Below are 57671 nucleotides of genomic sequence, written 5' to 3'. Positions count from 1 at the left end.
TCTCCTTGACTTTGTCCTTATGTCATTAAGCGTTACATCAGGTGAGTCATCAATATAGATTGGTGCTTCATAAAGGTTAGAGTATGCTTCGGTTAACTTCGGCCAATCCTCATCTCTAAGATAACCCGTCTTTAACCTCATCATATCAACTTTTGCCTCAGCTGCTAACATCCTCTCTATAAGTTGCTCTTTCGACATTTCAAGTGAGAAAAAACCAACAGGTTTTCCTGATTTTATTGCAATATGTTCTGTTATGTTAAGCGCAAGAGAAGTTTTTCCTATACTTGGGCGAGCTGCAATTATAATAAGGTCTGATTTTTGAAATCCGCTTGTAATTTTATCAAGGGATGGAAAGCCACTCGGTATTCCAGAAAGCCCTAACCTTTTTTTATGCCTGTTTTCAATTTCTGAAAAGTGCTCATGAAGAAAATCTCTTACCCTAAGAAAATACGATTGGGATTTCCTCTGTGATATGTTAAAAATTTTTTGCTCTGCAAGATTTAAAACTTCATCTATATCCATTGACTCATTAAAACCAAGTTCAGAAATCTCAGCCCCAGCCTTAATAAGCTCCCTTAAAAGTGCCTTCGTCTTTACAATCTTTGCATAGTATTCAACATTTGCTGCATTTGGAACAGATGATGCAACTTGCATAATGTAAGTTGTTCCACCAACAAAATCGAGTTTGTCCATAGATTTAAGCTTATCTGTAACAGAAACAATATCTATGGGAACATTTTCAGTTGTTAATTCAAAAATTGCCCTCATTATCTCTTCATGCTCAGGGCGATAAAAATCCTCGGGGCGCAAAATTTCAAGCACTTTAAGGACTGCTTCATCATCAATAAGCATTGAGCCAATTACTGACTGCTCTGCTTCGATACTATAAGGGGGCAACCTCTTGATTTCTTCAGCCATTATTCTTTTTCAACTTTTACTTTTAACTCTGCTTGAATTTCTTTATAAAGTTTTACAGGAATTTTATATTCACCGAGCTTTTTAATGGGAGTATCTAAGACAATCCTCTTTTTATCGATTTCAAGACCAAATACCTTTTTAATTTTATCTTCAATATCCTGAGCGGTTATCGAGCCAAAGAGTTTATCTCCTGCTCCTGCATTTACCTTAAAAACAAGTTCCTTTGATTCTAAAATTTCTTTGTCATTTTTTGCCTGTGTAATCCTTCGCTCTTCAATATTTTTTCCGACATCTACAATTGTCTCTGCGGTATCATCGTCGACAATTTTTGCAAGACCCTTAGGAACCAAATAATTAAGAGCATAGCCCTTTGAAACAGCGACTATGCTCTTTGCGTTTCCTAAGCCCTTTACATTCTGTAATAAAAGGACTTTAACTTTCATTATCTTACACTCTTACGAAGGGCAAAAGTGCCATTATACGAGCACGCTTAATAGCTCTTGCAAGTTCTCTTTGGTGTTTTGCACAAAGCCCCGTATTTCTCCTTGGAAGAATTTTACCCTTCTCGCTTATGAATTTTGAAAGTTTAGCAACATCTTTATAATCTATCTCTTCGTTCCTTGCACAAAAAACACAAACTTTTTTCTTCTGTCTAAAGAAATATCCCTTTTTTGCAACTTTTTTTGGTGTTTCCATCTTTGCCTCCTCTATGCAAATGGTACATCAGGTTCTGACTCATCAGTAGCCTCTTCAAGTTCAATTTCCTTTGCGCCCTTTGCTACGATGAGTTTTATATCTCTTGCAACAATTTCTGTTGCATATCTTTTGTTTCCATCCACTTCGTATTCACGAATTCGAAGTCTACCTTCAACAAAAATAAGATCGCCTTTTTTCATAGTCTTCTCAACTTTATCTGCAAGCCTATTCCAAGCAATGATCGTTATAAATGATGTTTCTTCCTGCCAATTTGTCGGATCCTGCTTGCCTCTGTATTTTAAGTTTACGGCAATCCTAAATTGGGCAACTTCATTACCCGTTGGAGTATAACGGATATCAGGATCTGCAACAAGACGCCCAGTTAAAAAAACTCTATTTACATCAGACATTTTCTTGTACCTCTTCGGGTTCACCGGCTTGTTCTTCTTTTACTTCGGGTTCTTTTGGAGCGGACTTAACTTCTTTCTCAACTTTCTTTACAATCATTGCTCTCAAAAAACCATCAGTAACCCTAAAGAAATAGTAGAGATCCTTTACGGCACTTGCAGGAAGATTAACATAAGCAAGATAATAATAACCTCTATCCTGCTTTAAGATTGGGTAAGCAAGGGTCTTTAAACCCCATTCACTTTCACTTTTTAAACTTCCACCGTTTCTTTCAACAAATTCGTGGAATTTTGATACAAGCGCTGCTCTTTCTTCATCTGAAAGATTAGCGCTTACAATGTAAAGCACTTCGTAGTAATTCATCTTTTACCTCCTGGACATTAAATTTATGCCTTGTAGGGCAATCCCTACAAGGAAGGTATTCCATACCAAAACTATTATACAGATTTTGATATGTTAATCAAGTATAAGGAGAGAAGAAGATTAAATTGAGTTGCGTTTAACTTTCCAAATTAGGATAATCTATACAAAAATCTGTAAACACTTCCCTCTCTATTTTGCAAACTTATTACCTCCCACGTCCCTCGCAATACCCCCCAAAAATAAATACTGTTTTTAGGGAAAAGTTCAAAGGTGGATTTGCCCCATTCCATCAATTGTCATTTCGACGAACGTAGTGAGGAGAAATCTCCTCCTTTTAGGGAAGTTCGAAGGTAGATATGCCCTCTTCCATTGATTGTCATTTCGAAGGAGCATAAGCGACTGAGAAATCTCCATATTTTGAGGAGGCAAAACACCGCCCCCTCAATACTCCCCCAAATAATAACTTTGATTTGGGGGTAAGTTAGAAAGGGGGACACCCCCTTTCTAATATTGGAGATTCCTCAGGCTAAAGCCTTCGGAATGAACACAACCAGTCATTTCGACGAACGAAGTGAGGAGAAATCTCCTCCTTTTGGGGAAGTTCAAAAGGAGATGTGCCATCTTCCAATGATTGTCATTTTGAAAGAAGTAATACATAACAAATAATTTCGGGGAGAAATTAAAAGGGTTTATTTTCTCTAATTACAGAATCTGCTTGAAATTAGTATAATTTTTAGCTTATAAGGTTAGGGAAGAAAATTTGTAAGAAATAGTTAAAACAAACTAAAATTTCGAAAATGAAAAATAGTTAGAAACAAGTTTTTAGGATCCGTTTGTAGAAATTTAATTAAAAATTTTCTCATTCTCATATTTAATAAGATGTTTGAATTTTTTGAAAATAGGATATAATATCTAAAGCAATGGTGCGAGGAAACCTGATCTCCAATATGGGCGCCAAGGGGACAGGTGGAGCAAGTGGCGCAACCGACATTGCAATTTTTATTTTAAGAATTTTTTAAAACTTTGCTTGAAGTATTGAAAAAATTTTTTTAAGAGCTAAAATTTAATTAGTAAAAAGTAAATTAATTTTTAGGGAAAGAGGGTGAGAGATGTTGCAAAAAAAATCGAAAAGTAATAAACTATCGAAGGAAGTAAAAAATTTTCATAGGAGGTGAAACATGAAGAAAGGTTTTACATTGATTGAACTGATGATTGTCATTGCAATCATCATCATTTTGGCGGCAATTGCAATTCCAAACTACTTGAGAATGACTGAGAGAGCAAAAGTCTCTGCAATCGAATCAGACCTTAAATCAATCGCAACTGCTTTGGAGTCTTTTAACACAGATTGGACAAACTATCCAAAGGTAACAAAAGAAGATTTTATTACTAACGGAACTGTACAAACATCTGTATTAGTTAGCGAGCTTACAGGTACAGGACAAGCACCAGCTACCCAGAATGTAACTGGTCATACCACTGTAACAGGCGAATCCGCTCCTATTACATACATTAAAGCTGACGCCTTTGATGCTCTTGCAAAGAAGCTTGGAGCAGGTGGCTCGGGAACTTATGAGAGTACAGGCGGTGATTACACACTCACAGTTACAACCACTATTGGTTCTAAGACTTATAAATTTACAATGACACCCGGCGGACAGATTTCAGTATCTGCTTCTTAATAAAGAGCGCTAATTAGTGTAATTTTTTGGGCACGCCAAAAGCGTGCCTTTTTTATTTTAGCCTTTTTATTTTAGATACTTTGCAAAATCATTTTTGTATGCGTTATAGAGAATCAAATCCAAGTTTTTCAAATACTCAAACCTCGCCTTTACCTGTTTTGAGTTATTTTGAATCGCATAGTAATATGCTAAACCAAGTTGTCCGTAAGGATTTTTATTGTTTGCCTTTATGCCTTTAACGATATACTCCTTACCTTCTCCCAGGTTTCCTTCCTTAAGTAAAATAAAGCCATATGCAATATTTGTATTTGAAAAAGAATCATCTATGGGAAAACTAATAAGTGTTTTTGCAGAGTTTATATCGCCTTTTGTAAGAATATAAGCTAAAGCCACAAGTCCTTTTAGATCAAAATCAGTTTTTCTTAGATCCTTAGCCCTTGTTAGAAATTTAATTGAAAGCGGATTTTTTGTATCAAGATAAATTTGCCCAATACCATCAGGAAATCTATAGTCAAGCGGATTTAAAGAAGAGGCAAATTCAAACTCTTTTAAGGCACTTGAAGCATCCCCCAAATCTTTAAAAGTTTGCCCTAAAAGGTAATGGTAGGTTGAGTTATTTTTGTCAAGAGCTATTCCATTTTTATAGTATTCTATTCTTGTTTCAATTGGTAAGTTATCTCCAATAAGAACATTAACTGATGCAATAAATGTTTTAAAGGTATAAATTGAGCCTAAAACAAGAAACAGTATCAAAATGAGAGATACTCTTTTTGAGAGAACAAAACTTTTTTGGTTGTTAAATGTTAAAAGTGCAAATCCCAAGAAAAGATAGACAAGCGTTATAGGGAGAAGCGAATCAACATCCATACACATATGGACAAAAAAGCCTGTAAGCCCTGAAAACAGCCCAACATAGACAAAAGAAGCATTTTTTAGATTTTTAAAGGCAACCTTATACGCATTAAAAACATACAAGAGAAATGGAATTATCCCATAGATTCCAGTTTCAACAAGAATCCTTGCAATAAGTGAATGGGGGTCAAACCTAATTTTATCGGGAATATTCCCAGTAAGCGAATAAAAGTCTTTAAAACTTCCAATACCAATTGGTCTAAATGGATTTTGCAAAAACCTTTCAAACGATAATTTAACGAAATAGATCCTCATATAGAGTGAAACATTTTGCTCTCCTTGGACAAATTGGACAAACTGCGTATTCTTATTCAAAATTACATCAACTGTAAATGGCGATGCAAAAGAAGGTGTAAGAATAATTGCAAAAAGAAGAACCAATACTTCTAAAAGTAAAGCCTTTAAAAAATTTTCATGTAAAATGGATACAAAAACTACCATACTTAATATATAAGCAATGTAAGAGCCTCTTGATGAAGTGATTATGATAAGAAAAGTCAAAAATACTGAAATTATAAAATAAATTGCCCTTTTAACATCGTTTTTCTCAAGAAGAACAAAACCCATTGATGTAAATATGGAAAGTATCAAAAATGCACCGAAGGCATTGTTGTATTGCCAAAGAGATTGAAGTGTTTCAAAACTGACAAATGCGTATTTCTGACCATAAAGCGAGATTGAAGGAAATTGACCAAATGCATATGAGTAATAAAAAAGATATGATACAAATCCAAAAAGAAAACTAGTAAAGACAATAAAGTTTAATACCACTTTGAAGTTTTCTTGGTCGATACTGTTCAAAATTATTATTGAAAGAAGAGTCGGAAATAAGAAATTCAAAAATTGTGAAAAGGCATGATATTTATAATGAGAGAAAATAATTGAAAATCCAACTGCAACAATGAATATAAGAAGGTAAATATCAACTTTTATTGGTCTTTTCTTCAAAATTGAATCAACAATAAAGAAAATGAAAATCAAAAAGACAAAAAAAGAGGATGCATAGGTTATTGTATAGTTTACAACTTCGCCAAAACGCGTAAGAAAGGTAAGTGCAAAGATAAAAGAAAGGGCAAGTATAAGGACAAAATCTATTTTAAAAGATCTCTTTTTCATTTTCATTTTGGTGCCGGGGGCCGGAGTCGAACCGGCACGGTGTCGCCACCGCGGGATTTTAAGTCCCGTGCGTCTGCCTGTTCCGCCACCCCGGCAAATTTTTCTGGAGGCACCGGTCGGATTCGAACCGACGAATGAGGGTTTTGCAGACCCTTGCCTTACCACTTGGCTACGGCGCCATGGAGCGGAAGACGGGATTTGAACCCGCGACAACTGGCTTGGGAAGCCAGCGCTCTGCCCCTGAGCTACTCCCGCACACTTAATATTATACCCAACTTTCCTCTTCTGTCAAATACAGGCTTAATATTTTCTCAATTTTCAAAATTATTTTTAACCTGTGAAATACTATCAGTATCTTTTGGATGGCGCTCTATAATAATTGTTACAGGTCCATCGTTTGTAAGCTCAACTTCCATATGTGCCTTGAAGACACCAGTTTTTAAAGAAGGATACAAATTTTTTACCATCGAAACAAATTTATCAAAATATTCCCTTGCAAGGTTTTCTTCCATTGCGTCTGTAAAACTTGGGCGATTACCTTTTTTTATGTAGGCTAAAAGGGTAAATTGGGATACAAGAAGAATTTCACCTTGAATGTCCCTCACTGAAAGATTCATCTTGCCTTCATTATCCTCAAAAATTCTCATATTTACTATTTTATTTGCAACCCAGTTTAGAACTTCCTCAGTATCACCTTTTTCAATACCTACAAGTGCAAGAAGCCCAACTCCAATCTCTGAAACAACCTCGTTATTCACTTTCACTTTCGACTTCTTCACTCTCTGTAGAACTACCCTCATATACCCACCTCTTAGAGACTCGCACTTTTACAACTTCTTCAAGGCTTTCAAGTTCTTTAACAATTTCTGAGAGATTAAACTTGGGATCTAACTTACAAGAAAATCTTATATATGCAAGAAATCTTCCTTTAAACTTTTTCTTTTTAGAAGAGGAATGAAAGTTTTCAAAGCTAATGTTTCTTTTTGCAAATACTCCTGCAATTTTATATATAAGCCCAGGCACATCCTGAACTGTTAATTTAAAGAACGCATAGAGATTTTTCTCTTTGCCTTTACTCCAATGCGCTTCAACAACCTTCCCTCCATTTTCGACGATTTTCATAAGATTTGGACAATCTACTCTGTGAATTTTTATACCACGCCCTCTTGAAATATAGCCAACAATTTCATCAAAAGGTTTTGGGTTGCAACATTTTGCAATAGAGATATTAATATTACTTGCTCCACTAATTGTAGGGAAGTACTCTGTTGTTTCGGTTTTTGTCTTTAGAGGAATGATTTTAGGAAGCTGTGGCTTTGGTGTCTCTTCAAACTTTTGGGTCTCTTTCTTTTCTTCGTATAGTTTTCTAAAATATGCCTTTATCTTTGACTTTGCAGAGGCTGTGCGGACAAATTGAAGCCAGTCAAGTTTTGGTCCGCTTGAAGTTTTTGATGTGATAATTTCAACCCTATCTCCTGTCTGAAGCTTGTAGTTAAGGGGGACAAGTGATCCGTTTACTTTTGCTCCTACACAACGATAACCTATATCTGTATGCACCCTGAATGCAAAATCAACAGGTGTTGAACCTTGGGGAAGTTCAATGACATCTCCTTTTGGCGTAAAAACAAGCACCACATCGGAGAATAGATCCACTTTAACTCTTTCAACAAACTCTTTTGAAGAACGAACCTCTTTTTGCCACTCAAGCATCTGCCGAAGCCGAGCAATCTTTGCTTCATAATTTTTATCTAAGGATTTTCCTTCCTTGTATTTCCAGTGAGCCGCAATACCCATTTCATCTACTTCGTGCATTTCCCTTGTACGAATCTGTATTTCAAAAGGTTCGCCTGATTTTGTAATAACCGTTGTATGAAGTGAGCGATAGAAGTTTGGTTTTGGCATTGCAATGTAGTCTTTAATTCTTCCCGGGACAAGTTTATAGTAGTTATTTACAATACCTAAAACTTGGTAACATGTGGGGATGTCATCTACAATAATCCTTAAGGCAATAATATCGTAAATTTCCTCAAATTGTTTTCCATCACGAATCATTTTTCTATAGATACCATAGAGATTCTTTGGACGCCCCTCCACAACTCCTGTAATTCCATGTTCCTTCAAGAGACCTCTTAACTCTTCCATTAACTCATTCACATAGGCTTCACGCTCTTCACGTTTTTTTGCAACCTTTTTTGCAAGCTCATAATACTTTTCAGATTCAAGATAACGGAAACTCAGGTCTTCAAGCTCCCACTTCATCGTATAGATCCCAAGGCGGTGCGCAAGAGGAACGTAAATATCCATTGTTTCTTTAGCAATTTCCTTTTGCTTTTCGGGTGGAAGGTAGTTTAAGGTTCGCATGTTGTGAAGTCTATCGGCAAGCTTAATGAGGACAACTCGCACATCCTGAGCCATTGCAAGGAGCATTTTTCTTAAACTTTCAAGGTGCGCCTCCTCAGTTGATACGCTTTTTATTCCTTTGAGTTTTGTGACACCATTAACAAGAAATGCAACAGTATCTCCAAATTGTACCTTGATATCTTCAAGAGAAACATTTGTATCTTCAACAACATCATGGAGAAGTGCTGCAGCATATGTTTCAGCATCAAGCTTGAGATTAGTAAGAATGAGAGCAACATTCAGTGGATGAATGATGTACTCTTCGCCTGACTCTCTTGCTTGCCCTGAATGTTTCTCAAGTGCAAACCTATAGGCATCCTCTAAAAGTTTCATCCCCTCACCGTCGAGGTAAGGGGACACTCTATTTTTTAATTCTTGAAAAAGTTCTTCTTTATTCAAAGTTTACAAGGGAAAATACATGATATTTCCCTATCTTTTCCTCTCCTTTCAGATTTTTAAGTATTACAACAAAACCCCAGCCAACGATTTCTGCACCAAGAGATTCAACGAGTTCAGATGCGGCAAGCGCAGTACCACCTGTTGCAAGAAGATCATCAATCATAAGAACTCTTTCGCCTTTCTTGAAGGCATCTTTATGAAGTTCGAGAATTGACATTCCATATTCAAGTTGAAACTCTTTTCTTACAACTTCGTATGGTAATTTCCCTGGCTTTCTTATAGGTACAAAGCCTGCTCCAAGTTCCTTTGCAATTGGTGCACCAAAAATAAATCCCCTTGCTTCAATGGCTGCAACTTTATCCACATGAAAATCCTTAAAATGATTTGCAATCTCTTTAACTGCATAGTTAAATGCTTCCTTGTCCCCCATAAGAGGCGTTAAATCCCTGAAAAGAATCCCCTTTTGCGGAAAATCTGGAATGTCCCTAACGTACTTCCTTAAATCCATTTTAACCTCCTAACAAATATATTATACTCATTTTCTCTTTTTGGAAGACTTGTATTTCTTCTTTGATTTTTGTTTGCTCTCTTTTGCGGATTTCGGCTCGTCATGAGATTCCAAGGCAGGCCCTACATTGCTTTCAGGATGAGTTTCTGTCTTTGGTGCTTCCTCAACTACCTTAACAACGCTCTCTTTCTTTACAATTTCTTCGCTAAGTGTCTCCCCTCTAAAAAGGACAAGTAAGGGGGATGCTATGTAAATTGAGGAATATGTCCCAGATAAAAGACCAAAGAGAAGTGTCATTGAAAAGTCTCTTAGAGCACTACCGCCGAAAATAACAAGCGCAAGAGATGAGAAAAACGTTGTAATAGAAGTATTCATTGAACGCACCCAAACTTCAGTTATACTCTTGTTAACAAGTTCCCTAAAGGACTCTCTTAACTTAAATTTAAGTTTTTCTCTAATTCTATCCATTACAACAACCGTATCTTCAACTGAATAGGTTATTATTGTAAGAAAAGCACCAATGAAGGGGGCATTAATTTCAATTCTAAAGAGAGCAAGCATGCCCAATGTTACAATGATATCGTGAAACAATGCCAAAACTGTTGCTAATGCAATTTTAAACTCAAACCTCAATGAGATATAAAAAAGGACAAATAAAAGTGAAAGAAGAAGTGCAACTGCACCATTTTTCATCAATTCGCTTCCAATAACAGGGGCAATAGAAGTAATTTGTGTTTGATCCTTATTTACTTTGTATAGCTTATCAGCTTCATTTACAATTTTTGTAATATCATCAGGTGGGACGTTTGTAGCATTGATTTTTATTATAACTTTATTCCCCTGTGCTTCTTGGACGATTACATCCTTATAGCCAATGCTTGCAACTATGTCCCTTATTTTTTGAGAATCAGGCTGTTCACTGCAAGCAAGCGTTATAATTGAACCTCCCTTAAAGTCAATACCAAGGTTTAATGGAGATCCAAACTTTACCCAATTATAACCAATTGCAGCAAGACCTATGATTATAAGGGAAAGCGAAATTGAGAACCAGATTTTTGTATGCCCTATAATATTCCAGTTTTTAATTCTATCTCTAAAACTCATCGCAAACCTCCTATATTCCCCACATCCACGGTCTCTTTAAAGATGACTGTGGAAGGAATAATTCAACAAGAAGCCTTGTTATAAATACACCAGAAATGAACCCTGTAAGAATACCAATTGATGTCGTAACAGCAAAACCCTTAATAATTGTTGTGCCAAAGTAGAAAAGGAATGCCGCACCAACAAGTACGGTAAGGTTTGAATCAATAACCGTACGCAATGCGTTTGCAAAACCTGCGTTTATAATCGATTTAAGGGTTCTGCCAAGTTTAAGCTCTTCCTTCATTCTTTCAAACACAATTACGTTGATATCAACAGCCATACCCAAGGAGAGAATTGTACCACCTATTGCAGGAAGAGAAAGTGTTGCATGAAGAAGGAATAGCGTAGCAAGTTCAAGGGAAACATAGAATATAAGGGAAATCGCAGAAAGTATGCCAAGATAACCATAAAAAATAATCATATATAGGATCACAAGGATAAATGCAAATATGCCACCTAAAACTGCCATTCTAATAGTGTAGCTTCCCAATGATGGACCAACCACTTCTTCCTGGATGAAATTCAATTTAACAGGTAATGCGCCAGACCTTAAAAGAGCAGCATAGTTTGCAGCTTCTTCCTTTGTAAATTTACCCTCTATAACACCCTGACCTTCAGTAATAGCACTTTTTACAGTAGGTGCCATAAGAAGTCTATTGTCAAGATAAATAGAAATCGTCTTTCCAATGTTTTGTTGAGTTACTTCTGCAAATATTTTTGTCCCTTCTGGATCTAATTGGAAGGCAATAACTGGCTGACCCAATGTTGCAGGATCCTTACTAAATTCAAGAGTTGCATTCTTTATATGGGCACCTGTCAAAACAACTTTTCCATCTTCAGTTTTAAACTGCAAAAGCGCAGTTTGTCCAATGAGCTCTTTTGCCTTTTCTGGATCTTTCCAACCTGGAAGTTCAACATCGATTCTTTTCCAGTTTGCCCCCCTCTCTTGCACGACAACTGCTTCAGAAATTCCAAGGGCATTAACTCTTTTTTGGATTACACTTATTGCTGTTTGCATTGCTTCTTGTGTAACCTTTACCTGGGGGGTATCCACAGCCTCCAAAACAAATCTTACGCCGCCTTTTATATCAAGCCCAAATCGAGGCACGATATAGCTTTCAAATTTGTTTAAGGTTTCAAGTGGTTTTGAAGATGCAGTAATTGCAGTGTAGTCAATATAAAGTGCAAGTCCAAACACAATGAGGAAAATAACAAACCATACTAAAAGCTTCCTTTTCATCTAAGAACCTCCTACAATTTTTGTCTCATCTAAAATTTGTTTTAACTTCATAAAATCCTCCATAAGCAACTCTTTGTATTCGCCATGATAGAGTGCTGCAGCAGGATGAAATGTCACAAAAAATTTTAAACCATCTTTCTCAAACACTCTGCCGTGAACTGAACTTACCTTTAATGCTGGGCTTACAAGTGCATTTAAAGGTGTATTGCCAAGCGTTACGATAATTTCAGGCTCAATTACAGAAATTTGGGCATATAGATATGGTATGCATGCTTCAACTTCTTCAACTGTTGGAACTCTGTTATTGGGTGGTCTACATTTAACGATGTTTCCTATGAAGACTTGAGACCTATCAATACCTATTGTTGAAAGAAGTTGAGTTAAAAGCTTACCTGCAGCTCCAACGAAAGGAAGACCTTGAATATCTTCATCACGACCAGGACCTTCGCCAACAAACATTATCTTTGCATTTGCAGGACCAACTCCTGGGACGTAATGGGTTTTAGTTTTGTGTAAATCGCATCTTGTACAGTGCCTGATGTCGTTTTCAATTTCCCTAAGCATTGCTTCTCTATCCATCAATCTTTCCTACTCTTACAGTTCCGTAAGTGCCATTCAAGAGATTTTTAAGATAGGAATCAAATTCATCTTTTTCAATTCCTTCTATCTCTTTTATGATGGCTTCAACGGATCTTATATATCCCTGCATAAGTCCTGACACACCATTTTTCTGCATCCTTGAAGAGGTACTTTCAAGACCTAAAATCATGCTTCCTAAAAGGTAATTTTTGGCATTCACAAATTCATCGTGAGTGAAGCCTTTCTCTTTAACGCTATTTAACTCTTCAAAAATAATTTCTTTTGCAACTTTTTCGTATTTTGGCAAGGTAGATGCATAAATAACTGTGCCGCCTGTATCGACAAGTCTCACAGGATAAGCATAAATAGTATAAACAAGTCCATGTTCCTCACGTAGTTTCTGGAAAAGCCTCGATGACATATTTCCGCCAAGAGCAACGGTAAAAATTGAATGCAGATATGATTCATGCGTAAAACTCTTTTCACCCTTTAGGGTTATTGCAAGATGGAGTTGCGCTGTTTCCTTAGGATAGTTTATATCAAGGAATTTATAGGAGACTGTTTCTGTGTTTATATCTTTGTTGCCTTCTTTAAAATCTTTGAAATACCTTTCGACAAGTTCCTCTGCCTTTAGGCGATCAATATCTCCAACTGCTGAAATAAAAATGTTTCCCTTAACAAAAAAATTTTCAAAATAGGAAACAATATCCTCATATGTGATTGAGCGTACACTTTCCTCAGTCCCAAGAGGGTTTCTTGAAAGAGGAGAATCTCCCCAAAGGGAACGCAATGCCTCCGTCTGACAGATATCCTGTGGGTCATCGTAAAACTCGTAGATTTCTTCAAGAATTACTTCTCTTTCTTTTTCTAAAAGTTCCTTATTAAACGTTGGATTTGTCAAGATATCAGACAAAACATCAAAACCAACTTCAATATCTTTTTGAAGGAGCTTTACATAAAAAAGGGAATACTCAGAAGAGGTATAGGCATTGATTTCTCCACCAAGCCCTTCAATTGCCTTTGAAATCTCAAAGGAAGATCGTTTTTTTGTTTCTTTAAAAACCATATGCTCGATGAAATGAGCAATGCCAAGTTTATCAGTTTCATAGCGTGAGCCAGACTTAACAAATACACCCAAAGATACCGATGGAAATGTATGATTTTCTTCAACGAAATATCTTATACCATTTTTTGAAATTGAGATTTCAAGGTTTTCGCCCATTATTTTTCTCCTGGTTCTTCTTTTTTTGAGTTGTTATTTCCGCCATCAACTGCCTTTTTACTGAGTTGAATTTTTCCATCATCTTCAATCTTAATGACTTTTACTTTTACTTTGTCACCTACATGAAGCTCTTTTCGAATATCCTTTATGTACTTATCTGCAATTTGAGATATATGCAAAAGACCAACATAATTTGGAAGAATTTGGACAAGTGCCCCAAACTCCTTTAACTCAGTAACAACTCCTTCGTAGATTTTTCCTTCTTCTGGTTCTGCAAGAAGTTGGTTTATCCGCTCCAAAATTGTATTTAGTATGTCTTCATTGGGTGCTGTGATGTAGACTTTCCCATCTGGCTCAATATTGATCTCTGAATCAGTAGAACCAATAATGCTTCTTATCGTCTTTCCGCCAGGTCCAATAAGCAAACCAATCTTATCTGGTCTAATTTGCATCTTATATACTCTTGGAGCATATGGAGAAATTTCGGGACGAGGTGCAGGGATTACTTCTTGCATTTTTTCAAGAATATAAAGACGAGCCTTACGAGCCTGCTCAAGTGCAATTCTTAAAATATCAATTGTAATTCCTTTGATTTTTATATCCATCTGAAGTGCTGTAATACCTGTATCAGTCCCTGCAACTTTAAAGTCCATATCGCCAAGGTGATCTTCTGCACCTTGAATATCCGTTAATACTACAAATTGATCCCCTTCCTTTATCAAACCCATTGCTATACCTGCAACAGGCTTCTTAATGGGAACACCTGCATCCATAAGTGCAAGAGTTGAGCCACAAGTCGAAGCCATTGAGGTGGAACCATTAGATTCCAATACCTCAGAGACAACTCTTATTGTGTAAGGAAATTCTTCTTCACTTGGTAAAACTGGCACAAGTGCTCGTTCTGCAAGTGCACCATGTCCAATTTCTCTACGAGTGGGACCTCTCATGGGACGTGCCTCACCTACAGAAAAAGGCGGGAAATTATAGTAGTGCATATATCTTTTAGTTATGATTTCTTCTTCAAGAGACTCAATCAATTGACCTTCGCCTTTTCCACCAAGTGTTGCAATAGAAAGTACCTGTGTTTGTCCCCTTGTGAAAAGCGCTGAGCCATGAGTTCTCTTAAGAACCCCGACCTCAATTGAGATTGGTCTAATTTCATCAGGCTTTCTTCCATCAATTCGATTACCCTGAAGTGTTTGAGACCTTATGTAATTCCTCAAAATGAGGTCAAAAATCATATTTACTTCAGAGACCTTTTCTGGATATTTCTCTTCGTACTCTGTTATTATTCCTTTTTTAATCTCTTCAAGCGCCTTCTCTCGGGTGAGTTTTTCTTTATTTTCGAGTGCAAGTTTAATTTTATCAAGGATTTCCGACTCAATCTCCTGCTTTAAGGCTTCGTCAATTATAACTTCGGGCACTTGAACTTTTGGTTTCCCAATCCTTTTTGCAAATTCTTCCTGCGCAAGAGAAATCTTCTTAATCTCCTCCAAGGCAACTTCCATTGCCTGAAGCATTGTCTCTTCTGATATTTCCTTTGAGCCAGATTCAATCATTATAAGGGCATCTTTTGTGCCTGCTATACTTAAATCAAGAAGGCTCTTCTCATCAATATCGCTTTCATTGGGATTTATGACAAATTTACCATCAATCAGACCGACCTTAACAGCGGAGACTGCTTCGTAAAAAGGCTCATCCGAAATAAGTGATGCTAAAGATGCAGCATTTATACCAAGAATTGCAGGTGAAATAGCGCCATCTGCAGAAAGGACATACACAACAATATGGACTGGGCGCCTGAATTGAATTGGAAACATTGGTCTAAGGGGACGGTCGATAAGGCGGGAACCAAGGATTTCTTCATCGGTAGGACGTCCTTCCCTCTTATAAAACCCTCCAGGGATTTTTCCTGCAGCATACATCTTTTCGAAATAATCAACAGTTAAAGGGAAAAAGTCTGTTGGTTCTGCAGGTTCATCTCCCATCGTGGAAGTTGCAAGCACCTGTGTGCCGCCACATGTTGCAAAAACGGCACCTCCTGCTTGCTTTGCCATCCTACCTACTTCAAACTCTATTACTTTTCCGCCTACTTCAATACTTATTTTCTCCACCATAGTCTTATGCTCTCAAATTCAATTCTTTAACAATTCTCTCGTAACGCTCTTTATCTGTTTCCTTAAGATAAGTAAGAAGTTTTCTTCTCTCACCGACTAACTTAAAAAGTCCTCTTCGAGAAGCAAAATCTTTTTTGAATTGCTTTAAGTGCTCCGTAAGATTGTTTATTCGTAATGTAAGAAGTGCAATCTGCACTTCAGGTGAACCTGTGTCACCTTCGTGACGACCAAATTTCTTAAAAATTTCTTCTTTCTGTTCTTTTGTAATCATTTTTTACCTCCTATAAAAATTTTTATTCCGCTAATAACAAAGGAAACCGTATGGAGGGTTATACGAGTTTCCCTTGCTAAAAGCAAAGATATTATACAATATTTTGTATCTTTTTCAAAAATAATAGCGATTTGGAAAACGAGGCTTATAAAATATAATTGTGAAGTATGAAAAGAGTTATAGAATTTATCGAAAATAACACATCGTTTATCATAACACTTGGAATACCTTTGGGACTTATGTTCCCTCAATTTGCCGTCTTAAAACCATATCTTACTGAATTTTTGATGCTCGTCCTGTTTTTTACCTTTCTTAAGCTTAAATTTCAAGATCTATTAAAAGTTTCAAAGAAAGTAAAACTCATTTTATGTGCGGTAGTTTTCGATTTGATACTGCTTCCTATCTCTGTCTTTGTAATTTTAAAAATTCTAAAGGTTGAAGATTTTCTTCTTGCATCTTATCTTCTCTTTTCTGCGGTGCCAGCAGGAGTTGCCTCAGCTTCAATTACAGATATCCTCGAAGGAGATACAATTCTTTCAACAACAATAATTATCATTACTCATATTATTGCACCCATTACAATTCCATTACTCTTTTATATCCTTCTTAGAAAGGTTATACATGTTGACTACCTCAATATTTCTACAACCCTTATAAAGCTCATTTTCATTCCGTTAATACTATCTCAAATATTCAAATACACATTCAAAAGGCTCACAACTCAAATTGCTTCAAAAAACAAAGTCATAACAACTTTAATCCTGCTTCTCCTTGGCACGACAATTTCTGCCATTAACTATAACTTCATAGTAAAAAACCCAATTGAATCAATAGGATTTATTCTCTTTTCTATACCAATATATCTTCTATTTATGATCGTTCCATTCTACATAACACCTTTTTTGCCTATGAAGGAGCGAATTTCAATTTTTGCAACAAAGACATTTATGAATGTAACAATCGGTGTTATACTTGCGCTTTCCTTTCTTGATGCAAAGGCTTCGCTTGTACTAACCCTTGCACAGATCCCTTGGTCTTTAATGATATTTCCTTCAGAGATTCTTATTAAACTAAATAAAAAAGCCCCCGCAAAATAGCGGGGGCAAACGAGGAGGACTTTATTTACTCAAGTGAAATTTCTTTTGTCTTCTTGCCAGTTTCAACCTTTGGAAGAGTTATTTCAAGAACTCCATTTTCGAATTTAGCCTGAGCTTTTTCAGGATCTACTTCAGCTGGTAAAGGAATTGCTCTGTAGAAACTACCATATACACGCTCTTCAATGAAGTAGTTCTCTTCTTTTTCCTTACGCTCCTTCTTTACTTCACCAGAGATAACAACAGAATCAGGTTCAACCTTAATTTTTACATCTTTCTTATCAATTCCAGGAAGGTCTGCTTTTACAACAATTTCATTATCTTTTTCAATAACATCAACAGAAGGAGCAAAGGCAATCTGGGTTTCTACTGGTTGAATTTCTCCCCTTTCCTTCCTTGGAAGCGCCAATCTTGGTCTTGCGCTTCTCCAGAACTGAGAGAATATTTCATCAATTTCTTGTTCAAGTCTTCTAATTTCTTCAAAGGGATCATAGATTCTTGCCATATCCATCACCTCCTGCAATATATTATATATAATTTTTTAAGTTTGTCAAGGGGGTAAAATTAAGAAAATTATCAAAAAGTCCCCGAATTCGATAATTTATATCAAAGCCAGCACCAACAATTGTAAAGAGCACAAGAAGCAGTGTTTCCGAAAAAAAATCAATTCCGTCAAAATATTCAGATTCATTATGCAGGGTATTAACTGCAACCGTCCCAAGATCCATACATGCAAAAAGTGTAGAATAGTTAAAGTGCATTGCAATGTAAGCCGCAAGTGATATAAAGGCAAGGGTATTGATAAGTTTGAAAGACTTTGTTCTCATAAAATTTTTCTTAAAAAAGTAAGTATGAAATTAGAGAAAGGCACTTAATTTTCTTTTATTAATTTGTCCTCAAGGTGTTCATTACATTCAAATTGAATATTTGTATGATCAATACCGAACTTTTCTTTAAGAATTTTTTCAATCTCAAGACGAATGTTTTTGGTTTCATCAACGCTCGTATTTGGCAGGACATTTACATGCGCTTCAAGAAGTGTTTTTTCATCATCGAGCCGCCACACATGGATATGGTGGATATTCACAACCCCGGGAATCGTAAGAACGTTTTTTTCTACATCTCTTAAATCAATATCACTTGGTGTTGCTTCAAGAAGAATAAGTGTGCTCTCCTTGACAATTTCAAATGCTTTATATCCCGTATAAATGGCAATAAGGATAGTCAAAAGAGGATCAATCCAGTAGATTTTAAATATCCACATAAAAACTGCACCAAGAACAACTGCAACTGATGATAGAGCATCTGAAAGTAGGTGTAGATACGTACTTCGAACGTTCAGGCTGTGAGCATGCGAATGTAATAGAATTGCACTAATTGAGTTTGCAATAAGACCGACAACTGCAACAGGCAGCATGAGACTGACATTAATCACCTCAACTGATAAGAAGCGTAAAATTGCTTCACGAATGAGGAGTGCCGCAATAACAAGAAGAACTGAACTATTTACAAATGCAGCTATTATCTGAGATCGCCTATATCCAAAGGTAAAACGTTCGTTATGCTTTCTTTCAGAAAGTCTCAAAGTCCACAAAGTAAAAATTCCTGAGAGTGTATCTGACAAATTATGCATCGAATCCGAAATCAAAGACAAACTTCTTGAAAGAATTCCAAAGATTATCTCAAGTACTGTTATGAGAATATTCATAAATATTGAAACAAGTACTCTACCCGATGCACTTCCAATTTCGTAGTTGTGGTCGTGTTCTTTTTCCATTTTTCCCTCTTAAAAACCCATTTCAATTATATTACATTTGTTGTAAAATTTATAAGAGAGGTGAAAAATGGGGCACATAAGAGATTTAGAAACAAATCTTTATTCAAGGGATTTTTTTGATGAGGAACTCGAAAGGCTTAGTAAGAAAAGAGATGCAAACATTGGCACAATAATTATAGAAATAGACACAAACGAACCTCAAATTATTAAAAAGACTGCGGAGTTGCTTTCAATATCTGTAAGAGGATATGACATTGTTGGAAGAGTAAGCAAGAATGAGTTTGGAGTTATTTTAGAAGACATAAACGAGGACAACATAATTGAAATTACAAAACGGATAAAGGATGAGCTTGAAAACTATTTAAAAGAAATGCCAAATCCTCCAAAGGTAAATATCGCATGGAACATAAGCGGAAGCTTCTTTGGAAATGTGAAAGAGGCATACGAGAATTTAAGAAGAAAAAAATAAATTCATAATTCTTTCACAATTAACTCTATAATTTTTATTGAGAGGTGAACGATATGGAATTGAAAAATATTAAAATAATTGGTGGAGTTGGAGTCTTGCTTGCAATTTTGAGCGTAATTCCAGGACTTGGTATCTTTGCAGGCATTGCAGGTTTAGTGCTCGTATTTATTGCCATAAGTGAACTTTCAAAGCTTACAAAAAATAAAAAAATTTACGACAATTTCCTTGTTAGCTTCATCCTTCAAATAGTTTTAGCAACCGTAGGTGGACTTGCACTGATTGGAATGACTGTAAGAAGAATCTTTATGGGAAGTATGCTTTACTATGGATATATAATTCCAAATAGAAGATTCCCAAATTTCAATTTTGGTGTAAAAAGACACCCATTTGGATTGTTTGAAGGTCCATTTAGCAATTTTGGTTTAAGAGAAAATTTGGGGATAGGTATCATAATTGTATCGGTTGTATTTGGATTAATCCTATACGGCATTTTAGTTGCAAGAAGCTATTACTTAAAGAAATCTTATGAGGAGATTTCAAAAGAAACTCAAGTTGAATATTTCAGAACCGCAGGAAACCTTATGTTCATTGGCTCAATACTTTCAATTATACTTGTTGGACTGCTTGTTTACTTTATTGGATATATTTTTGAGGTTGTTGCATTCTTCTCACTTAAAGACAATTTAGAAGTAAGTACTCAAGAGTCCCCTCCTCCACTCCTTTAATGTTTTAACATATCTCGTTTAGGGGTAGCAAGTTGCTACCCCTTCTTTTTATTTTACAAATCTCCTATAATTCTTTTTGAGGCGACAGATGAAAAAGGCAATGAAAAAATATTACGAAACAGCAGCAGAGAATACTGTCGATGGTATTTACTTTGTTGATAGAAAAAGAAAAATACTCTACTGGAATAAGGCAGCAGAGGAAATTACAGGCTACAAAAAGGAAGAGATAATAAATAAAAGATGTTTTGACAATATTCTTCGTCATGTGGATGAAAATGGAACACTTCTATGTCTCACAAAATGTCCGCTTGTGAGAGCAATGGAAAAAGGAGAAATTGTCTCTGAAAATGTGTACCTGCACGATAAAAATGGAGCAAGAATACCAGTTAATGTTGAAGCAATTCCTGTAAGAAATAGAAAAGGAGAAATTGTTGGCGCTGTTGAAAGATTTAATCAAGGTTGGGGATTGCCTTTAATAAGAGAAAATATCCAAAAGCTTCAAAAAGATGCTTTTATTGACCAATTAACTCAAATTCCTAATAGAAGATACCTTGAAATAAAAATAGATGAAGCAATTAAAGAGGTAAATCTACTTAATAAATCACACGGCTTTTTATTTATCGATATCGATGACTTTAAGAAGTTAAACGATACATATGGACACCTCATTGGAGACAGAGTCTTAAGAGCAATTGCACAGACAATTCTTTCAAATATAAAACCACACGATATTGTTGGAAGATACGGCGGAGAAGAATTTGCAGTTATCCTTAAAGACATCGACGAAGAAAATCTTAAGAAATTTACAAAAACACTAAGAATACTCATAAACAATTCATCAATAGATATAGATGGACGTGAGTTATCTATAACTACTTCAATTGGATGCACTCTGATAAGAAAAGATGATACAATTCAATCCCTTATTGCAAGGGCAGATGCTCTTATGTACGAAGTGAAGAAATCTGGTAAAAATAATTGTAAATTTGGTTAGAAATTTAAATCAAACGGAGTTAAAAGCCTTCCTTTATCGAGGACAAGCGTATTCTTTCTTATCACATATTCAAACTCAACAGGTATAAGATTTGCAAGGATATTCTCAAATTCGTTCATCTTAATGCTTCCTTCTCTTAAATAAAGGGTAGTCATAAGGATCTCAAAGTGAGGATCTCGGAAACTATAAAGTTCTAACTTATCAATGAATTTTCTTACATCCTTTTTCTTGTAATCTCTTTCTACTAAAATTTCTTGCTTTTCAAGAATTGAATTTAAGGCATTTTCAATATCAAATTTGGAAATACCAGACACTGTGTGTCCAACTACAATATTTGTAAACATTGCCTCAAACGAAGTTATAGACCTTGCAGAATATGGAAGCGGCTTAATTCTCTTTATTACAAGAAGACCTTCAAATGCTTCTGTAAGTGATTCAAAAATCTTATAAAGATCAACCTCTTCCCTCAAGAAGAAGTCAAAATACTCATCCTCCCCTACCATGCCGACACTCAAAGGAAATCCCAATTCCAATTGCACTCTTTTGTTAAAACCTTCGGTAAATTTAAGAGGAAGACCTGATCTTCTTAAACCCCTTTCAATAACAGTTTTCATATCAAGATGCCCCAAGTAAAAAATTGCATAGGGACGCTCAAAATTAACTCTTATTCTCATATATCTTTATTATATTGAGAAATGAAGATTTTTTCTATTTCTCAAAAATATATTACGGCAATCAAAAGGAGCCGTATAAGATGTTCCTTTTCCTTGCAATATATTACTTTTTGTGTTATAATTTATTACAAATGAGGTGAAAAGATGCTAAAACTTGAAAACATAAGCTTTAAAGCTGATAATAAACTCATCCTTAAGGAAGTTTCTATGGAGTTTGAGGAAGGTAAAAAGTATGCAATCCTTGGTGTAAATGGTGCTGGGAAAAGCACTCTTGGATATATAATTATGGGGCTTGAGGATTACAAGCCAACAACAGGAAGAATCCTCCTTGATAATGAGGATATTACAAATCTTTCAATCTATGAACGCGCAAAAAGAGGAATAACGCTTGTCTTCCAGGAACCACCAAGATTTGAGGGAATTAGCGTTGGAGCATATTTGACGCTTGGTGGAAAAATAAAAATCGACCGAAATGAGCTTGAACAAGTTCTTGAGACAGTTGGATTGAATCCAAAACTATATATAGCAAGAAAGGTTAACGGAAGTCTTAGTGGAGGCGAAAGGAAAAGAGTTGAGCTTGCTTCAATTTTGGTTTTAAAGCCAAGATACGCAATCCTTGATGAACCAGATTCAGGTATTGATATTATGAGTCTTGAAATGGTAAATAATGTCCTAAATTATATCGCTTCATATGGTGGAACACCCATTATAATTACTCACAGGGAAGAAATGGCAACAAATGTTGATTTTGCATACCATATCTGTAATGGCATTGTCCTTAATAAAGGAGATGCTATCTCAGTAATTGAGGAGTATAAGAAAGAATGTGGTATATGCAACCATCCAAATGCACCAAAACAAAATGAAAAATCAAAAGAGGAGGTTAGAAAATGGGTATAAATATTACCGATGAATATAAACAAATCGTTGATGCCCTTGAAAAGAATGGATATGATGCTTCAAAATACTTTGATAAGAGAGTTGCATCAATCATCATAAGTGGAAATAGAGTTATAGGACTGAATAATGTCCCTGGTGTAAAACTAACGCCAACACAAATAGAAAATGGTGTGCGTGTTGATATGGAGATAGAAGAAGGCGTTGCACTTCCAATTCCTATTCATGTTTGCACTGGATATGTTGAAAAGAGAGGACTTCAAAATGTCATCTTCAATATAAGAATAAGAAAAAATGCAAAAGTAAAATTTACAGCCCACTGTGTTTTTCCGCAGGTTGAGGAATTCACCCACAATGCAATCTCAAATGTAATAGTTGAAGATGGAGCAGTAATGGAATATGCCGATGAACACTTCCACTCAGATCTTGGAACGATAAATCTTAGGACAATTACAAATGCAAAGGTTGAGAAAGGCGGTATATACAAAAATAGTTTTACCTTAACAAAGACACGTATTGGGAAACTATATGTTGAAATGAATCTTGACCTTGGAGAAAGTGCAATTGGAGAACTTACATCAAAAGTAAAAGGAACCAAAAATGACGAGATTGAAATAAAAGAGACATTAAACCTAAACGGTGAGCGTTCAAGAGGAATTGCTAAATCAACAGTTGTTGCGCTTGATGAGACAAAGGCAAATATTGTTAATATAGCATATGGCAACGCACCATATTCTTACGGACATGTTGAATGTAATGAAATCACAAAAGGTAACAAAGTTGATGTGAAAACTGAGCCAATCCTTAAAGTTGTTAATGATCTATCGGAACTCACTCATGAGGCATCCATTGGGAGAGTAAATAGAAGGCAACTCGAAACTCTCATGGCAAAGGGATTAACGGAAGAAGAAGCAACAGAACTTATCATAAAAGGAATTTTGCAGTAAAAACTTAAAGGAAAGGCAATTGCCTTTCCTTTTTAAACCTTCAAGAAAAAAAATACTTTAAGGCAACTTATACCAATCTGGATTTTCTTCAAGAAGCGGCTTCAAATTAAAAGCCCAATCTAAAAATTTATTTACATAGTCTTTACCAACAAATCTTGGACCATGCTGTGGCACAATCTGTTCTAAATCTAATTTACGTACCATATTAACCCAGGATTTAATAGCAAAAGATGAAGGCATATACCTTTTGTGGAAAGGTTCCATAAATTTTAAATGCTCTTCAAAATTAGAAACAACTTCATAATCTGCACCAATTGAAGCACCAAAATCTCCCGAAAGAAGAATTGAAGACACAGGATCATAAATTTGAAAGTTTCCTTCTGAGTGTAAGAAATGCGCAGGAACAAGGACAACCTCGGAATTTCCTAATTTCAGTCGCATTCCTCCATCTTTTACTTTTACTAATCTATCCTCAACAATTGCCTTTGGAAGAAAGTGTGGGATAAATCGTGCCCACAATTCAGAAACAAAAATCGTTGCATTCGTTGATACAACCCAGAAGTTTAAAGATGCACTTACATCTGGGTCTTGATGAGATAGAACAATATACTTAATTTTTTGCGGTGGAATGATAGAGGCAATCTCTGAAAAAAGATAAGAATTTATCCTTGAACCGCCAGGTTCATAGAGCAAAGCCTCACTTCCATCAACAATTAAAAACTGATTTGTTTCAACCTCATCAGAATCGCCAAATCCCGAAAATTTAAAAACCTTGTGATTTTCATTTTCAAAAAGAGAAACTTTCAATTTTCACCTCCTAATTATTTAAATCTCAGATTTGTATTATAGCACAAGAACCTTATTTAAGATGCCCTTATTGTATAAAAACTAAAAATTACTATTGGGGAAGACAGTAATAAGCTTGTAATTGAAAGCTCGAAACCAAAAAGAATAAAAGAAAGGATGAAAGAAACGAATACAATTGCAAGATACAGGTAAGGAGAAATAAGTACTAACTTTTCATTAGGTTTTATTTGAAATGTTTGATCTATTAATCTTACAAGAAAAGTTGTTGTGGAAACAATTACAAACCAACCTATAAAATTACCAAATGGAACATCAAAATAAGAGTACTGAGAATTGTTTTGCCAAACCCATAATCCAAACTTCACAGAAACAGGATCTATAAAGAAATCAAATGTCATAACGGCAAAACCATCAAGGAAAGCACACAAAATCAAATTAGATATACTATTTATATGAAAAAAATAATCTCTTTTTAAGAGAAATTCAATAAAGGCATTTGTAAGTGAATAACCGATTAATATAAAAACTATCCAGAAAAACCAAACAAGTATCGGAAGTCCCAAGAACTTGGGATTAAAGAAATCTGCATAAAAGTATCTTACACCAAGAGGACCACCATAATGCATACCTATATTTTCATATATTAATGGAGCAAAGATTAAAATTATTATTTGCAGTATCAATCCGAAATATTTCTTCCCATTTTTCACTTCTTTTGACCTATCCCTATAATCGAGCAATTTTTTATCACTCTAAAAAGTTTAGTGCTTTTTTGAAAAAATTGCAAATACTTGTCATATTTTTTCTCTTTATGTTCGACATTACCTCAGATGATTGAGACACATATTAATTTTTATAACTCTTTTTCTTCTTTTGTATTTTTTTAATTTTTGTCTATCATATTGTCACCCATTGTGAAAGTACTTCATCACTTAACGGGTGAAAGTGTCATCTTTTTTATATGTGCCCAAATTAAATTAAATCTGAGTTTATCTAAGAAAAATACAAGGAAAATTTGGAGAATCGCTTAAATCAGGTAATTATTAAACTTCAATGTGAATTTTATTATATGGAAGAAAAGATTTTCGCTATTTAAACTTACATATAAATACCAATACTAGTTTAAAATTATTCAATTTTTTGTTAAATATTTGTTCCCTATAGTGAACAAATGCGTTGGAATATAAATATAGATTTATTCAGAAAATTTATAAAATAACATTTATTTTTCCGAAAAAGAAAAAATTTTAGCTTTCAAAGTCATTTTTGACACTTTATATTTCCTCATATCACTATACTTTATGTATTAAAGATAATTTTAAGTTTGTACTTTTAAAATGTAATCTAATGCTTCTTTTTCATTTTTCTCAATGGCAATCTCCACGGCTTTTTTTGCTATCTCTAATAATTCCTTTGCCTTTTTTCTTGCTTCATGGGATTGCTGGACTAATGAGGCAATTTTTTGCTGGATTGATGGTGGAAGGAGGGGGATAACAATATCTCTTAATGATTCTTTAGGAACGGCACTTAAAATTGTACCTGAACACCTTTTCTTTAATTGTGATTGTAAAACGATAGTTTTTGATAGAACCAATAAAACTTCAGGCAGTATATCTAATGGTCTAAATTGGAAAAATCCTGTAGATGCTAAACAGCCATCATGCTCTTTATCAATCAATGCGAGCTTTTCTAATGAGCCTTCAACACTTGAAACAATTACATCATTTTCTCTTAGTAGTCTTCTTGCTCTGCTGGGTGCTTCATATCCTTTTATTTTATTTACACTGTGGACTACTCCAATTGATGAATCTATATCAGCTAATTCAATATAATAAAAAGTCTGATCAGGATATTTTGTAGGGTCAAAGTCTGGCTTAACGTTTTCAACATGGTTAAGCAATTTATCAAATCCGCCTTGATACTTTTTAATCTTCTCAATTATCTCTTCATACGCAGGCTGGAAATATTCCGCATCTATTCTATGGGCAGAGAAGGCGGAAGAAAGATTAGCAGTATAGGTCTTTTCGTATCTTGGCTTGAAGTTTTTAAACCCGAGTTCTTCTAAAAGGAGGGTTTCGGCTTGGGAGTAGAGTTCCAAAGAATCCAAAAATATTTTCCACGCAGATTGAACTATTGTTTTTATCTTTTTCTGAGTTTCCTCTGAAAAATTTGGAAGTGTTAGTTTTAAAAAGTAATCTTCATTAAATCTTGGATGTTCTGTTCCTGTGATGCTCCATGCGAGAATATTTTGCACTTCCTTGCTAATCAAGTAAGCAAATAATGTTTCAGGATAATAGTTTTTATCCTTTTGTCTCAAAACTACAAATTCAGTTGATGCCAATTTTAATTTTTCATTAAACCCTATGAAGCTTACTTCTTTTAGGTAAGGTCTTAACCGTGATATCAGAACATCATTTTCAAAAAAAATTTTTTTAGCAGAACCAACTTCTTCTGATGAAGTTACCTTCTTTCCACCATAAAGAAAATAAGAAGTAACGTCCGATAGATCAAAAACTATCCCCTCCCGGGTTAAACGCTTATTTTTAGGATCAAAGATTTCTCTGACATTATAAAAACAATCCTTAATCCTCTTTGAGCCTGCATTTTCTAAATATCGTTTTGATACAATCTTAGCTGGGTGGTAGAATTCTGGAGCTAATTGTTTTGCCCCTTCAAGTTCTGATAATTTTATAACGCTAAATACTGCCATAATTTTGTCCCCAAAAGTCAAAATGGTTATCACCTTTTGCTAATTGCTCTTTGGCAAACCTAATAAATTCTTCTGCTATCTCGTCTAAATCATGGTCAATTACCGGGTGTCCGTGTTCGTCTATAATGAAAGAGCCATCAGGATTTTTCTTGTATCTATACTCTCCGCTTTCGTCTTTCACTGGCTTTTCATTAACAGCAAAGAAAATGGGGTAATCTATTTCCTTCATCACTTTTCCATCAAGCCAGTATTTCTTAAAAGCTTCTGTTATTCTTTCCTCATTTAAAACTAAACTTATCTGTCCTGCTAAAGTTCTTTGAGAGATTTCTTTGGTGAGGTTGTTTATCTTGTTTTGTAGTGCCTTCATTTCTTTTTTCAATTCAGCTTTTCTTTCGGGGTTTGCACTTTTCAACTCCTCTTCTTTTTCTCTTAGTATTTCATCTAATTCAGTTAATTCTTGAACTAAAACAGCAAGAGGTTTCTTTCCTTTATTCTCTTGTTCCATTGTCTCTTCCACTTCTTCAGCTTCCGCTTCTTCTGTTGGTGATTCCTCAATCTCTTCTCCACTTTCAAAACAAGTTTCTAAGAAAGATTTAAGTTCTTCAGGTATTTCTTCTTCGTTTATTGGACTATCCCAGCGTAAATCTTTATACTTTTCTTCTAAAGCTTTCAAAAATTTTTCCCATTCGCTTTCGTATTTAGCGCTTATTTTTTGAATATTTTCTTTTTCATCTTTAGTATATTTCCTTAAAAACAAAACACTCGTCTTTGTTCCGGTATGAGGCTTAAAGGTGTTGCCGTGCAAACCAACGACTGCTAAAATCCTTGCTTCGTCAATAATAAACCTGCGGATGTATTCAGCGTTTGTGTTGTTTAATAATCCCTGAGGTAAAACAATAGCCATTCTTCCCCCAGGTCTTATAAATTGAAGAGAACGCTCTAAAAAAAGAATATGCCTATCTATTTGATTTACAAACCTTCCATTCTTCTCAGCCAACTTATAAAATCTTAAAATTTCCCTTTCTTTAACCGTTCCGGCAAACGGTGGATTAGTCATCAAAACATCAAAATCAAAATAAAGAAATTCCTCTTGATTTCCCTTGTTTAAAAGCCGGTCTTTTAAACCCACTTTTGTTTCAGCTGTCCAAGTATGTGGTACTAATGCATTATCTTTATAAATATGGGATTTGCCATCTCCTACAATTAGGTTAATTGCTTTGGCTATTTTTACAGCTTTTTTAGAAAAGTCAATACCATATACATAGGTTTGAGCAAAGTTTTCTGCATTTTTTGGTAAAGGTTTACCACTAATTATTCCACCAGCGATCCACATTACAGAATGTAAAAGAAAACCACCAGAACCACAAGCAGGATCAATAACAAATTCAGTGGCTTTAGGATTAAGCATTTTTACAACCATATCTATAACAGGACGAGGAGTAAAAAACTGACCTTCTTTTTTCTTCGCACCCTGGGGAACTAGATATTCAAAAGCTTCATCTATAATTTGAAGATTGGAATTGAAAAGTTTTATCTTTTCCAAGAAGGATACACAAACCTTCAAATGATTGTCTCTTAGTTCAATTTGGTCTGCAGGATCTGACTCAAACACCCCAGGCCATGTTTTTTTAGCGCCACTTAAAAGGTTTTTAATTGCCTGCTTTACTTGGGCAGGATCCCTATCACCAACGAAAAATTGAAGCTGGTAGTTTGGATCATTAATACCATTCCATTCATCATAAAGTTTGGCATAGATTAGCTTGAAAATTTCTTCAAAGAGATCATCAACTCCCGCATTGCCTAAAACAAGCTCCTCTAAGTCCAGCAATATCTTTTTAAGTGTTGTCTTACCTTGTTTTAATTCATCGTGTTCTTCAAGCCATTTAAGAGTCCATCTTTCAGTTAAAATATCTTTTAGTGTTTCTCCGTTTTTTGGTATTCTTGGAATTTCCACAAAGATATTGGGTTCTTCTCGGTGAAGCCTTATCATTTCGTTTCCATTAGACCAGACACCAATTGGAGCCCCGGAAGCATTACAATAACTCTTTAATTGTTCTAACCCTTGTCTTCTTTGAGGTCTTTTTACTTCAAAGATTATATATGGATTCTGGAGGTCTTCTTGAAGGACAACTATATCTGCGAAGCCGATGACTCTTGAGCCGAGAATAACCTCTTTTTCAACATTTATTCTTTTCTTCGGATAGCTATATTCATTTAATAATTTATAAATCCAAAGTTGCCTTACAATTTCTTCTGGTTTTGCAATTTTGTATCTATCTTTAATTTGACATTTAATGGAAAATTTTCCATCTTTTTCTATAATTAGATTTTCTACAGCTTCAAGTTCCTCATTACCGAAAATGGATAAGCCGTGTTTTACATCAGAAGTTGAAAAGATTTGTATTATTTTCTTTATTTTATTTTCCATCATGTCACCAATTATTAAATATAATATACATTTATTTTACCACTAATATTAAATCTTACCTTCACCTAAGCGTCTATTCTTCAATAAGTCAATTTTCGCAGTTTGTTTCCATCTACTAAAAATATTAATTCCTAAATTGAGCAATTTTTTATCACTCTAGAGATTATAGTGCTTTTTTGAAAAAATTGCAAGTTTTTGGAGCATATTTTTCTAAATTTGTATCTTGATTTGCTTCACTAAATTTAAAAGTAGCATAGTTATATGCACAAGTATATTTCTTTTGAGGTTTTTTCCCGCTTTTTACTACCCAGCAACATGATAAGTGCTTACAAGAAAAAGAAGCAAATTCATCATTTCTCGTAAACAATCTTTCCTTTTATAACTGTTTTTCGAACAGTATAAGATTCATCAAGACAAACAAAGTTTGCAAGTTTGTTCTCCTTTATCTCACCAAATGAAAGTTCAGAAATACTTTTTAAAGGATTCAAAGAGGAAGATTTAACTGCCTCTTCTACTGAAAAATTACCATATTGGATAAGATTTTTGAATCCCCTATCCATAGTTAAAACAGAGCCTGCAAGTGTGCCATTTGAAAGCCTTGCTTCACCATCCTTCACATAAACTTCAAAGCCACCTAACTTATAAATTCCCTCACCGAGATTTGTTGCTTCAATTGCATCAGTTATAAGAACAACTCTATTGCTGTATGGTTTAAGTAATTTTAAGACATATTTTGAGGTGTGATGAGTATCGGCAATAATCTGTAAGTAAAAATCAAAGTAAAAAGATGCTCCAATCACAGATGGTTCCCTGTGGTTAAAAGGTGCCATCGCATTAAAAAGATGTGTAATTGAATCCGCACCATTTGCATACGCTTCTTTTACTTCATCAAAAGTTGCCTCAGTATGTCCAATTGAAACCTTAATATTTCTGCTATTTAAAAATCTTATCAAATTAAGTGCATTAGGAATTTCAGGAGCAACGGTAAACATTTTCACATTCCCAAATTGGATGAGTTTTTCTGCTAATTCAACATTTCCTTCTAAGAAAAATCTTTCATCCATTGCACCTTTTTTCTTTGGATTAATAAAAGCACCTTCAATATGCACTCCTAAAGGAATTGCGTTGAAATTCTTATAACCCAAATCAATCTCTTTCAGTTTCCCTATTAGATTCTCAAAAGGTAGGCTTACAAATGTTGGAAGAAAAGCAACAACTCCTGTTTTAGGAAGTCTATTTGACATCTCTATTACTGCATCCATTCCTCCATTTGAAACATCGAAACCTTCAAAACCGTGTATATGCACATCAACAAAACCAGGAGCAACAATATAATCCGTTAAGTCTATAAAATTTCTTGTATGATTTTCTCTTGTAATTTGAGTTATAACACCATCTTTAACATAAATAAAAAATTCACCTTCAAGATATTGAGGTAGGTATATTCTTGATACCTTAAAAACAATTGTATTTTCAGATTCCATATGTCACCTTCCTTAATCTCTCTGGCTTATCCGGATTTAATTGCTTCTCAACGGAAAGATAAAACGAGAAGAGTTGTAAAAATGTTGCAATTGCAATTGGATATTCAAGAGTATTGCTCCCCTTTATATTAAAAGATAAAACACCCTTAGGAACTTCTCCATCGGTTATAACAAGTACATGTGCATTGTAAGAGATAAGTACTTGAAGAATCTCTAAATTAGAAGGAAATGTTTCGTCTTTCGGCATAAGGAAAATAACAGGTGTTTCAGAAGAAAGGGAAGCAATTGGTCCATGTAAAAAATCAATAGATGAATAACCAATTGCATTCACAAGACTTGTTTCTCTAAGTTTGAGAGCAAATTCAAGCGCATTCGGATAGTTAAATCCTCTACCAAGAATGATAAAATTTTTGGCAAACCTGTACCGTACGACAAGATCTTTAATGATGTTGGAATTATAAAAAACATGACTCACAGAATCTGTAATAGAATCAAAATCAACAACTTTATTAAAGGCATTTGCAAGACCAAGAAAAAATAAAAGAGAGGCACAATATGTCTTCGTTGCAGCAATGCTCTTTTCCTCGCCCGCATTCAGATGAAACGCAATTTTAGAAATCTTTGCAAGCGTTGAACTAATACTATTTGTGATACCAATTGTTAAACTCCCTGCATTATTAAAGCTCTCAATCACTTTTATTACATCTTGTGTTTCGCCTGATTGACTTACCCCGATTCCAATTACCCTTTCCAAATGAGGATAGCTATTATACCAAGTAAATAGTGAAAAAGATGCAAACGATACAGGAATTTTATAAGTTGACTCAATAACATACTTTCCAAAAACTGAGGCATTATCAGAAGTCCCACGAGAAGCAATCATAAAAGAACATGGATTAAAGGAAAGTATTTCGTCTTTTATTGACAAAAAATCTTCTCTTTTCTTGTAGTCATTCAATATTTTTAATTCTTCATGGATTTCGTTATACATAAAATAATTATTCTCCATATGTTATTTCCCCCATTATGTATTGAGATTTACTGCCCGTTGTTTGCGGAAGGTGAGATTTAAGTTTTAACTTACTTCTCATTGCATAGAGCGCAAAAGCAACAGATTCTTTTGCCTCAGATGGCAGACCAAACTCATCTGATAATTTTAATTCAATTCCTTTAAGTAGTCTCTTTAAGTTGTTAACAAGAGTTTTGTTGTTTGCGCCCCCACCTGATAAAACAACATATTTTGGTTTTGACTTAATAAATGTTTCAATTGAATACCATATTGCAAAGGCTACAAACTGATTGAGCGTAGCTATGAAATCAAACCTATCTATATAATTAAATCTTTCAAGTAAGTCTTTCATAAACGCTTCGCCAAACTCATTTCTTCCAGCACTCTTTGGAGGATTTCTAATTATAAACTCATTTCCTTTAAGAAAGTCAAGCATCTCCTCAATTACTTTTCCCTTTTTTGCAAACTCTCCATTTTTGTCAAAATCACTTCCAAACAAAACTTGCGAGGCATAATCAAGCACCATATTACAGGGTCCCATATCAAAGGCTATGACACTTTGAGGATCTTCATCAGGAATAAAAGTGATATTTGAAATACCTCCTAAATTAACAAGCGCAATTGGTGAAAATCTTTTAAAATAGAGAAAATCAAAAAATGGAATTAACGGAGCACCAGTTCCAGAAAGTACAATATCCTTTGCCCTAAAATTGGAAACTACATCAATGTGGTTTCTCAAAGCAATAAAAGCTGGCTCTCCAATTTGAAGTGTTGAAATGCCGTCATTGTGATAAATCGTCTGTCCATGAAGTCCCACAACAAAAACATCACTACTATCGATGCCAAACTCGTTTAAAAATCTCTCCAAAAGTTTTGAAAACAATTCTCCAAGTTCGTAGTTTAAATCAGAAACTTCTCCTACAATTCCCCTTTCTGAAATCTCTTTTATTCTCAATTTCAACTGTGCATCGTATGGATATGTCTTATAATGAAGAACCTTTAAATCCCTTGCATCCTCAAGAGAATCGATGAGAGATATTGTTACACCGTCAAGAGATGTACCACTCATTATGCCAATTGCCTTCATAGTATCTCCTTATAGACAAGATTACCTATCACTCTTCTTAAATGCATATGCTTGTTATTATCTCTTCCAAAATAAACTCTATTTGTAAGAATTGTGATGGAAATATCCTTTTCAAAATCAAAGAAAATTGAAGTCCCAGTGAAGCCTGTATGACCTATTGAGTCATCGGATGCAAAGTCAGGACCACCACTAAGAAACTTCCCCTTTACAAAACCAATTGTGCGCTCTGGTTTTAAGCCACCCGTAAAAGACTCCCTCATAAGTCTTATCGAATCTTCAATAAGAATTCTCTTCGATGAAACAAAACCTTTATTTAAAATGAATTTTGAGTACTGTTCAAGATCTTTAAGGTTAGAAAAGAGTCCTGCATGACCACTTGCTCCACCCAATGCACGAGCATTTTCATCATGAACAACACCTTTAAGCCTCTTCCCATTAAGAACTTCGGTTGCACATACTGAACCTTTAACTTCAAAACCAGTATCATACATTAACAGATCATCAAAGAAACTACGCGCATTTTCTTTCAAGGATTTATTCGTTATCTTTTCAATGATAAAACCTAACAAAATAAATCCTAAATCACTATATTCAACTTGTTTATCTGGTGGTCTTTCAATACCATACTTAAGAATTTTTTCAATTGCTTCTTCCTTTTTAATTTCTTCCACTTCATAAGGTCTGTCATTTGAAGCCTGCAAGTTAGACGCAAAAATAGGAAGCCAAGCCTTTAAACCTGCTGTATGAGTTAAAAGATTTTTTAGCGTAATATTACCTGGGAATCCTTCAATATAAAGAGATACTGGATCATTTATGGATAAAAAACCCTCCTCAACCAATTTTAAAATGTACGGTGTTGTAAAGACAACCTTTGTAAGAGATGCAAGATCAAAAAGGGTCTCATTTGTTATAAAATCTCCGTTTTCTTCTGTCTTTCCCCTAACAATCTCAAAAAGCACTCTATCACTTTTTACAACAGAAACGCCGATTGCAGTTGCTATCTTTTGCTTTAAAGCCTCTTCCACTACTGTTTCTATATTCATACAGGAAGCCTCCCCATAGCCTTGTATTCTCCCTTTACTACATTTAGTGCAACTTCTACAATTTTCGGTAATGGCGAATAGGTAAGGACAATGCAATCAGCAAATGTAAATAGTTGTCTATCAAATGGGTCTCCCAAAATTATGACACAGACATTTTTAACAATCCTCTTTATACTTTCTACAAGTTCAACTTGTTTCGGATTATTAAAGGCGTTGTAAACAGTTATGACAACATTATCATCGCTTTTTAGATTTGAAAGAATATTATTTTTCTCATCTTCATTAGGTTCTATTGAAAAGTGCAAAAATGCTTTGGATCCAAAATGCTCTTTCAAACTTGAAATTACTATGAATTTGAAATTCTTTGTACCTATAAAATTCTCATCTTTATAAAGCGTTACAAATCTTTCGTTCCGTAAGGAAATCTCTTCCAAATTTGAGTCATCAAACTTCCTTAACCCTTCTATACGCTCTATATGTTCATCAATATTTATGTGTGATTTTTCTATTGCACTAACCATTGTCTTTTGCACTTCAAACAAGCTACAAACAGAAAGCATATCGTTTCCTGCAAGAAGTGCTTTTACAGGAATTTCTTCTAAAGGAAATACATTTGCTCCACCCATCTCAAGATCATCCGTCATAATGGGACCTTTATAGAATTCTCTTAAAAGTGATATACCCTTCTTTGAGAATGTAATAGGTAGGTCATCAATGAAAGGAACAATTATATGAGCGGTCATAATAAAATCTGATACATCTTTAACTGCTTCAAAAGGTTTAAGTGCCATTTCAAAATAGGGATAGTCAAGTTCAAATGAAGGAATAGTTTTATGAGGGTCAATCTTAACCCCACCATATCCAATAAAGTGTTTTGCAACTGCATAAACATGTGCTTTATGAAGTCCTTCAATTGCATTTAAAGAAAATTCAGAAACCATATCAACAAAACCGCCAAAACTTCTTATACTTATGGTATTCCCCTCAGTTAGATATACATCTACAACAGGTGCAAGATTCATATTTATTCCCTTCTCTAAAAGAATTTGACCCATCTTAAAATAGGTCTCTTTTGCGTAGTGTGGATCAAATGAAGACCCCAAATTCATATTTGAAAACATAAAGTCATCAAACTCGCTAATTCTTCTTACAATGCCCCCTTCTCCATCAACTGAAATGATCGGGTTATCAAATTCATTTTTAAGGATATCGATATTTTCTTTTAAATGCTCAATATTTCTTTTGAAGAGAATAAAATATTTAGCTCCAATTTTCTTAAAAAACTTCAACCTCTCAACTGATATAACTGGCTCCTCAAAACCAAAAAGGAAAATCTTTCCAATGTCAGCCATAGATTATCTCCTTAAGTTTATCTATTTCTTCTCTATAAAAATCAAAAACATTTGACACTCTGGGAATGCTTTCTATAACAACCGAAACATCATCTTTTAAGTCTTTCAAAAATGCTTGAACAAGCCTAAAATCCACATTACCTGAACCAATTGGCAAATGCAAATCCTTCCCTTGAACGGTATCACTTATATGAACCTTTCTAATTCTTTCAAGATATTTATCTTTAAGAAGTATTGGTTTATTGAATTTGTCCTCTTTTATAAAATAGTGAGAGATATCAAAACAGAAATTTACATTAAAGTTCATAAAAAAATCCAAAAACTCTTCAAAATTGGAAAATAGAGAATTAGTTGTGTTCTCTAAAACGATATTCGTGTATTTTGAAGTAAGAAACTCAAAAGAAGTTTCCATAATCTTAACTGACTTTTCAATATATCCATCAAACCTTGTTGTAAAACCTCCCTCGTGAACAACTGTATCAAACCCGAAATCAAGCACCCTTGAAATTTCATCTAAACTAAACTTTAGATGTCTCTTTGAGAGGCTTGCAAGATTTGTATAAAAGTAAGGCGCATGTATTTTTATTGGTTTATTCAATTTGGGAAGTGAATCCACCCCCAAGTCAAATACTACCTCAACCTCATCTACAAAATCTATATTATCATTAGCTTTAAGCTCTACATTATTCAAAAGAAAACCTATTGTTGAAAATCCTATCTCCATTTTTACCTGAAGAATTTGGGATCCATAGCGTTTCTCAATCCATCACCTACAAAATTGAAGAGAAGCACTGTAATAAAAATCATAAAACCAGGTATAAAAACAAGCCACTGAGCATTCCAGATATAGGTCTGCGCGTTTATAAGCATATTACCCCAACTTGCCGTAGGTGGCTGTACTCCTAAACCAAAGAATGAAAGTGAAGCCTCAGAAAGTATTACTCCACCTAATCTAAGTGTTGACCAAACAATGAGAATATGGAAAGTATTTGGAAGAATATGCTTAAAAATAATCCTCATATCAGATGCACCAATTGCCTTTGCTGCCTCAACATACTGCTCTTCTACAACGCTCAGTGCTTCACCACGCACAATTCTTGCAATACCCACCCATCCAAAGATAACAAGGATAATGATGAGCTTTAAAATAGAACTCGGAACGATTCTTATCTTTGCAGCAACAACAAGGATGGGAAATTCAGGGATTGTCATCATAATCTCATTTATTCTCATAAGAGTTAGATCTACAAATCCCTTTTTGTATGCAGCAAATATCCCAATGAAAGCACCAATTAAACCAGTAATAAAAGTAACCGCAAATGAAATCAAAAGTGAAATACGTCCTCCATACATCAAGCGTGCAAGCTCATCTCTACCATTTTCATCGGTGCCCAAGGGGTGAAGTCTACTTGGTGGTTGTAAAACTTCATTTAACTTAATTTGATTTGGGTCAACCCTATAAACAATTGGACCAACAATAACAAAGAGAAAAATAAGTATTAGGAAAAAGAGAGATACCATTGCAAGTTTATCTTTTTTAAGCCTTTCTATGACCTTTTTAAAATATGTAGAAGCTTCTTTCTTTTTTTCGATTTCTTGAATCTCAATTTCTTGCATCACTCACCTCAGCTAAATTTAACTCTTGGATCAAGGAATACATAGGCAATATCAGCAATAAGAAGAGATAAAACAAGTACTGTTGAATAGAAAACAAGCGAAGCCATTGCAACCATATAGTCATTATTCATAACTGCACCAATAACTAAACTTCCCATGCCGGGAATTGAAAATATCTGCTCTACTATCGCAGAACCACTGAAAAAGCCCGGAAACGAAAGGAAAAAAAGTGTAACAATCGGATTGAGAGAGTTTCTAAAAACATGCTTTCGCAAAACAACACTTTCTGGAAGTCCTTTTGCACGTGCAGTTCTTACATAATCCTTTTTAAGCATTTCAAGGACAGATGAACGAGTATATCTAACCCAACCAGTAAGTCCTCCAAATCCCAAAACTATAAATGGCATAACGATATATTTCAATCTATCAAGAAATCTTGCAAAAAATGGAGCATTCTCCATTCCAGGTGTCATAAAACCGCCGGGAGGAAGCCAATGGAATTTTACCGAGAAAAGGATCATAAGCATCAGGGCAAACCAAAAAGTTGGCATTGCAAGACCAATATAGGAGAGGACTGTAAAGAAGTTATCAATGAACGATCTTTGTCTTAAGGCAGTAAAGAATCCTATGATTACTCCTACTACAAGGGAAAATGTAAAGGTAAATATATTTATGGAAAGTGTTATGGGCATTGCCCTTTTAATTAAATCTATCACCTTCTCACCAGTTACGGCAGATATACCGAAATTACCCCTTAAAATTTGAGAAAGCCAAAAGAAGTATCTTACAATAACTGGCTTATCAAACCCATAAGCCTTCTCAAGATACTGCACATAGCTTTGATTTATGAAAGGATTAGCTCTTAACTCAGCAAAAGGATCTCCCATAAGGCTATAGAAGATGAACGCTATGAAAGTTATAGCAAAAAGTTCAGGTATAAGTATTAAAATTCTTCTTGTTATATACTGCTTCATCGAATCCTCCACATAAAGGAGAGGGCGAAAAACCCTCTCCCCTTTTCGCATTAGTTATCTAAATACCAGAAGGAGGCATTCCATGTAAATCTATTAATGCCGCCCTTTGAACCGATATAGTTCTTAAATTCCTTTCTTATTGCAGAAATTCCTACTCTTTCAAGCCAAGGAATCTCTGGGAGTTCTTCTGTGTATATTTCTTGGAATTTCCAATAGTACTTCTTTGCAAGTTCTCTATCAAGAGTAGAATAGGCAAGGTTTGCATAATTTGTTGCATCTTTGTTGCACCATCTTGACCAGTTCAATCCTGAATAGTTATTTTCTGGTGTCGGGATTTGATCACATTTGTAGGAATCAAGTTTGCCTGGGAAGAGTGGGTCTTCTATCCATCCTGCAAAGTAAAGGTCAACTTGTCCCTGTGGAATAACTCTTCCATAGTAAGTTGAAATTGGATATGATGCAAGATTTACCTTAATACCAAGTTTCTGAAGCTCCGACTGAATAAATACACCAATTTGCTTTGCAGAAGTTGCAGTTGTCGTGCCCAAGGTTACGACAAACTCTTTTCCATCACTTGAAACAAGCACACCGTTTGGTCCCATCTTAAAGCCAGCCTCTGCAAGGAGTGCCTTTGCTTTATTGATATCATAGTAGTATTTTTTTGCATTTGGATTATACGCCCAGGAACTCTTCATTATAGGTCCTGTTGCTCTTGGCACATCAAAACCATAGTATTGTTTTCCATAACCTTCCATATTAATTCCATAGGCTATTGCCTGCCTTACTCTCTTATCAGAAAGAAGCGGATTGGCTGTATTGCAACCAATATAGGTAAGTCCACCTTCACTAAATGAAACATACACATTGAATTTATTGCTATTCTTTAACACTGATACCTGTTGTGGGTCAATGCTACTTGCCAATATAGTTCCTGCCATGAGGTTTGCAAGTCTTGTATTAGAATCAGGTATGTACTTAATAACAATTCTATCAACAAGAGGCTGCCCCCAAGGATAGTATGGATTCCTGACAAAAGAGATGTAGGAGTTCTTTACCCAACTTTCCAACATGAAAGGTCCGTTTCCAACTGGTTTTGTGTTGAAATCGCATGTGTTAATAAGTGATGGATCCTTGTCGTAAATTGGCTTTAGTATATGCGCAGGTAATACTCCTCTCCCTAATATGTACTGTGGGTCAACTACTTTATAGTAGTAAACAAGAGTTGAACTATTTGGTGCTTCAACATGGTCAATGAAGTTTGCCCACATACTTGAAGCAGAAACAACCTTTACTTTAGGATCGGCAAGTAATTTTTCAGTAAAGATATAGTCATTTACCGTAACAGGTGTCCCATCAGACCACTTTAAACCACCTCTTAGGTGATATGTAACTTTCATTCTCTTTTCGCCATTTACTTCATAAAGTTGTACAAGACCATTTTGAACAGTTGGAACTTCCTTTGCTGCAAGCGGATAAACATTCTCATTTTCATCAAGCCCTATAAGATTCGTGAATTGAAAAAGCCAATAGTCACCAGAAGCACCAATTGTTGCAAGAGGTAAGAAGAGAGAGTCTGCCTCGGATGCAGAAGCAAGGTTAACAGTGCCACCAACTTTCACTGGTTTTAAAACCCTAAAGACTGCATATGCAACTTCGGCTCTTGTTGCACTTTCATTTGGTTTAACGTTTCTTCCCTCTCTATAGTTAAGCAACTGATAGTGGTTATTGTAGGCAAGGCTCATTGCACCAACCGCATACTTTGGAATTGAAGCCTCATCGTTTGAAAATGTAAGTGGTTCAGTGTATTTTTGTGCCTCGACTTCCTTTCCCATAACCCTTACCAAAAGAACGGCAAGATCCGCCCTCTTTATGTTGTCCTTTGGTCTAAAAGTGCCATCTGAAAAACCTTTGACATAACCAGACTTTACCGCTGCCTCAACATAACCATAGGACCAAGATGAAGGTGAAACATCCTTAAATGTTGGCTTAGCAGGTTTATATTCAGAAATTCCCTTTGCAATACAGATGATCTTTGCAAGTTGTTCTCTTGTTACTGGATCATCTGGTTTAAATAAACCACCTCCAACACCTGTAAGAATTCCTTTTCCACTCAAGTAGTTAATAGCCTCGTACGCCCAGTAGTCCTCTTTTACATCAGAAAAACCTTGTGTTGCAGCTTGAATTGGTAAGACAAAAAAGCTACTTGCAAGAAGCAACACAACCAAAAACAACAAAACTAACTTCTTCATACGCACCTCCTTCAAAAATTATTTAAAAATTTTTACTTAAAAACGCTTTTCCCATTTCATTTTCGCTATTATAAAATTCAAATAAGCTTTGCGATTCTACTGCTTCAAGTAAGTGAGGATAAATAAGTTCAATAAAAGGAGTGCCACTTTCATCATAGGAAAGTTTATAACCCCTTTCATAGAAAAACTTAAACAAGTTAAATCCCAACAAAACTGGATCAAAGACATCCTTATCATAGACAAAAAATTCAATCCCAAAAAGTCTTTCGTTTGCAAGTGTATCAAAGCAAGGCTTAGAAATAGTTTTATTGAAATAGACTCCGTTTATACCTAAACCTTTTAGGAATGTCTCTAAAAAGGAGGCGATATTCTCTTTTGACAAAACCATCCTAAAAGGCTTATTTGTGCCTCTACCAACAGAAACATCTTGAAAGCCTTCAAGGAAAACAAGCGCAGGATAAAGCAAAACCGATTGGTAGGAATTTAAATTTTGAGAAACATTTGACAAAAACTTTTCCATCTCTTCGTAGGTTAAAGCACCTTCTGTTTCAATAACTTCAATATTCAAGGAAAATGGTTTAGAAAAAATTCTTGCAAGCTTCCCAATGGAAAATGGATAAAGAAATGGAATTCCCATGGGACATACGATGCTCTCTTTCTCACAAACACTTCCAAAACTTCTTCCAATAGGATTAAATCTATCAAGCACAACAACTTTAAGCGACTTTTTTGAGGCAATTTCGATAATCTTCTTTAGATTGTAAATAAATGTAAAGCATCTTACACCTACATCTTGAATATCAATAACTACCCCTTCCACTTTATCAAACAAATCCTCTTTAATATCTGGATAAATGGGGTATACAGGTTTTCCACTGAAGTCATCCTCCATTAAAGAAAAACTCTTACCTCTATCTGCCTCTAAATACAAACCATGCTCTCCTGTTAGGATAAATGCAGGATCAAGTATTTCTATATTTCTAAGAAGTTTTGAATTTATACCCGAAGCATTAGTAAATAAAGCAAAATTGCGAAAAGTTCTATTAACTCTGTCAAGCCCAACCTTACCCATATGCCTTCCTAAAAGAGAAGTTATTCTTTTTTAACATCTCTTTTGCCTCTTTTTCAGAAACACCATGTTTAAGCATTATAAGGGCAACTCTTGGATCCTTAACTTGTTTTACAAGCTCTAAGACTTTTGAATACTCAACACCACTTACTGTTGAAACAATATTAGAAGCTCTTTCAATGAGTTTTTTGTTTGTTGGATTTACGCTTACCATAAGGTTTCCATAGGTATAACCCAACTTCATCATAGATATTGTAGAAATCATATTCAAAACGATCTTTTGAGAAGTTCCAGCCTTTAAACGCGTAGAGCCAATGATAAACTCTTCTCCTGTTTCAAGAATTACATGGTGAGAAACAAAATCATATTGCACTTTACTGTTTGCAACAATAGCAGTTTTTGAACCAATTGAGTTTGCATACTTTAAGGCACCAATAACAAAAGGTGTTTTTCCACTTGCAGTAATGCCAATCAAAAAATCGTTTGCTTTGAACTTTCTCTTTTTAAGTTCCTCAACACCAAGATTCTCGTCATCTTCAAGATTCTCTTTTGGAGTAAAAACTGCCTTTAAACCACCTGCCATAATTGGAATGAATAGATCCTTTCGCGAGAATGTTGGACCAATTTCCGAAGCATCAAGGACAGCAATTCTTCCGCTTGTTCCTGCACCGATGTAAAATATTCTTCCGCCATTTTCAATTACTTTTACAACTTCTTCAATAACCTCATTAATCTTTTCTAATGCACCATCAATTGCATCAAATACCTTTTTATGATCCTCCAAAAACATTTTTGAAAGTTGTTTTATCTCTTTAAGATCAAGATCGTTCTCAAACATTTTTAATCCCCTTCTCCGCCATAAGTATTGAAGCAATTTCGTTTGATGTTTTCCTTTTAACAACATTCACTTTTACCCTCTTCGAAAGCACGCCTAAAAATACTTCGCTAAAAACCTTTGAATTTTCAAAAACGCCTCCTGCAAGACCAACATTTACAGTTTCAAAGTCAAGATTCTCAATAACCTTTAGTGTCTCTTTTGCAAGTTTTGAAGAAGAACTACGAACAATTCCGCTTAATGGATCATTTTTCAAAACAAAAACACTAAAATCGGCAATGTTCTTAACAACATTGCCTTCATAAATCGTTTCTATAATCGCATTCACATTACTCTGAGAAAAATATTTAATAATATTTTTTGCCTCTTTTTTGTGATTACCAAGTTGCATTTGAGAAAGTCCCTTTGAAAGGTAGTTCCTTCCTATATCAAACCCGGAGCCCACATCAGAAATTGCAAAACCAAGCCCACCATAGAATAATTCAGCTTTTCCTTTTTTTCCATAAATCGAGGAGCCCGTTCCAGAAATAACAACAACTCCATCGCCTTCTTCAAAGAAACTAAAATGGACAACCTTTATATCTGGGAAAATAAAAATATTTTGAGAATAATGCTTAAGCGCATCCTTTACTATATTCCTAAAACCTTCTTGAAGCCCTCCTGCCATGCTTACTGAAATGAGTTCAAAATGTTCTTTTTCAAGAGACTTTACTGCATCAAAAAGCCTATCTTTAATATCCTTTGAAGAAGTGGGGTTTCCAGGATAATCAATAACCTTACTTTCAATAATACCATCATGAACTACCGCTAACCTAATCTTGCTTCCCCCAAGATCAATCCCTAATTTCACACGATTCTCCTTAAATGTAAATTAATCCTATAAATGTCTCCCCTGTAAACTGATTTGACAAATTCCAAAATTTCTCCAGACCTATCAAAAGAACGCCTCTTTATTCTAAAAACAGGAGAGCCAACCTTTACATTTAAAAGCACTGTTTCTTCTTGATTTGCAAGTGATGCCTCGACAGTTTCTTCTGCATAGTATGGCTGCACGCCAAATTTTTCCATAAATGTGCTATAAAGAGAGCTACTTTCATTGAAACCGTCAAGTAAGCCCTCAAAACTATTATACTTTATAAATGCTTCCTCAATTGATATGGGAAGTCCATTCGAATAACGAAGCCTCTTTAATACATAAACCTTATCGCCATTATTTATAAGGAGTTCTTTTGCAATCTCCTCGGAAGCTTCAAAGACTCCTGATTTTAAAATTTTTGATATAGGGTCAAACCCTTGCAATTTCATCTCTTCTGAAAATCCAAGAAGCCTATCGGTTGGATGGTTAAAAAATATTTTTGATACGAATGTTCCTTTTCCCTTCTCTATGTAAAGATAACCCATGGCAATCAATCTTGATACGGCTTGTCTTACAGTATTTCTACTTACATTAAACATTTCCATAAGTTCATTTTCTGATGGTATAGGCTCACCTTGTCTCCAGGTTTGATTTTCGATAAGTTCTCTAATGCCCTCAGAGACTTGAAGGTAAAGAGGAACAGCACTCGTTTTATCTATTCTTTTTAAACCCATACCAACGTCCCAATGTTTTGTTAAAGCTATTATAATTAATTTTTAATAAAAATCAAGTGCCCAAGAAATATTTAAGAAATCTACATCGCTTACTTACTTTAATAAAATCTTAATAAAAACAACATCTCCTTGTTTGAATATGATAACAAAAAACAATAAAGAGTTTTAAATATATTAAATTTTTTGACAAAATTAACAGTGCGTACAATATTATTAAGAAAGTATTCCCCAAAGCATTTGCAGAGGGGATAGAGGGTGTGGGGTTACACCCAGTTAGGCTGAATGCAGCCTAACAAAGAATAGTGTTTAATGAAATTTTGGAGGGTTTTTAATGCTTTAAACACTATTCATAACCTAATATTTAGGGAGGCGAATATGGGTAAAATAACAAAAATAACATTAAAACTCAAGAAAACAGATTTTAAAAAACCCTTTCATGTAACAAACAGTATAAGCACAGTTGCAAATAATATAAGGGTCTTTACAGAAACTGATTCAGGAACAACAGGAATTGGAGAGGCATCTCCCTCATTTAGAGTAAATGGTGAAGTCGTTGATGCGCTTATCTCTTTGGAAAATTTTTTGAATGAATTGCTTGTAGCAGAAGACACAAAATCATTTAGAAGGTGTTTTCTAAAAACTTCTAAACTCATTGCATCGCCAAGTATAAAGGCAGCAGTTGAATTTTCAATTATTGATGCCCTTGCAAAAGAGTTGGGGACAACGCCTCACACAATTTTTGGTGGAGCAGAAAACTCGCTTGAAACAGACAAAACAGTAAGCATTGAACCTATTGATGAAAGGGTTTCCGACGCAAAAGAGATTTTCAATGAAGGCTTTAGAATTATAAAGGTAAAGGTTGGGGAAAACATCGAAGAAGATATTGAAGCAATGTTAAGAATTGCAAAAGAAACAAAAGGAGCAAAATACATTGTTGATGCAAATATGGGCTATACACCAAAAGATGCAGTGAGATTTGTAAAAGAAATGTATAAAAACGGGGTTGATATTGCAATCTTTGAACAGCCTGTTATATACTTTGATATTGAAGGTTTGAAGTTTGTAAGATTTAGCTCTCCATACCCAGTTGCAGCTGATGAAAGCATAAAAACTCAAATGGATGCTCTAAATCTTGTAAAAAATGAAGCAGTTGATTTCTTCAACATAAAATTAATGAAATCGGGAATCTCCTCTGCACTTGCCATAGTAGAAATTGCAAAAAGTGCTAATATTGGTCTTATGATAGGCGCAATGGCAGAAACAAGTATCGGCATTAACCAAAGCGTCCATTTTGCACTTGGAGTGGGAGGCTTTAAATTCTTTGACCTTGATACCATATTCCTATTAAACGAGGAGAGGTTTGAAGGGAACTTTATAGTTGAAAAACCAATCTTTAAAATTGCTTAAATATCATTTTGCATGAGCTGTTCGTAAGTTTCCCTTCTTACAACTAGCCTTCCTTTTCCATTTTCCACGATAACAACAGGAGGGCGAGTGAACCTATTGTAGTTGCTTGCCATAGAATAGGTATAAGCAATTGCAGGAAAAACGGCGATGTAATCTCCTTCTTCTACTTCTTCTAAAGGTGTATCAAACGCTACAATATCGCCTGATTCACAGTATTTCCCAAAGATGTGATAGTTTTTAATTTTTCCTTCTCTTCTCTTCACATTTGCTATGGTATATCTTGCACCATACAGAGGCACTCTAATATTATCTCCCATTCCACCATCAACAAAAAGATACTCCTTTGAATTAACAAACTTTTTCCTTAAAACTCTGTATAAGATTAACCCTGTATCTCCAATAAGAGCCCTACCGGGTTCAATGAGGATTTTAAAATCGTCCAAATTTTCAATATGCGTTAAAAGTCCATCTTTTATTGCTCTTATAAACTCCTTCTTATCAACTCTTTTATCATTTGGGACATAAGGAATTCCAAACCCACCTCCAACATTCAATTCTCTTGGAACGTATCCCAATTCTTTTTTGATGCCCATTAAAAACAAAGAAATCTCCTCTGCACTCTTCTTAAAGGCATCATAATCAAGTATTTGAGAACCTATATGATAGTGAAAACCTAAGAAATCAATATATCTATTTTTCAACGCAATACTCAACAAATTTTTACCTTCTTCAAGACTTACTCCAAATTTTGACTCTAAGTGCCCTGTAATGATATAAGAATGAGTATTAGGAGATATACCAGGCTTTACTCTAAGTAAAATATGCAAGACTTTCTCAATACTTTTAGAAATCCTAATTATCGAGTTGAGTTCGCTTTCGTTATCAACAACAATTTTTATGCCTTTTTCTATTGCAAAAGTAAGATCTTCGTCACTTTTACTATTCCCATGAAAATACAATAAACTTGGGTTAAACCCAACACTAAGTGCTGTCAAAATTTCCCCCATGGATACAACATCTGCGCCTAAACCTTCAACATTAAGAATACGGTAAATTTCCTTTATTGATAGAGCTTTACTTGCATATAGCAAAAAATGATTTTTGAAGTTCTCATTTAGGGCAATCTTAAACTCGTTTATGTTTTTCTTAAAAAGATCTTTTGAAAATACATAAAGAGGCGTTCCAAATTCCTTTGAAATATCTAAAAGATCAGCACCTGAAAGTAAAAGTATTCCCTTTTCATTATAACGAAGACCAAATTGATTTAAAAATTCTTCGTTCATATTACGCTTCCCTCGATAGTCTTTATCGTTCCGTTTTCGGAGTCTATTTGAGCTAAAACACCCAAAGGAAGGGGCACAAAAATTTTACCATGTCCTGCAGGAAAGTTCATTAAAACCGGTTTATTGAGTTTTACAATGTATTCTTCAAAAATTTCTTCAAGAGTTAAAGATTTTCTTCTTTGGTCTTTTGGCTTTATATCAACCATATCACCAATTAAAAACCCCACTGCATCATCTAACTTATTTGTAAGTTTTAAATGAAGAAGCATTCTGTCTATATCATGATTATGCTCTTCCACCTCTTCAATAAAGAGTATTTTACCTTTTGTGTCTATTTCATACTCAGTTCCAAGAAGCGCATCAATAAGAGTAAGGCATCCTCCAACAAGTTGCCCTTCTACTTTCATAGGATTAAAAGATTTAACACTATCTCCCTTATAATAAAGCCTAAAATCAGGGTCAAAAAGAAAATTCATAAGGATGTGAGAATACTCATCTTTTCCAAGGTCAACCATTGGCATCTGCCCATAAAATGTTATGAGATTTGTTTTCCTTTGAATAGCCAAATGAAGTGAAGTAATATCAGAATATCCCACAAACACCTTTGGATTTCTTTCAATATTAGAAAAATCTATATATGGAAGGATTCTTCCACTGCCATACCCACCACAGGAAGAAAATATTGCTTTAATGCTCTTGTCAGCAAAATAATTGTTCAAGGCATTTGCCCTTTCAATATCGCTTCCTGCAAGATAACCATATTCATCAAAAACTTTGGAATCAACAACAACTTCAAGTCCAAACCTTTGAAGGTAGTTAATGCCTCTTTCCATATTTTCCTTAAAGGGTGTGCTTGCAAGAGAAACAATCGCAACCCTATCTCCACTTTTTAATCTTTCTGGCTTTACCAATTTAAATCAATCAAACAAACTGTGCAAAAACGCACGAGTTTAACGGCTGGGGTATTTTGAACCGCCTTTCAATACCTTCCCATCCCCAGCAGGCGGAATTTGGGAGAAAATGGAAAAATGCATTGTTAATTTGTACTTCATGTTTTGTGTTTTGCATTTAAGATAACCTAGCTACATCTAACCTACCAATGATATTTGTTTTTTCTTTCCAATAATAATTAAATTCGCTTATCTGGACTTTTGGCACATTAAAAGTGGTTGCATGAATAAATCTATTATGCCCAAGATAAATGCCAACATGATCTATCTTGACTTTGCCAAAAAATATCACATCACAAGGTAAAAGCTCCGAATCGCCCAAATAAAAATTTTTAAATATATCCATGTTTGCCTGCATATGCGCATCTCTTAAGAGTTTAAAGCCATTTAATTTAAAAACAGTTTGCACAAATCCAGAACAGTCAAAACCAAAAGTTGTTTTTCCACCCCAAAAGTATGGAATATTAAGAAACTGCAATGCTGTTTTTAGTATATCCTTACAACCCCTTCTTTCATATCGAAAAGGATAGGTAGCTAAAATCAAGGTGTTTTTATGAAGATAAAACTCCCTTCCATCAAAATCGCTTACAAGCCTATAATCACCATCTTCTTTTCCTTTATCCAAAAGAACGCTTCCAATAGAAAGAGTAAATATAAGTTTTGACTTCACAGTAGGACCGCTATATGCATTAGAAAAAGGTTCTTTTGTTATTGCAATTGGTCTCTCTTCTACTTCAAATTCTCTTAAAACACTTTCTTCTACATAGCCTGTATATCCATCTTCCGCAACAATTTTTGCAAAACCTGAACTAAACGATAAAACCTCTATAACTTCACCCATTATGACCTGGGATATCACCTCGCCAACTTCTGGTGTCCCATACATACTTGTAAAAGGGACATTTATTACGTATTTCTTTAACATCTCTTCTCCTGTTTTAGTTATATTATATACAATTTTTATCTCATTTGCACCTTTTGAATAGATTCTTAAACCGAACAAAAATCAAATTAATCCTTTGTATTTCCCTTTGAGTAGATTTAAATATGGTTTTGTTATTTATTTCCCATTGAAGTAGTTTGGTATCGAAAGAATCGCTTAAATTAGGATAAAAGTATTTTCAGAAGTTAAAATTTTGATTATTTTTGATGTTTTAGAAGCGGTGACTTGAAAACTAAACTTCTAAAATTTTTGTGACCTTTTGGAAGATATCCTTTATTGCAATGGTTGCAGGAGTAACGACATTGTATTCAACAACGGGCACACCCTGAACCATAGCTTCAACTACAATAGGATCAAACGGGATTTTGCCTAAAACAGTGATATCATTTTCATTACAATAATTCTCAATCCTGTGAGTGTTTTCTTCATTTATGTCGTATTTGTTTATTACAACAAGAGGCTTTACGGAGAAGTGATTTACAAGTTGCATAAGCCTTTCAAAGTCATGTATGCCAGATGATGTAGGTTCTGTTATGACAAGCGCATAATCAACATTTGTAATCGATGATATTACAGGACAACCAATTCCAGGTGATCCATCAATTATAATGAGTGATTTTTTTCTATCCTGTGCTGTTAAATTTGCAAAAAGCCTTGTCATAGTGACTAACTTCCCTGAGTTTTCTTCTCCTGGGAAAAGAAGTGCGTGCACCATAGGTCCATATTTTGTTTCAGAAACATATATTTCACCTGCTTTTCTTTGTGTAAATGAAACCGCATTTGCAGGACACACAAGTCCACAAACTCCGCACCCTTCACAGGAAAACTGGTCAACATTAAAGTCATCATCTATTGCATCGAATCTGCAACTTCTTATACAAGCGCCACATTTTATACACTTATCCTTATCAATACTTGCAAGTTTTGATCCGTAAAAATCCTTAACTTTAAGGACTGTTGGTTTTAAAAGAAGGTGTAAATCAGGAGCATCAACATCGCAATCCACAACAACTGCATCTTGCAAAAGTGCAGCTAAGGATGCTGTAAGCGTAGTTTTTCCTGTGCCACCTTTTCCACTCAATACAACTAACTGTTTCATTTTGCTATCATCCTTTCAATATCACTATAGAGTTTTTGAAATTTCTCAACCCATTCATTCATAACTTCAACAATTGGAATTGCACGTGAATAAAGTTCTGCAATATGTCTATCGTAGGGAATTTCAAGAAGAATAGGGATACCATTGCTTTTACAAAACTCATATACATCTTTATTTCCAATATTTGCCCTGTTTATAACAACACCATGCGGAATTTGGAGTTCCTTAATTACAGAAACTGCAATTTTTAAATCATGAAGTCCAAAAGGTGTTGGTTCTGTAACTAAAATTACAAAGTGAGAGCCCTTAACTGATGCAATCACAGGGTCTGATGCACCGGGTGGAGCATCAATTATTACCAATCTATTTTTATCTGTATTATCTTTTACCTTTCTTATTATTGGCACAGCCAAAGGCTTTGAAACTTCAAGTTCTCCGTAGACTAACTCTATGTGAGATGAATTCCCCTTTTTTACACTTCCAATCCTAAAAGGAGTTTCTTTTATTGCATGCGTTTCACAGACAAGGGCACATCCACCACAACTATGACATAGTTCCGGAAATATCTGCACTCTATTTGGTGAAACAAGGATTGCACTAAATTCACAAAATTCAGCACATTTTTTACAATGGGTACACTTTTCTTCTTCCACAATTGGCACAAGCATTTCTACAGGAATCTCTTCTTTTATTTCGGGTTTAAGGAATAAGAAGGCGTTAGGTTCTTCGACGTCACAATCCAGAAATTGAATATTCTTATCCTTCAAAGACAAAGCAAGATTAGTTGAAATAAGAGTCTTGCCTGTGCCACCTTTTCCACTTGCAACAGATATTATCATAACTCACCTATTTTCTTGTAAAGATATTGCACCTCTTGGACAGACACGTACACAATCACCGCAACCTGTGCATTTTTCAATATCAACTTTTGCAACTCCGTTTTGCACTTTTATTGCATGAAAACCACAGGCATTTTCACAAATGCCGCAACCAATACACCTTGCTTCATTAACATATGCCTTTTTGGAATAAGTCTCTGTAAATGTTGTGTTTAAGTTTTTAAGATTATCTTGATTTGTTTCGAAAGGTTTTTCATTGTGAATACCAGGCTCATTTAGAAATGCTATCCTTCCATAACCCATACCTCTTCCAAGACCTCTACCTTGACGCCGTCGGTGAAAGCCACTTCCTCTTAAAACATAACGCATACTAAATTTCACCTCGCTTTAATTTCTCTATTACTTCTTTCACAGTTCCTGAGACTCCTGTTATAATCCTTATACCACCACTTTTTAGAGCTTGCTCGGCATTAGGTCCAACATTACCACTTATTAAAACCTGAACTCCTTCGTCAACAAGGAGCTGTGCAGCATTTACCCCAGCACCACCTTGACGCCCCATACCACTATTTTCGATTACTTTAAACTGCATAGTATCAGTATCAACAATTATGAAATAAGGACATCTTCCAAATCTCGGATCAACCATTGAATCAAGTGTATTGCCACTTGAAGTAATTGCAACAATCATATTTCACCTCCTAAAATTTCCCCGGGCTTTCACCCGGGGTTTCTTTTTTATGCCTCTTTTTCCTTTTCTAAATCAGCAAGGCGAGCTTTTATTGCATTGAGTTCATTTTCTAATATCTTCATCTCTTCTGTAAGAATTGTCTTTTCATCTACAGCACTGTATCTATAAGGATATGCGTAGTAAGGGATAAATCTTCCACCCCAACCAAAGCCACGACCAAACCCAAAACCTCTGCCGAAACCAAAGCCTCGACCAAAAAATCCTCTCCCTATAGGATTAAGATAACCTGGCACTCCATACCCTGCACAATAGCCTAAACCTCTTCCTGTTCTTGGACCATAGCCAAGAGGTCCTGTTCTGTCTCCTAAAGGCATACCTATTCACCTCCTTTCATTTTATTGTTATTCAAACTAATTTTCCTTGTAAGATGAGTCCCACATTTAGGACAAATTTCAAACCTACAGGGCACACCTCTTTCATGCTTCTTTATAAAACCACAATTTGGGCATACACAGTAATCACCTATTGCATTTTCTAAAGCCTTTTCGTCAAATTCAACAGGACCGCCTTCAATTCTTATTGCCTTCCCATTTACAATGGCATCTGCAATTTTTCTATGTGCAGAATCAATAATCCTTCCAAATGTTTGTCTTGAAATATTCATTCTTTGAGAAGCTTCCTCTTGGTAAAGCCCCTCAAGGTCGGCAAGGCGAATTGCCTCTAACTCGTCAAGAGTAAGTATAACTTCTTCAACACCGTCACTGCTCTGAGAAGCAGGTACAAAGTAATCAAGGCGAGGAAGCCAACCAATTCTTCTTCTAAATCTTGGTCTTGTCATATTAACACCTTCACTATATTATAAGCATATGCTCATAATAGTCAAGAGGGTAAAGGACATAATAAGAAACATCTAATTCTTAAAGGCTTTTGAAAATAATTAAAAACTGAAAAGTTAATATGTCATAAAACATGTGGAAATTGGCTATTTAAAATCAGGCAGAAGAAGTTAAAGTATCTAACTTACAAATTCAACACCTGCTTCGATAAAATTATCGTTCATCTTTTGCCAAACAATCCTCGTGCGTTTTTTACCATACAAAGGCACGCTAATTTCTAAAACATCTTGAATCAGCTCAACATCTTTCGGAAATATGACCTTTGCGCCACCTTGAGATAAATTGTCCAAAAAACACAAAACTTTTGGACTTGCAAAAGTAAAAGAATGAAACGTAAATCTCGGGAATCTTCGTCTTTCAACAAAATATTGCGAAGTATCATTATCAACATTAGCAAAAGATGGGATATAACTTGTCACACGAGATGTCTTAACCCACTCAGTCTTTCCTGTTGCAATTCTATAAAGCCCAAAGACACCTGCAGGAAGCCAAATATAGGTATACAGAGCAAATAGTAGTATATAAGAAATTTTTTCAAAAAATCCGTTTTCATTGTAATACTCAAACACGCTATAAACAAACATTGGAATAAAGGCAAAAGAGTAAAAAAGTAGCGCAAGAAGTCCCAAAAGGTAGTGCTTGTTGTAAAAAGGCTCAAGCATACTATTTTTAACCATAATAAGCTTTAAAATACTCAGAAAAGAAAGCGTAAGCGACAATCCAACAAGAAAGACAACCGATACGAAAACAATATAAATGAAAGTATCAATTTTTGTAATTAGAGATGACTTTGAACGCAAAACTGATGGTATATATTTCCAATTTGTGAAATGACCTTGAAGCCATCTTGTCCTTTGTTTGAAAAGGGCTTTCAAAGTTATAACACCTTCTTGTTCCACTATTGCATTATCTGTATAATACAGCCTCATCCCATTTGAAATCATCCTTAATCCTAATTCAAAATCTTCTGTTAGGGTTTGTCCCCAAGGCATTTCTCCAATACTTTCAAGCGAGGAGAACTTTGAGAACTGCCCATTGCCTCCAAGCCCAACACTTCCAAATCTTGAACGCGCTTTTTGGATGATTCTACTAAAACCTAAAAATTCGATATCCTGCATCTTAGAAAGTAAGGATTGATCTCGATTAGAAATTCTTACAGCAGTTTGAACTGCGCTAACATTTAAATTCGAAAAGATTTGTGAAATCTCAAAAAGCATATTTTCGCTTGGCTTAGCATCTGCATCAAAAACGCCAATTATTACATGATCTTTATCAAATTGAGAGAAAAATTCCTTATCTAAGTTAAAAGGCTCAAGGAAATTATAGTCTATTGCAAGTTTTATTTGTTGAAAAGCATAGTTTAAGACTGCTCCTTTTCCCCTCTTTGGCTCGTTAGGATCTCTATTTAATAAAATGACCTTGGAATCATTTTTCGCAAACGATTTTACAATAAAGGGAGTCCTGTCATTTGAGGCATCATCAACAACTACTAACCTAAAGTTATCACCTTTTAATCTTAAACAAGCTTCTATTGTCCTTGCAATTACATTCTCTTCGTTTTTGGCTGGAATTATTAGAAAGTAAAAGAAATTTTCATTCTTTCCTTTCTTTATTTCTCCTGTATAAAGCGCTACAATAAAAAGAAAAAGGTAATAAGTTCCTACAAAAAGCAAAATAATTGTCAAAAAGGTAGTGTTCAAATACATAGCTTTATATTATACCAGATAATAACTCAATTTGTCAAACCATTTGCTAAACATAATTTAAAAAAATATTCTTTTGTAGTAAATCTAAAAAATGTGTTATAATGAGAATGAAAGTTATGAAAAACATTAAAGAAATTGCATTTGGACCTGTGCCCTCAAGAAGGCTTGGAAGAAGCCTTGGTATAAATAACATTCCTCCTAAAATTTGCACATATTCATGCGTCTATTGTCAACTTGGAAGAAACCTAAAAATGACTAAAATAAGACAAGCCTTCTATGACCCAGAAGATGTATTTAACGCTGTTAAAATAAAAGTAGAAGATGTTCTATCAAGAAAAGAGAAAATTGATTATATAACATTTGTACCTGATGGCGAACCTACACTTGACATAAACTTAGGAAAGGAACTTTCTCTTACTTAAATTGAGCGATTTTTTTACCGTTATATTCTGTGCATTTCTTTCCGCAGAATATTCTTTTGTATTTGCTTACTCCTCTGTATTCATTACTCTTTTCATATGAATACTCCTTTCCTACGAATCCTCCTCTGAAACCTGCTGATAAAAAGTGCAGATTACAAAGAAGTAAACCTGCAATCTTCGTGAGCAGGTTCCAAAAGAGTAAAATATGCAGAGGGGAGAGAAAAAAGTTGTGTCAAGAGTAAAATTTTTCATAAAGGTTTTAATTTGAGGCACTTAGATGCAGCACTTATAAGGAGAAGTTAACTTCTCTTATTTTTAAATTCATTGTGATTCTACAAAGGTATTTACTCTTCTTCTTCCCTTAGTCTTTGTTTTAATTCCCAACACATACTTTAATGAGAAGTTGCCTTCTGTTACAAGACGATCCCTCTGATAAAAGGAAAACCAAACTCTTAATAACATTTACCTCTTAGTTATTAACTCTTTTTTAAGTGGATAAATGAATTTAAAGATTCTCCTATTTCTGTCGTAGTTCTTGACGGTGCCGAGGGAGTGGAGACTTCCATAACCACGAAAACAGTTTGCCCATATTTAAGTATGCTTTCAAATTGAAAAAGGAGTTGATAACTAAAAGATGGAAAAGTAAATACAAAAAACACCAAAAGCTTATAGCAATGCAAAACAACGAAAAACGAAAATTGTCTACAAAGAGAAAATAAAAGAAGCTTTGGTGGCTGGAAGATAATTAAGGAAATGTTTATATGAATCGTCCTTTCAAAAATTTTATACTAAAAATAGAGATGGTAGTCTCATATGTATCGTAACTTATTCGAGATCTCTGAAAAAGTGTGGAAATGGAATAAAACACCATACTGGTGGATCTTTAGTCCCGGTGAACCTTTAGTCCTGAACTTGTTTCAGGATTGTTTCAGCATCCGATAAAATCAACAAGTCGAGAGACCCTGAAATAAATTCGGGGTGACAAAATAGGATTTTTCAGATACTCCTGTACAGAGATTATGCAACATCGAATTTTCAGCTTCACTGTTTTCCTCCAGAATTTCCATTCATAAGAAGAATTTATCGTGATTTCAGAAATCATTGCACACTCTATAATTTTCAAAGGAATCATAGTCATGAGTTAACATAATTAACGTTTTTTCTAAGTGTTGAGTAAAATTTCTTGATTTCCCTCAATTGTTCCAGTGCCTCCTTTGCAGCTTTCTGAACCTCATTAGATTTATCATTCAAAGCCTGAATTAAAGTTTTAGCAGAACTTTTTGCATCCCCTATCATCGCAAGAGCCCTTACTGCTTTTACCCGTACAAGATCATCTTCATTTATAGTTTGGATAAGAGGTTCTACCGCAGCCCGGGCTCCTATCTTTCCGAGAACTCTTGCTGCTCTATCTCGAATAAGTTCAGATTCGGAACCCAGAGCTTGGATGAGGGGTGCTACTACCGGGGCTCCTATTTCTCAAGGACTTCAGCTGCTCCATCTCGAACATTTATAGATTTGTCCTTCAAAAGAAGAATTAGGATAGGGATAGGAATAATAACAGCTGACGGCTCCATCTTTGCAATACTTTCAGCGGCAGTGTCCCAAGCAAGTTCTCCACCTGCTATGTCTTCAATTAAAAGTTCCCCAAAGAACTTTCCCTTTCCAAAGGTATCTACGAATTCTTTTCGAACTTCCTCACTTTCATCCAAAAAGAGTTCTTCAACTTTGATTTCCTTTATATTAGGACCAAATATTAACATTTTCCACCTACCTTATAGGTTTTCAATGTATTTCTTTTTAAGCCTAAGTACCATATCCTTATAATATTCAATATCTCCCCTCATGTTTCCCATTTCTAACAATGAAACGATCTTCTTGATTTCACTGAATATAGCGTGGAAGATTTTATTGCTATCTTCTTTCCTTCTTGTCGCTTCAACAATTTTGGGTGCTACTTCATAATACTCGCTTATTATTTTCCTTCCTTCTTCGCTTTTTGCTAAATGTTCATCTCTAAAGCTCCTTAAACTTACTAACTCCTTACAATTGTCTGGGAGACCAGCAGCCTCTACACATGCCTCCGTTATGAATCATCCTGAAGACTCGAGCTTGACCTTGGGGCCTACACACACAAAACCGCAGTTCGGACATGCCTTACTTTCATAGTCCTCCATCCAGAATTGATGTTCACACTTTGGACATGTCACTTTAATTTTTGCCATTTCTCACCTCCTTTCCACGAACCTTATAACTTAATAACATTTTAGTAAGAAATTATTTGCTGCCAAGAGTTTGTACGCATTATCCTTTTTGTAAGCAAAATAATGAACTAAATGAATTTTTACTTCAATCTAATGCATTATAGAACAATTTTAATTGTTTTTGTTGTTGGTTCCCAGTCTACAGTTGCTCCAAAAGCTTCGCCAATGAACCTTATCGGAACGAAAGTTCTTCCACTAACAATTTTTGGAGGAGTTTCGAGAATTATACGCTGGGCAGGGGTGCCTTTTTTTCTTACGCTAGCATTAAGATTGCCAACTTGCAGTATTATCTGTGTATCTCTGAATGTAACTGTTACCGTTTTAGGCGGTTCCCATTCAACTTTAGCTCCAAATGCTTCAGAAATAAAACGTATGGGGACCATTGTTCTTCCGTTATCAATAAATGGAGCTGCATCTAATTTTATAGTTGCATCATTTTTTACTGCATTAGGATTTCCTATCTGGAGAATGATTAAAGTTGTTGCATTATTAGGCTTTTTATATGTTATTGGGATAGTTATTGTATTCTTGTTTCCTGCAAGATCCTCTGCAATAACTTCAATCGTATTTGACCCTTGTGTTGTAAGTTGTAGCGGGTAAGAGAATGAGTAATCTGGATTGAGAGTTATATCTACTCCATTGATCTTTACCTTTGCATTCTTTTCTGTTTGACCTTTTACTATTACAAACTGAGTGTAGATTTCTTGGAAAGCATGAGGTTCGGTTACCGTAAGTATGGGTGGGGTTGTATCAAGAGAAACATTAAGAACAAATTGGGTAACATTGCCTGCAATATCCTTTGCAATGATTGTGAAAGTGGCAGGGCCTGAAATCACCGCATCATATGAGAAACTTCCATCTGCACCAACACTAACCGGGTTATTATTAATTGTCAATGTTACACCTGGTTCAGTTGTTCCTGTGATTGTGAAGTTTTTCGTATTGAGGATTGCATTCTGCTGTGGATATGTGACAGTAAGATTAGGAGGTAATATATCACCTGATTTAGTACTTACACTTACTTCATTGGAATAGCTTGAATTTCCATAAGAGTTAAATGCTCTTATTCTATAATAGTAGGTTGTATTCGAGCTTAATCCTGTATCGGAATATGAAGTTGTGTTGGCTGGTAAAGTTTTTATTTCAGCATAAGTCTCTCCCGTTTTCTTTCTTTCAATCTTGAACCCATCTTCATTATCTGAATTATCAACCCAGGTTAGGTTTATTTGAGAACTTGAGATTGATATTGCAAAAAGATTAGAAGGAGCAGATGGAGCGGTTCCTCCAGAAGGAGGAAAAACATTAACCCCATCGCTTTTAGTTATTTTGCCTGATTTAATAATTGCATTGAAAATAGTTTTATCAC

The 57671-nt window shown here is 35.0% G+C and carries 59 protein-coding genes, 3 tRNA genes, 1 pseudogene and 1 riboswitch (1 of these 64 running past the window's edge); of the genes and pseudogenes, 9 read left to right on the top strand and 54 right to left on the bottom strand.

The window, feature by feature from the left end:
• The 5 genes in view from dnaB to rpsF are tightly spaced (at most 11 nt apart) and all read right to left on the bottom strand, a layout consistent with a single transcriptional unit that may run on beyond the window.
• A protein-coding gene (gene dnaB, locus ACMV0E_RS03235) for a replicative DNA helicase (protein WP_416084939.1) crosses the window boundary here: on the bottom strand, positions 1-918 show its 5' portion. 399 nt of this gene lie to the left of the window's left edge; the window shows 918 of its 1317 coding nt (coding positions 1-918); the start codon lies at positions 916-918; its stop codon lies beyond the left edge, outside the window.
• Positions 918-1361, bottom strand: coding sequence for a 50S ribosomal protein L9 (gene rplI / locus ACMV0E_RS03230; RefSeq protein ID WP_416084938.1), 444 nt, complete (start codon positions 1359-1361; stop codon positions 918-920). Before rplI ends, dnaB begins: the two co-directional genes overlap by 1 nt.
• 4 nt (positions 1362-1365) lie before the next feature.
• Positions 1366-1614, bottom strand: a complete 249-nt coding sequence (rpsR, locus tag ACMV0E_RS03225; protein WP_416084937.1) for a 30S ribosomal protein S18 — start codon at positions 1612-1614, stop codon at positions 1366-1368.
• 11 nt (positions 1615-1625) lie between these two features.
• Entirely contained in the window at positions 1626-2024 is a 399-nt protein-coding gene (locus ACMV0E_RS03220; RefSeq protein ID WP_416084936.1) for a single-stranded DNA-binding protein, read from the bottom strand.
• Positions 2017-2385, bottom strand: a complete 369-nt coding sequence (gene rpsF / locus ACMV0E_RS03215) for a 30S ribosomal protein S6 (protein ID WP_416084935.1) — start codon at positions 2383-2385, stop codon at positions 2017-2019. Before rpsF ends, ACMV0E_RS03220 begins: the two co-directional genes overlap by 8 nt.
• Positions 2386-3297: 912 nt before the next feature.
• Positions 3298-3384: riboswitch (cyclic di-GMP riboswitch) on the top strand.
• Positions 3385-3563: 179 nt separating this feature from the next.
• Here rpsF and ACMV0E_RS03210 point away from each other — a divergent pair.
• Positions 3564-4067 carry a type II secretion system protein gene (locus tag ACMV0E_RS03210; protein ID WP_416084934.1) on the top strand — a complete coding sequence of 168 codons (504 nt, stop codon included), beginning with the start codon at positions 3564-3566 and terminating at the stop codon, positions 4065-4067.
• Positions 4068-4133: 66 nt separating this feature from the next.
• On the opposite strand, the gene ACMV0E_RS03205 is transcribed toward ACMV0E_RS03210, so the two are convergent.
• From ACMV0E_RS03205 to rpsO, 13 genes are all read right to left on the bottom strand, one after another.
• Positions 4134-6095, bottom strand: a complete 1962-nt coding sequence (locus ACMV0E_RS03205; protein ID WP_416084933.1) for an O-antigen ligase family protein — start codon at positions 6093-6095, stop codon at positions 4134-4136.
• 8 nt (positions 6096-6103) lie between these two features.
• Positions 6104-6190: transfer RNA gene (locus tag ACMV0E_RS03200), tRNA-Leu, on the bottom strand.
• A 9-nt stretch (positions 6191-6199) separates the two neighbouring features.
• A tRNA-Cys gene (locus ACMV0E_RS03195) sits at positions 6200-6274 on the bottom strand.
• Position 6275: 1 nt separating this feature from the next.
• A tRNA-Gly gene (locus tag ACMV0E_RS03190) sits at positions 6276-6350 on the bottom strand.
• A 56-nt stretch (positions 6351-6406) separates the two neighbouring features.
• Positions 6407-6895 carry a D-aminoacyl-tRNA deacylase gene (gene dtd / locus ACMV0E_RS03185; protein ID WP_416084932.1) on the bottom strand — a complete coding sequence of 163 codons (489 nt, stop codon included), beginning with the start codon at positions 6893-6895 and terminating at the stop codon, positions 6407-6409.
• Positions 6846-8828, bottom strand: a complete 1983-nt coding sequence (locus tag ACMV0E_RS03180) for a RelA/SpoT family protein (protein ID WP_416084931.1) — start codon at positions 8826-8828, stop codon at positions 6846-6848. Before ACMV0E_RS03180 ends, dtd begins: the two co-directional genes overlap by 50 nt.
• A gap of 58 nt (positions 8829-8886) precedes the next feature.
• Positions 8887-9402 carry an adenine phosphoribosyltransferase gene (locus ACMV0E_RS03175; protein WP_416084930.1) on the bottom strand — a complete coding sequence of 172 codons (516 nt, stop codon included), beginning with the start codon at positions 9400-9402 and terminating at the stop codon, positions 8887-8889.
• Positions 9403-9429: 27 nt separating this feature from the next.
• Complete coding sequence (gene secF / locus ACMV0E_RS03170) at positions 9430-10506, bottom strand: protein translocase subunit SecF (protein WP_416084929.1); 1077 nt, start codon at positions 10504-10506, stop codon at positions 9430-9432.
• Between the two features lie 10 nt (positions 10507-10516).
• The gene (secD, locus tag ACMV0E_RS03165; protein ID WP_416084928.1) at positions 10517-11788 is read right to left on the bottom strand and encodes a protein translocase subunit SecD; all 1272 of its coding nucleotides are present in this window, start codon (positions 11786-11788) and stop codon (positions 10517-10519) included.
• Complete coding sequence (locus ACMV0E_RS03160; RefSeq protein WP_416084927.1) at positions 11789-12367, bottom strand: uracil-DNA glycosylase; 579 nt, start codon at positions 12365-12367, stop codon at positions 11789-11791.
• Positions 12360-13589, bottom strand: coding sequence for a M16 family metallopeptidase (locus tag ACMV0E_RS03155; protein ID WP_416084926.1), 1230 nt, complete (start codon positions 13587-13589; stop codon positions 12360-12362). The genes ACMV0E_RS03160 and ACMV0E_RS03155 overlap by 8 nt, the downstream gene beginning before the upstream one ends.
• Complete coding sequence (locus tag ACMV0E_RS03150) at positions 13589-15706, bottom strand: polyribonucleotide nucleotidyltransferase (protein WP_416084925.1); 2118 nt, start codon at positions 15704-15706, stop codon at positions 13589-13591. Before ACMV0E_RS03150 ends, ACMV0E_RS03155 begins: the two co-directional genes overlap by 1 nt.
• Before the next feature lie 4 nt (positions 15707-15710).
• Positions 15711-15977 (bottom strand): 30S ribosomal protein S15, encoded by a 267-nt coding sequence (gene rpsO, locus ACMV0E_RS03145; protein WP_416084924.1) that lies wholly within the window; start codon positions 15975-15977, stop codon positions 15711-15713.
• Positions 15978-16144: 167 nt separating this feature from the next.
• On the opposite strand from rpsO, the gene ACMV0E_RS03140 reads away from it, so the two are divergent.
• Positions 16145-17074, top strand: a complete 930-nt coding sequence (locus ACMV0E_RS03140; RefSeq protein WP_416084923.1) for a bile acid:sodium symporter — start codon at positions 16145-16147, stop codon at positions 17072-17074.
• A gap of 25 nt (positions 17075-17099) precedes the next feature.
• Here ACMV0E_RS03140 and ACMV0E_RS03135 read toward each other — a convergent pair whose 3' ends face one another.
• Genes ACMV0E_RS03135 through ACMV0E_RS03125 form a run of 3 tightly spaced genes read right to left on the bottom strand, consistent with a single transcriptional unit; the run spans position 17100 to position 18848 of the window.
• The gene (locus ACMV0E_RS03135; RefSeq protein ID WP_416084922.1) at positions 17100-17576 is read right to left on the bottom strand and encodes an Hsp20/alpha crystallin family protein; all 477 of its coding nucleotides are present in this window, start codon (positions 17574-17576) and stop codon (positions 17100-17102) included.
• Positions 17577-17598: 22 nt separating this feature from the next.
• Positions 17599-17898 carry a hypothetical protein gene (locus ACMV0E_RS03130; RefSeq protein ID WP_416084921.1) on the bottom strand — a complete coding sequence of 100 codons (300 nt, stop codon included), beginning with the start codon at positions 17896-17898 and terminating at the stop codon, positions 17599-17601.
• A 44-nt stretch (positions 17899-17942) separates the two neighbouring features.
• Positions 17943-18848 carry a cation diffusion facilitator family transporter gene (locus ACMV0E_RS03125; RefSeq protein WP_416084920.1) on the bottom strand — a complete coding sequence of 302 codons (906 nt, stop codon included), beginning with the start codon at positions 18846-18848 and terminating at the stop codon, positions 17943-17945.
• 67 nt (positions 18849-18915) lie between these two features.
• Here ACMV0E_RS03125 and ACMV0E_RS03120 point away from each other — a divergent pair, with 67 nt between their 5' ends.
• The 3 genes from ACMV0E_RS03120 (at position 18916) to ACMV0E_RS03110 (ending at position 21036) form a co-directional block, all read left to right on the top strand.
• Positions 18916-19317 (top strand): diguanylate cyclase domain-containing protein, encoded by a 402-nt coding sequence (locus ACMV0E_RS03120; protein WP_416084919.1) that lies wholly within the window; start codon positions 18916-18918, stop codon positions 19315-19317.
• A gap of 53 nt (positions 19318-19370) precedes the next feature.
• Positions 19371-20042 (top strand): DUF996 domain-containing protein, encoded by a 672-nt coding sequence (locus ACMV0E_RS03115; protein WP_416084918.1) that lies wholly within the window; start codon positions 19371-19373, stop codon positions 20040-20042.
• Between the two features lie 88 nt (positions 20043-20130).
• Entirely contained in the window at positions 20131-21036 is a 906-nt protein-coding gene (locus ACMV0E_RS03110) for a diguanylate cyclase domain-containing protein (protein ID WP_416084917.1), read from the top strand.
• Here the strand turns inward: ACMV0E_RS03110 and ACMV0E_RS03105 are convergent.
• Positions 21033-21710, bottom strand: coding sequence for a TIGR03936 family radical SAM-associated protein (locus tag ACMV0E_RS03105; RefSeq protein ID WP_416084916.1), 678 nt, complete (start codon positions 21708-21710; stop codon positions 21033-21035). The two genes, ACMV0E_RS03110 and ACMV0E_RS03105, sit on opposite strands and share 4 nt — an antisense overlap.
• 144 nt (positions 21711-21854) lie before the next feature.
• On the opposite strand from ACMV0E_RS03105, the gene ACMV0E_RS03100 reads away from it, so the two are divergent.
• Entirely contained in the window at positions 21855-22610 is a 756-nt protein-coding gene (locus tag ACMV0E_RS03100) for an ATP-binding cassette domain-containing protein (protein WP_416084915.1), read from the top strand.
• On the top strand, positions 22601-23554 hold the full coding sequence (locus tag ACMV0E_RS03095) for a SufB/SufD family protein (protein WP_416084914.1): 954 nt from the start codon (positions 22601-22603) through the stop codon (positions 23552-23554). The genes ACMV0E_RS03100 and ACMV0E_RS03095 overlap by 10 nt, the downstream gene beginning before the upstream one ends.
• A 57-nt stretch (positions 23555-23611) precedes the next feature.
• Here the strand turns inward: ACMV0E_RS03095 and ACMV0E_RS03090 are convergent, their stop codons facing one another.
• From ACMV0E_RS03090 to ACMV0E_RS03010, 17 genes are all read right to left on the bottom strand, one after another.
• The gene (locus tag ACMV0E_RS03090; protein ID WP_416084913.1) at positions 23612-24361 is read right to left on the bottom strand and encodes an oxygen-binding di-iron domain-containing protein; all 750 of its coding nucleotides are present in this window, start codon (positions 24359-24361) and stop codon (positions 23612-23614) included.
• A gap of 56 nt (positions 24362-24417) precedes the next feature.
• Positions 24418-25071: a carotenoid biosynthesis protein gene (locus ACMV0E_RS03085; protein WP_416085032.1), complete on the bottom strand. Its 654-nt coding sequence runs from the start codon at positions 25069-25071 to the stop codon at positions 24418-24420.
• Positions 25072-25679: 608 nt separating this feature from the next.
• Complete coding sequence (locus ACMV0E_RS03080) at positions 25680-27071, bottom strand: restriction endonuclease subunit S (protein ID WP_416084912.1); 1392 nt, start codon at positions 27069-27071, stop codon at positions 25680-25682.
• The gene (locus ACMV0E_RS03075; RefSeq protein WP_416084911.1) at positions 27058-29499 is read right to left on the bottom strand and encodes a type I restriction-modification system subunit M; all 2442 of its coding nucleotides are present in this window, start codon (positions 29497-29499) and stop codon (positions 27058-27060) included. The genes ACMV0E_RS03080 and ACMV0E_RS03075 overlap by 14 nt, the downstream gene beginning before the upstream one ends.
• A gap of 350 nt (positions 29500-29849) precedes the next feature.
• Positions 29850-30983 (bottom strand): N-acetylglucosamine-6-phosphate deacetylase, encoded by a 1134-nt coding sequence (gene nagA, locus ACMV0E_RS03070; protein ID WP_416084910.1) that lies wholly within the window; start codon positions 30981-30983, stop codon positions 29850-29852.
• The gene (locus ACMV0E_RS03065; protein WP_416084909.1) at positions 30973-31992 is read right to left on the bottom strand and encodes an SIS domain-containing protein; all 1020 of its coding nucleotides are present in this window, start codon (positions 31990-31992) and stop codon (positions 30973-30975) included. Before ACMV0E_RS03065 ends, nagA begins: the two co-directional genes overlap by 11 nt.
• Positions 31982-33079, bottom strand: coding sequence for an anhydro-N-acetylmuramic acid kinase (locus ACMV0E_RS03060; protein WP_416084908.1), 1098 nt, complete (start codon positions 33077-33079; stop codon positions 31982-31984). Before ACMV0E_RS03060 ends, ACMV0E_RS03065 begins: the two co-directional genes overlap by 11 nt.
• Positions 33076-34122 carry a serine hydrolase domain-containing protein gene (locus tag ACMV0E_RS03055; protein ID WP_416084907.1) on the bottom strand — a complete coding sequence of 349 codons (1047 nt, stop codon included), beginning with the start codon at positions 34120-34122 and terminating at the stop codon, positions 33076-33078. Before ACMV0E_RS03055 ends, ACMV0E_RS03060 begins: the two co-directional genes overlap by 4 nt.
• Entirely contained in the window at positions 34119-35474 is a 1356-nt protein-coding gene (locus ACMV0E_RS03050) for a glycoside hydrolase family 3 N-terminal domain-containing protein (protein ID WP_416084906.1), read from the bottom strand. Before ACMV0E_RS03050 ends, ACMV0E_RS03055 begins: the two co-directional genes overlap by 4 nt.
• Complete coding sequence (locus ACMV0E_RS03045; RefSeq protein WP_416084905.1) at positions 35467-36198, bottom strand: sugar phosphate isomerase/epimerase family protein; 732 nt, start codon at positions 36196-36198, stop codon at positions 35467-35469. The genes ACMV0E_RS03050 and ACMV0E_RS03045 overlap by 8 nt, the downstream gene beginning before the upstream one ends.
• 2 nt (positions 36199-36200) lie before the next feature.
• Positions 36201-37091: an ABC transporter permease gene (locus tag ACMV0E_RS03040; RefSeq protein ID WP_416084904.1), complete on the bottom strand. Its 891-nt coding sequence runs from the start codon at positions 37089-37091 to the stop codon at positions 36201-36203.
• 8 nt (positions 37092-37099) lie between these two features.
• Entirely contained in the window at positions 37100-38065 is a 966-nt protein-coding gene (locus ACMV0E_RS03035) for an ABC transporter permease (protein WP_416084903.1), read from the bottom strand.
• 50 nt (positions 38066-38115) lie between these two features.
• Positions 38116-40314: an ABC transporter substrate-binding protein gene (locus tag ACMV0E_RS03030; protein WP_416084902.1), complete on the bottom strand. Its 2199-nt coding sequence runs from the start codon at positions 40312-40314 to the stop codon at positions 38116-38118.
• A gap of 22 nt (positions 40315-40336) precedes the next feature.
• A complete protein-coding gene (locus tag ACMV0E_RS03025) occupies positions 40337-41386 on the bottom strand; it encodes an exo-beta-N-acetylmuramidase NamZ domain-containing protein (protein WP_416084901.1) in 1050 nt (349 codons plus the stop codon).
• Positions 41379-42221: an N-acetylmuramic acid 6-phosphate etherase gene (locus tag ACMV0E_RS03020; protein ID WP_416084900.1), complete on the bottom strand. Its 843-nt coding sequence runs from the start codon at positions 42219-42221 to the stop codon at positions 41379-41381. The genes ACMV0E_RS03025 and ACMV0E_RS03020 overlap by 8 nt, the downstream gene beginning before the upstream one ends.
• Positions 42214-43068 carry a BadF/BadG/BcrA/BcrD ATPase family protein gene (locus tag ACMV0E_RS03015; RefSeq protein WP_416084899.1) on the bottom strand — a complete coding sequence of 285 codons (855 nt, stop codon included), beginning with the start codon at positions 43066-43068 and terminating at the stop codon, positions 42214-42216. Before ACMV0E_RS03015 ends, ACMV0E_RS03020 begins: the two co-directional genes overlap by 8 nt.
• Complete coding sequence (locus ACMV0E_RS03010; protein WP_416084898.1) at positions 43065-43808, bottom strand: GntR family transcriptional regulator; 744 nt, start codon at positions 43806-43808, stop codon at positions 43065-43067. Before ACMV0E_RS03010 ends, ACMV0E_RS03015 begins: the two co-directional genes overlap by 4 nt.
• A 375-nt stretch (positions 43809-44183) precedes the next feature.
• Here ACMV0E_RS03010 and ACMV0E_RS03005 point away from each other — a divergent pair, with 375 nt between their 5' ends.
• Positions 44184-45215 carry an L-Ala-D/L-Glu epimerase gene (locus ACMV0E_RS03005; protein WP_416084897.1) on the top strand — a complete coding sequence of 344 codons (1032 nt, stop codon included), beginning with the start codon at positions 44184-44186 and terminating at the stop codon, positions 45213-45215.
• Here ACMV0E_RS03005 and lysA read toward each other — a convergent pair.
• The 10 genes from lysA to ACMV0E_RS02955 all read right to left on the bottom strand — a co-directional run bounded on the left by lysA (position 45212) and on the right by ACMV0E_RS02955 (position 53622).
• The gene (gene lysA, locus ACMV0E_RS03000) at positions 45212-46498 is read right to left on the bottom strand and encodes a diaminopimelate decarboxylase (RefSeq protein ID WP_416084896.1); all 1287 of its coding nucleotides are present in this window, start codon (positions 46496-46498) and stop codon (positions 45212-45214) included. The two genes, ACMV0E_RS03005 and lysA, sit on opposite strands and share 4 nt — an antisense overlap.
• Entirely contained in the window at positions 46495-47409 is a 915-nt protein-coding gene (locus ACMV0E_RS02995) for a S66 peptidase family protein (protein WP_416084895.1), read from the bottom strand. Before ACMV0E_RS02995 ends, lysA begins: the two co-directional genes overlap by 4 nt.
• A 157-nt stretch (positions 47410-47566) precedes the next feature.
• Complete coding sequence (locus ACMV0E_RS02990) at positions 47567-48373, bottom strand: C40 family peptidase (protein ID WP_416084894.1); 807 nt, start codon at positions 48371-48373, stop codon at positions 47567-47569.
• A 250-nt stretch (positions 48374-48623) separates the two neighbouring features.
• Entirely contained in the window at positions 48624-49490 is an 867-nt protein-coding gene (locus ACMV0E_RS02985) for a nucleotide-binding protein (RefSeq protein ID WP_416084893.1), read from the bottom strand.
• The gene (locus ACMV0E_RS02980; RefSeq protein ID WP_416084892.1) at positions 49487-50329 is read right to left on the bottom strand and encodes an ATP-binding protein; all 843 of its coding nucleotides are present in this window, start codon (positions 50327-50329) and stop codon (positions 49487-49489) included. The genes ACMV0E_RS02985 and ACMV0E_RS02980 overlap by 4 nt, the downstream gene beginning before the upstream one ends.
• 3 nt (positions 50330-50332) lie before the next feature.
• The gene (locus ACMV0E_RS02975) at positions 50333-50698 is read right to left on the bottom strand and encodes a DUF362 domain-containing protein (protein WP_416084891.1); all 366 of its coding nucleotides are present in this window, start codon (positions 50696-50698) and stop codon (positions 50333-50335) included.
• A 1-nt stretch (position 50699) separates the two neighbouring features.
• Positions 50700-51020 carry a NifB/NifX family molybdenum-iron cluster-binding protein gene (locus ACMV0E_RS02970; protein ID WP_416084890.1) on the bottom strand — a complete coding sequence of 107 codons (321 nt, stop codon included), beginning with the start codon at positions 51018-51020 and terminating at the stop codon, positions 50700-50702.
• Positions 51021-51067: 47 nt separating this feature from the next.
• Entirely contained in the window at positions 51068-51394 is a 327-nt protein-coding gene (locus ACMV0E_RS02965) for a DUF5320 domain-containing protein (protein ID WP_416084889.1), read from the bottom strand.
• A 2-nt stretch (positions 51395-51396) separates the two neighbouring features.
• Positions 51397-51858: a DUF134 domain-containing protein gene (locus tag ACMV0E_RS02960; RefSeq protein ID WP_416084888.1), complete on the bottom strand. Its 462-nt coding sequence runs from the start codon at positions 51856-51858 to the stop codon at positions 51397-51399.
• A 177-nt stretch (positions 51859-52035) separates the two neighbouring features.
• Positions 52036-53622: a glycosyltransferase gene (locus ACMV0E_RS02955; protein WP_416084887.1), complete on the bottom strand. Its 1587-nt coding sequence runs from the start codon at positions 53620-53622 to the stop codon at positions 52036-52038.
• A gap of 116 nt (positions 53623-53738) precedes the next feature.
• On the opposite strand from ACMV0E_RS02955, the pseudogene ACMV0E_RS02950 reads away from it, so the two are divergent.
• A pseudogene (locus ACMV0E_RS02950) lies at positions 53739-54038 on the top strand (radical SAM protein); the annotation flags it as partial.
• Positions 54039-55178: 1140 nt separating this feature from the next.
• Here the strand turns inward: ACMV0E_RS02950 and ACMV0E_RS02945 are convergent.
• The 5 genes from ACMV0E_RS02945 to ACMV0E_RS02925 all read right to left on the bottom strand — a co-directional run.
• Positions 55179-55490 carry a HEAT repeat domain-containing protein gene (locus tag ACMV0E_RS02945; protein ID WP_416085031.1) on the bottom strand — a complete coding sequence of 104 codons (312 nt, stop codon included), beginning with the start codon at positions 55488-55490 and terminating at the stop codon, positions 55179-55181.
• A gap of 23 nt (positions 55491-55513) precedes the next feature.
• The gene (locus ACMV0E_RS02940; RefSeq protein ID WP_416084886.1) at positions 55514-55804 is read right to left on the bottom strand and encodes a hypothetical protein; all 291 of its coding nucleotides are present in this window, start codon (positions 55802-55804) and stop codon (positions 55514-55516) included.
• Positions 55805-55816: 12 nt separating this feature from the next.
• On the bottom strand, positions 55817-56131 hold the full coding sequence (locus tag ACMV0E_RS02935) for a CFI-box-CTERM domain-containing protein (RefSeq protein ID WP_416085030.1): 315 nt from the start codon (positions 56129-56131) through the stop codon (positions 55817-55819).
• Between the two features lie 3 nt (positions 56132-56134).
• Complete coding sequence (locus ACMV0E_RS02930) at positions 56135-56266, bottom strand: hypothetical protein (protein ID WP_416084885.1); 132 nt, start codon at positions 56264-56266, stop codon at positions 56135-56137.
• A gap of 137 nt (positions 56267-56403) precedes the next feature.
• On the bottom strand, positions 56404-57671 hold a 1268-nt coding region (locus ACMV0E_RS02925), incomplete at its 5' end, for a stalk domain-containing protein (protein ID WP_416084884.1).

Origin of the sequence: Caldisericum insulae (genome assembly GCF_047785965.1) — a bacterium.
Lineage (GTDB): Bacteria > Caldisericota > Caldisericia > Caldisericales > Caldisericaceae > Caldisericum > Caldisericum exile_A.
Note: the sequence above shows the minus strand (reverse complement) of the source record. Positions and strands in the feature narration are given on the sequence as shown.

Bases quoted from the DNA above. Each gene is read 5' to 3' on its own strand.
- ACMV0E_RS03175 (WP_416084930.1), bottom strand. From the start codon at position 9,402: ATGGATTTAAGGAAGTACGTTAGGGACATTCCAGATTTTCCGCAAAAG.
- rpsF (WP_416084935.1), bottom strand. From the start codon at position 2,385: ATGAATTACTACGAAGTGCTTTACATTGTAAGCGCTAATCTTTCAGAT.
- ACMV0E_RS03060 (WP_416084908.1), bottom strand. From the start codon at position 33,079: ATGAAGGCAATTGGCATAATGAGTGGTACATCTCTTGACGGTGTAACA.
- ACMV0E_RS03110 (WP_416084917.1), top strand. From the start codon at position 20,131: ATGAAAAAGGCAATGAAAAAATATTACGAAACAGCAGCAGAGAATACT.
- ACMV0E_RS02960 (WP_416084888.1), bottom strand. From the start codon at position 51,858: ATGACAAGACCAAGATTTAGAAGAAGAATTGGTTGGCTTCCTCGCCTT.
- ACMV0E_RS03135 (WP_416084922.1), bottom strand. From the start codon at position 17,576: ATGGCAAGAATCTATGATCCCTTTGAAGAAATTAGAAGACTTGAACAA.
- ACMV0E_RS03030 (WP_416084902.1), bottom strand. From the start codon at position 40,314: ATGAAGAAGTTAGTTTTGTTGTTTTTGGTTGTGTTGCTTCTTGCAAGT.
- ACMV0E_RS02965 (WP_416084889.1), bottom strand. From the start codon at position 51,394: ATGCCTTTAGGAGACAGAACAGGACCTCTTGGCTATGGTCCAAGAACA.
- ACMV0E_RS03020 (WP_416084900.1), bottom strand. From the start codon at position 42,221: ATGTTTGAGAACGATCTTGATCTTAAAGAGATAAAACAACTTTCAAAA.
- ACMV0E_RS02975 (WP_416084891.1), bottom strand. From the start codon at position 50,698: ATGCGTTATGTTTTAAGAGGAAGTGGCTTTCACCGACGGCGTCAAGGT.
- ACMV0E_RS03115 (WP_416084918.1), top strand. From the start codon at position 19,371: ATGGAATTGAAAAATATTAAAATAATTGGTGGAGTTGGAGTCTTGCTT.
- ACMV0E_RS03100 (WP_416084915.1), top strand. From the start codon at position 21,855: ATGCTAAAACTTGAAAACATAAGCTTTAAAGCTGATAATAAACTCATC.
- ACMV0E_RS02970 (WP_416084890.1), bottom strand. From the start codon at position 51,020: ATGATTGTTGCAATTACTTCAAGTGGCAATACACTTGATTCAATGGTT.
- ACMV0E_RS03210 (WP_416084934.1), top strand. From the start codon at position 3,564: ATGAAGAAAGGTTTTACATTGATTGAACTGATGATTGTCATTGCAATC.
- ACMV0E_RS02930 (WP_416084885.1), bottom strand. From the start codon at position 56,266: ATGGCAAAAATTAAAGTGACATGTCCAAAGTGTGAACATCAATTCTGG.
- ACMV0E_RS03130 (WP_416084921.1), bottom strand. From the start codon at position 17,898: ATGAGAACAAAGTCTTTCAAACTTATCAATACCCTTGCCTTTATATCA.
- ACMV0E_RS03150 (WP_416084925.1), bottom strand. From the start codon at position 15,706: ATGGTGGAGAAAATAAGTATTGAAGTAGGCGGAAAAGTAATAGAGTTT.
- ACMV0E_RS03120 (WP_416084919.1), top strand. From the start codon at position 18,916: ATGGGGCACATAAGAGATTTAGAAACAAATCTTTATTCAAGGGATTTT.
- ACMV0E_RS03055 (WP_416084907.1), bottom strand. From the start codon at position 34,122: ATGAATATAGAAACAGTAGTGGAAGAGGCTTTAAAGCAAAAGATAGCA.
- ACMV0E_RS03035 (WP_416084903.1), bottom strand. From the start codon at position 38,065: ATGAAGCAGTATATAACAAGAAGAATTTTAATACTTATACCTGAACTT.
- ACMV0E_RS03050 (WP_416084906.1), bottom strand. From the start codon at position 35,474: ATGGCTGACATTGGAAAGATTTTCCTTTTTGGTTTTGAGGAGCCAGTT.
- dtd (WP_416084932.1), bottom strand. From the start codon at position 6,895: ATGAGGGTAGTTCTACAGAGAGTGAAGAAGTCGAAAGTGAAAGTGAAT.
- ACMV0E_RS03075 (WP_416084911.1), bottom strand. From the start codon at position 29,499: ATGGAAAATAAAATAAAGAAAATAATACAAATCTTTTCAACTTCTGAT.
- lysA (WP_416084896.1), bottom strand. From the start codon at position 46,498: ATGAACGAAGAATTTTTAAATCAATTTGGTCTTCGTTATAATGAAAAG.
- rplI (WP_416084938.1), bottom strand. From the start codon at position 1,361: ATGAAAGTTAAAGTCCTTTTATTACAGAATGTAAAGGGCTTAGGAAAC.
- ACMV0E_RS03080 (WP_416084912.1), bottom strand. From the start codon at position 27,071: ATGGCAGTATTTAGCGTTATAAAATTATCAGAACTTGAAGGGGCAAAA.
- ACMV0E_RS03205 (WP_416084933.1), bottom strand. From the start codon at position 6,095: ATGAAAAAGAGATCTTTTAAAATAGATTTTGTCCTTATACTTGCCCTT.
- ACMV0E_RS03045 (WP_416084905.1), bottom strand. From the start codon at position 36,198: ATGGAGATAGGATTTTCAACAATAGGTTTTCTTTTGAATAATGTAGAG.
- ACMV0E_RS03220 (WP_416084936.1), bottom strand. From the start codon at position 2,024: ATGTCTGATGTAAATAGAGTTTTTTTAACTGGGCGTCTTGTTGCAGAT.
- nagA (WP_416084910.1), bottom strand. From the start codon at position 30,983: ATGGAATCTGAAAATACAATTGTTTTTAAGGTATCAAGAATATACCTA.
- rpsO (WP_416084924.1), bottom strand. From the start codon at position 15,977: ATGATTACAAAAGAACAGAAAGAAGAAATTTTTAAGAAATTTGGTCGT.
- ACMV0E_RS03180 (WP_416084931.1), bottom strand. From the start codon at position 8,828: ATGAAACTTTTAGAGGATGCCTATAGGTTTGCACTTGAGAAACATTCA.
- ACMV0E_RS03095 (WP_416084914.1), top strand. From the start codon at position 22,601: ATGGGTATAAATATTACCGATGAATATAAACAAATCGTTGATGCCCTT.
- ACMV0E_RS03025 (WP_416084901.1), bottom strand. From the start codon at position 41,386: ATGGGTAAGGTTGGGCTTGACAGAGTTAATAGAACTTTTCGCAATTTT.
- rpsR (WP_416084937.1), bottom strand. From the start codon at position 1,614: ATGGAAACACCAAAAAAAGTTGCAAAAAAGGGATATTTCTTTAGACAG.
- ACMV0E_RS02980 (WP_416084892.1), bottom strand. From the start codon at position 50,329: ATGATAATATCTGTTGCAAGTGGAAAAGGTGGCACAGGCAAGACTCTT.
- ACMV0E_RS02955 (WP_416084887.1), bottom strand. From the start codon at position 53,622: ATGTATTTGAACACTACCTTTTTGACAATTATTTTGCTTTTTGTAGGA.
- ACMV0E_RS03065 (WP_416084909.1), bottom strand. From the start codon at position 31,992: ATGGAGAATAATTATTTTATGTATAACGAAATCCATGAAGAATTAAAA.
- ACMV0E_RS03005 (WP_416084897.1), top strand. From the start codon at position 44,184: ATGGGTAAAATAACAAAAATAACATTAAAACTCAAGAAAACAGATTTT.
- secD (WP_416084928.1), bottom strand. From the start codon at position 11,788: ATGAAAAGGAAGCTTTTAGTATGGTTTGTTATTTTCCTCATTGTGTTT.
- ACMV0E_RS03155 (WP_416084926.1), bottom strand. From the start codon at position 13,589: ATGGGCGAAAACCTTGAAATCTCAATTTCAAAAAATGGTATAAGATAT.
- ACMV0E_RS03160 (WP_416084927.1), bottom strand. From the start codon at position 12,367: ATGGATAGAGAAGCAATGCTTAGGGAAATTGAAAACGACATCAGGCAC.
- ACMV0E_RS02990 (WP_416084894.1), bottom strand. From the start codon at position 48,373: ATGTTAAAGAAATACGTAATAAATGTCCCTTTTACAAGTATGTATGGG.
- ACMV0E_RS03105 (WP_416084916.1), bottom strand. From the start codon at position 21,710: ATGAGAATAAGAGTTAATTTTGAGCGTCCCTATGCAATTTTTTACTTG.
- ACMV0E_RS03140 (WP_416084923.1), top strand. From the start codon at position 16,145: ATGAAAAGAGTTATAGAATTTATCGAAAATAACACATCGTTTATCATA.
- secF (WP_416084929.1), bottom strand. From the start codon at position 10,506: ATGAGTTTTAGAGATAGAATTAAAAACTGGAATATTATAGGGCATACA.
- ACMV0E_RS03040 (WP_416084904.1), bottom strand. From the start codon at position 37,091: ATGCAAGAAATTGAGATTCAAGAAATCGAAAAAAAGAAAGAAGCTTCT.
- ACMV0E_RS03125 (WP_416084920.1), bottom strand. From the start codon at position 18,848: ATGGAAAAAGAACACGACCACAACTACGAAATTGGAAGTGCATCGGGT.
- ACMV0E_RS03010 (WP_416084898.1), bottom strand. From the start codon at position 43,808: ATGGGTTTAAAAAGAATAGATAAAACGAGTGCTGTTCCTCTTTACCTT.
- ACMV0E_RS02985 (WP_416084893.1), bottom strand. From the start codon at position 49,490: ATGAAACAGTTAGTTGTATTGAGTGGAAAAGGTGGCACAGGAAAAACT.
- ACMV0E_RS02940 (WP_416084886.1), bottom strand. From the start codon at position 55,804: ATGTTAATATTTGGTCCTAATATAAAGGAAATCAAAGTTGAAGAACTC.